Annotated in this window: 41 protein-coding genes and 2 pseudogenes; 18 read left to right on the top strand and 25 right to left on the bottom strand. The window is 54.6% G+C overall.

What is annotated here, in order from left to right:
- From ACMWKK_RS21695 to ACMWKK_RS21655, 9 genes and pseudogenes are all read left to right on the top strand, one after another.
- A partial coding sequence (locus ACMWKK_RS21695; RefSeq protein WP_406542928.1) for an RHS repeat-associated core domain-containing protein occupies positions 1 to 525 on the top strand: 525 nt, incomplete at its 5' end.
- 32 nt (positions 526 to 557) lie between these two features.
- A complete protein-coding gene (locus ACMWKK_RS21690) occupies positions 558 to 815 on the top strand; it encodes a hypothetical protein (protein WP_258526857.1) in 258 nt (85 codons plus the stop codon).
- Positions 816 to 1,490: 675 nt separating this feature from the next.
- Positions 1,491 to 1,613 (top strand): annotated as a pseudogene (locus ACMWKK_RS21685) (RHS domain-containing protein); the annotation flags it as partial.
- Positions 1,587 to 2,195 (top strand): annotated as a pseudogene (locus ACMWKK_RS21680) (RHS repeat-associated core domain-containing protein). The pseudogenes ACMWKK_RS21685 and ACMWKK_RS21680, both read left to right, overlap by 27 nt.
- Positions 2,196 to 2,197: 2 nt before the next feature.
- Positions 2,198 to 2,578, top strand: coding sequence for a hypothetical protein (locus tag ACMWKK_RS21675; protein ID WP_181663644.1), 381 nt, complete (start codon positions 2,198 to 2,200; stop codon positions 2,576 to 2,578).
- Between the two features lie 486 nt (positions 2,579 to 3,064).
- Positions 3,065 to 4,240 carry an MFS transporter gene (locus ACMWKK_RS21670; RefSeq protein ID WP_112780354.1) on the top strand — a complete coding sequence of 392 codons (1,176 nt, stop codon included), beginning with the start codon at positions 3,065 to 3,067 and terminating at the stop codon, positions 4,238 to 4,240.
- On the top strand, positions 4,209 to 5,180 hold the full coding sequence (gene yidZ, locus ACMWKK_RS21665) for an HTH-type transcriptional regulator YidZ (protein WP_045331204.1): 972 nt from the start codon (positions 4,209 to 4,211) through the stop codon (positions 5,178 to 5,180). Before ACMWKK_RS21670 ends, yidZ begins: the two co-directional genes overlap by 32 nt.
- Positions 5,181 to 5,302: 122 nt before the next feature.
- Positions 5,303 to 6,049 carry a 4'-phosphopantetheinyl transferase family protein gene (locus ACMWKK_RS21660; RefSeq protein WP_112780353.1) on the top strand — a complete coding sequence of 249 codons (747 nt, stop codon included), beginning with the start codon at positions 5,303 to 5,305 and terminating at the stop codon, positions 6,047 to 6,049.
- A gap of 36 nt (positions 6,050 to 6,085) precedes the next feature.
- Positions 6,086 to 6,652: an NADPH-dependent FMN reductase gene (locus ACMWKK_RS21655; protein WP_045331208.1), complete on the top strand. Its 567-nt coding sequence runs from the start codon at positions 6,086 to 6,088 to the stop codon at positions 6,650 to 6,652.
- 91 nt (positions 6,653 to 6,743) lie between these two features.
- On the opposite strand, the gene adeP is transcribed toward ACMWKK_RS21655, so the two are convergent.
- On the bottom strand, positions 6,744 to 8,081 hold the full coding sequence (gene adeP, locus ACMWKK_RS21650) for an adenine permease AdeP (protein WP_161656511.1): 1,338 nt from the start codon (positions 8,079 to 8,081) through the stop codon (positions 6,744 to 6,746).
- A gap of 164 nt (positions 8,082 to 8,245) precedes the next feature.
- Here adeP and yieH point away from each other — a divergent pair, with 164 nt between their 5' ends.
- Positions 8,246 to 8,911: a 6-phosphogluconate phosphatase gene (gene yieH, locus ACMWKK_RS21645; RefSeq protein ID WP_112780351.1), complete on the top strand. Its 666-nt coding sequence runs from the start codon at positions 8,246 to 8,248 to the stop codon at positions 8,909 to 8,911.
- Between the two features lie 85 nt (positions 8,912 to 8,996).
- Here yieH and phoU read toward each other — a convergent pair whose 3' ends face one another.
- From phoU to asnC, 20 genes are all read right to left on the bottom strand, one after another.
- The gene (gene phoU, locus ACMWKK_RS21640) at positions 8,997 to 9,722 is read right to left on the bottom strand and encodes a phosphate signaling complex protein PhoU (protein ID WP_008500182.1); all 726 of its coding nucleotides are present in this window, start codon (positions 9,720 to 9,722) and stop codon (positions 8,997 to 8,999) included.
- 14 nt (positions 9,723 to 9,736) lie between these two features.
- On the bottom strand, positions 9,737 to 10,510 hold the full coding sequence (gene pstB / locus ACMWKK_RS21635) for a phosphate ABC transporter ATP-binding protein PstB (RefSeq protein ID WP_008500183.1): 774 nt from the start codon (positions 10,508 to 10,510) through the stop codon (positions 9,737 to 9,739).
- Between the two features lie 47 nt (positions 10,511 to 10,557).
- Positions 10,558 to 11,448 (bottom strand): phosphate ABC transporter permease PstA, encoded by an 891-nt coding sequence (pstA, locus tag ACMWKK_RS21630; RefSeq protein WP_112780350.1) that lies wholly within the window; start codon positions 11,446 to 11,448, stop codon positions 10,558 to 10,560.
- Positions 11,448 to 12,407 (bottom strand): phosphate ABC transporter permease PstC, encoded by a 960-nt coding sequence (gene pstC / locus ACMWKK_RS21625; protein ID WP_032644260.1) that lies wholly within the window; start codon positions 12,405 to 12,407, stop codon positions 11,448 to 11,450. The genes pstA and pstC overlap by 1 nt, the downstream gene beginning before the upstream one ends.
- Positions 12,408 to 12,533: 126 nt before the next feature.
- Positions 12,534 to 13,574 carry a phosphate ABC transporter substrate-binding protein PstS gene (pstS, locus tag ACMWKK_RS21620; protein WP_008500186.1) on the bottom strand — a complete coding sequence of 347 codons (1,041 nt, stop codon included), beginning with the start codon at positions 13,572 to 13,574 and terminating at the stop codon, positions 12,534 to 12,536.
- A 321-nt stretch (positions 13,575 to 13,895) separates the two neighbouring features.
- On the bottom strand, positions 13,896 to 15,725 hold the full coding sequence (gene glmS, locus ACMWKK_RS21615) for a glutamine--fructose-6-phosphate transaminase (isomerizing) (protein WP_045331214.1): 1,830 nt from the start codon (positions 15,723 to 15,725) through the stop codon (positions 13,896 to 13,898).
- A 224-nt stretch (positions 15,726 to 15,949) separates the two neighbouring features.
- Positions 15,950 to 17,320: a bifunctional UDP-N-acetylglucosamine diphosphorylase/glucosamine-1-phosphate N-acetyltransferase GlmU gene (gene glmU, locus ACMWKK_RS21610; protein WP_045331215.1), complete on the bottom strand. Its 1,371-nt coding sequence runs from the start codon at positions 17,318 to 17,320 to the stop codon at positions 15,950 to 15,952.
- Between the two features lie 139 nt (positions 17,321 to 17,459).
- Positions 17,460 to 17,879: a F0F1 ATP synthase subunit epsilon gene (locus tag ACMWKK_RS21605; protein WP_006177560.1), complete on the bottom strand. Its 420-nt coding sequence runs from the start codon at positions 17,877 to 17,879 to the stop codon at positions 17,460 to 17,462.
- Between the two features lie 20 nt (positions 17,880 to 17,899).
- On the bottom strand, positions 17,900 to 19,282 hold the full coding sequence (atpD, locus tag ACMWKK_RS21600) for a F0F1 ATP synthase subunit beta (RefSeq protein WP_003862362.1): 1,383 nt from the start codon (positions 19,280 to 19,282) through the stop codon (positions 17,900 to 17,902).
- A gap of 31 nt (positions 19,283 to 19,313) precedes the next feature.
- Complete coding sequence (gene atpG, locus ACMWKK_RS21595) at positions 19,314 to 20,177, bottom strand: F0F1 ATP synthase subunit gamma (protein ID WP_032644272.1); 864 nt, start codon at positions 20,175 to 20,177, stop codon at positions 19,314 to 19,316.
- A gap of 51 nt (positions 20,178 to 20,228) precedes the next feature.
- A complete protein-coding gene (atpA, locus tag ACMWKK_RS21590; protein ID WP_045331218.1) occupies positions 20,229 to 21,770 on the bottom strand; it encodes a F0F1 ATP synthase subunit alpha in 1,542 nt (513 codons plus the stop codon).
- A 12-nt stretch (positions 21,771 to 21,782) separates the two neighbouring features.
- Positions 21,783 to 22,316, bottom strand: coding sequence for a F0F1 ATP synthase subunit delta (gene atpH / locus ACMWKK_RS21585; protein WP_008500192.1), 534 nt, complete (start codon positions 22,314 to 22,316; stop codon positions 21,783 to 21,785).
- A 14-nt stretch (positions 22,317 to 22,330) separates the two neighbouring features.
- Entirely contained in the window at positions 22,331 to 22,801 is a 471-nt protein-coding gene (atpF, locus tag ACMWKK_RS21580; protein WP_003862370.1) for a F0F1 ATP synthase subunit B, read from the bottom strand.
- 48 nt (positions 22,802 to 22,849) lie between these two features.
- The gene (atpE, locus tag ACMWKK_RS21575) at positions 22,850 to 23,089 is read right to left on the bottom strand and encodes a F0F1 ATP synthase subunit C (RefSeq protein WP_000429386.1); all 240 of its coding nucleotides are present in this window, start codon (positions 23,087 to 23,089) and stop codon (positions 22,850 to 22,852) included.
- Positions 23,090 to 23,138: 49 nt separating this feature from the next.
- Positions 23,139 to 23,954: a F0F1 ATP synthase subunit A gene (gene atpB / locus ACMWKK_RS21570; protein ID WP_032644273.1), complete on the bottom strand. Its 816-nt coding sequence runs from the start codon at positions 23,952 to 23,954 to the stop codon at positions 23,139 to 23,141.
- 8 nt (positions 23,955 to 23,962) lie between these two features.
- A complete protein-coding gene (atpI, locus tag ACMWKK_RS21565) occupies positions 23,963 to 24,343 on the bottom strand; it encodes a F0F1 ATP synthase subunit I (RefSeq protein ID WP_008500194.1) in 381 nt (126 codons plus the stop codon).
- A gap of 616 nt (positions 24,344 to 24,959) precedes the next feature.
- Positions 24,960 to 25,583, bottom strand: a complete 624-nt coding sequence (gene rsmG, locus ACMWKK_RS21560) for a 16S rRNA (guanine(527)-N(7))-methyltransferase RsmG (RefSeq protein ID WP_112780371.1) — start codon at positions 25,581 to 25,583, stop codon at positions 24,960 to 24,962.
- A gap of 107 nt (positions 25,584 to 25,690) precedes the next feature.
- Entirely contained in the window at positions 25,691 to 27,580 is a 1,890-nt protein-coding gene (gene mnmG / locus ACMWKK_RS21555; RefSeq protein WP_406542927.1) for a tRNA uridine-5-carboxymethylaminomethyl(34) synthesis enzyme MnmG, read from the bottom strand.
- A gap of 374 nt (positions 27,581 to 27,954) precedes the next feature.
- Positions 27,955 to 28,404: an FMN-binding protein MioC gene (mioC, locus tag ACMWKK_RS21550; RefSeq protein WP_045331222.1), complete on the bottom strand. Its 450-nt coding sequence runs from the start codon at positions 28,402 to 28,404 to the stop codon at positions 27,955 to 27,957.
- A 90-nt stretch (positions 28,405 to 28,494) separates the two neighbouring features.
- Positions 28,495 to 28,953 (bottom strand): transcriptional regulator AsnC, encoded by a 459-nt coding sequence (gene asnC / locus ACMWKK_RS21545; RefSeq protein ID WP_023333916.1) that lies wholly within the window; start codon positions 28,951 to 28,953, stop codon positions 28,495 to 28,497.
- Positions 28,954 to 29,104: 151 nt separating this feature from the next.
- Here asnC and asnA point away from each other — a divergent pair, with 151 nt between their 5' ends.
- A complete protein-coding gene (asnA, locus tag ACMWKK_RS21540) occupies positions 29,105 to 30,097 on the top strand; it encodes an aspartate--ammonia ligase (RefSeq protein ID WP_045331225.1) in 993 nt (330 codons plus the stop codon).
- On the opposite strand, the gene viaA is transcribed toward asnA, so the two are convergent.
- Both viaA and ravA read right to left on the bottom strand, forming a co-directional pair.
- A complete protein-coding gene (gene viaA, locus ACMWKK_RS21535) occupies positions 30,098 to 31,549 on the bottom strand; it encodes an ATPase RavA stimulator ViaA (RefSeq protein ID WP_112780348.1) in 1,452 nt (483 codons plus the stop codon). It abuts the gene before it with no gap.
- The gene (gene ravA / locus ACMWKK_RS21530; protein WP_112780347.1) at positions 31,543 to 33,039 is read right to left on the bottom strand and encodes an ATPase RavA; all 1,497 of its coding nucleotides are present in this window, start codon (positions 33,037 to 33,039) and stop codon (positions 31,543 to 31,545) included. Before ravA ends, viaA begins: the two co-directional genes overlap by 7 nt.
- 222 nt (positions 33,040 to 33,261) lie before the next feature.
- Here ravA and kup point away from each other — a divergent pair, with 222 nt between their 5' ends.
- The 7 genes from kup (at position 33,262) to rbsR (ending at position 41,180) form a co-directional block, all read left to right on the top strand.
- The gene (gene kup, locus ACMWKK_RS21525; RefSeq protein ID WP_032644282.1) at positions 33,262 to 35,130 is read left to right on the top strand and encodes a low affinity potassium transporter Kup; all 1,869 of its coding nucleotides are present in this window, start codon (positions 33,262 to 33,264) and stop codon (positions 35,128 to 35,130) included.
- Positions 35,131 to 35,327: 197 nt separating this feature from the next.
- Complete coding sequence (gene rbsD, locus ACMWKK_RS21520; protein ID WP_112780346.1) at positions 35,328 to 35,747, top strand: D-ribose pyranase; 420 nt, start codon at positions 35,328 to 35,330, stop codon at positions 35,745 to 35,747.
- 7 nt (positions 35,748 to 35,754) lie between these two features.
- The gene (gene rbsA, locus ACMWKK_RS21515; RefSeq protein WP_045331232.1) at positions 35,755 to 37,260 is read left to right on the top strand and encodes a ribose ABC transporter ATP-binding protein RbsA; all 1,506 of its coding nucleotides are present in this window, start codon (positions 35,755 to 35,757) and stop codon (positions 37,258 to 37,260) included.
- 4 nt (positions 37,261 to 37,264) lie between these two features.
- Positions 37,265 to 38,230 (top strand): ribose ABC transporter permease, encoded by a 966-nt coding sequence (rbsC, locus tag ACMWKK_RS21510; protein ID WP_006808742.1) that lies wholly within the window; start codon positions 37,265 to 37,267, stop codon positions 38,228 to 38,230.
- 27 nt (positions 38,231 to 38,257) lie between these two features.
- Positions 38,258 to 39,148, top strand: coding sequence for a ribose ABC transporter substrate-binding protein RbsB (rbsB, locus tag ACMWKK_RS21505; protein WP_008503498.1), 891 nt, complete (start codon positions 38,258 to 38,260; stop codon positions 39,146 to 39,148).
- Between the two features lie 106 nt (positions 39,149 to 39,254).
- Positions 39,255 to 40,184, top strand: coding sequence for a ribokinase (rbsK, locus tag ACMWKK_RS21500; RefSeq protein ID WP_112780370.1), 930 nt, complete (start codon positions 39,255 to 39,257; stop codon positions 40,182 to 40,184).
- A gap of 3 nt (positions 40,185 to 40,187) precedes the next feature.
- Positions 40,188 to 41,180, top strand: a complete 993-nt coding sequence (rbsR, locus tag ACMWKK_RS21495; protein WP_072265588.1) for a ribose operon transcriptional repressor RbsR — start codon at positions 40,188 to 40,190, stop codon at positions 41,178 to 41,180.
- Here the strand turns inward: rbsR and mdtD are convergent.
- Complete coding sequence (gene mdtD, locus ACMWKK_RS21490; protein ID WP_112780344.1) at positions 41,146 to 42,579, bottom strand: multidrug transporter subunit MdtD; 1,434 nt, start codon at positions 42,577 to 42,579, stop codon at positions 41,146 to 41,148. The two genes, rbsR and mdtD, sit on opposite strands and share 35 nt — an antisense overlap.
- Positions 42,576 to 43,283 carry a FadR/GntR family transcriptional regulator gene (locus tag ACMWKK_RS21485; protein WP_045331236.1) on the bottom strand — a complete coding sequence of 236 codons (708 nt, stop codon included), beginning with the start codon at positions 43,281 to 43,283 and terminating at the stop codon, positions 42,576 to 42,578. Before ACMWKK_RS21485 ends, mdtD begins: the two co-directional genes overlap by 4 nt.
- Positions 43,284 to 43,805 lie beyond the last annotated feature (522 nt).

The raw sequence follows: 43,805 nt of genomic DNA, 5'->3' as shown, positions 1-43,805 counted from the left end.
GGGATAAATCAGCCGCTGCGCTTTCAGGGGCAGTATCATGATGCGGAAAGCGGGTTATACTACAACAGGCACCGGTATTACGACCCGGGGGTGGGGCGGTATATCACGCCGGATCCGGTGGGGCTGGATGGTGGGCTGAATCAGTATGCGTATGTGCCGAACCCGTTAACATGGGTGGATCCACTGGGGCTGAAATGTCGAGAAATAGAACAGCCTGAATGGAAAAATCATGGATATAAACACTTCCCACCAAAAAGTAAGTCTTGGAAAGATATAGTAAAATCTACCAATACTGGCCCTGCAAAATATACTCATGATGTGGATATTAAAACATTAGAATATGATGTCTTTAATACAGGTATGGTAGTTACAAATGGCAAACCCTGGAAAGTAAAGGATATAGGACAAGTCATTGGTGCCAGTGAGGGTAAAGAATCTCAGTGGATGAGGGTTGAGCTTAGTGCCAACACAATCCACGGTCATCCCATATCCAGAGATGAACTCCGGAGGTTAACAACACAATGAACATTGATTTTTTAGTAAAAAAAGGATATATCGTGTTCAACGAATTTTCCCTAAAAAAAGATATTCCTCTTAGCAAGCAACTGGATGAGCTTAAAGAAGATATGCTTCAGGTTGAATTTCCTGATGGCTATGTTCTTGATGTCGGGTGGCGACCATCTTTTGATGTAAATGGCAAGTTTTATATTTATTTAATAAAAGACTCCAATTGGGAAGAGCCGATTTATAGCGGGAGTGCAGAAGACATCAAATTATTAGAGCGGGAAGTTAAACATGCTATAAATAAATTCTGATAAAAAGCCGGGAAAAATCAACTCTTCCCGGTTCTTTCTTGTTTAACCACCGCTCAGCACACTAAACACGCCGGCCTTACCATCTGCTTAGCCTGATAAGGCTGCTCGCTCAGCTCCTGCACCTCGTTATTATCCGCGACGATGGTCAGGCCCTCCTCTGTAATCCTCACCGTCCAGCTGCGGCCCGGCGTCAAATCCCGCGTTCGGCAGCGAGTTGCCAATAAGGTACATGCTGGCCATGCTTAAGTATTCAGTCGTAATTTTATAAAAGCAACTTCTGAAAGAATATTTATTCACATTCAAGATATAATTTTATTTATATCCTCACAGTAAATTAAAACGACCTGTTATAGTTTGTCTTATATATATCAGGCACAATTCTGAATTTTCGTGGACCTCTTTTCCTGATCGCGCCTGTCTAATAATATCAACATATGCAGGGATCATTTCCACAGCGTGCGGTAGCTTTCACTGGTTATCAGTTCGTTCTTATTTCACATTAGCTTCATTCCACGATTACGTTCTTATTACTAGCGGGCTGACGGCAAAAAATTCAGTATCGGGCGGCTGATTAGCACTGGCGTTGGTGGATGACCACTATCAGTACGACCAGTACGACGCCCTGGGGCGCCGTGTTATGAAGGAGGATGTACTTAAACGCACCGCCCACTGCTCATGCTCTGCGGGCGGGAGACGGCCCCCGGGGTGTACCATTACGTCTGCGACCACCTCGGCACGCCGCTTGAGCTGCGCGACGTCCGGGGCCGCGTCGTGTGGTCAGCCATGCTGCGCAGCTATGGTCAGGTGCTTCATGCTGATACGGCGGGGATAAATCAGCCGCTGCGCTTTCAGGGGCAGTATCATGACGCGGAAAGCGGGTTATACTACAACAGGCACCGGTATTACGACCCGGGTGTCGGGCGGTATCTGAGTCCGGACCCGGTGGGGCTGAGAGGTGGGTTGAACCTCTACGCTTATGTTAAGAGCCCACTTACATGGATAGATCCATTAGGATTAACTCCATGTGCTGTTAGTAATCAAAAAGCGAATCGTTTATTAGATAGCGGTGAAACCAAAGTTACCGTTTGATCTAGAAGTGACGCTGAACAATTTTTTATGGATAGATATTTAGGCCATAACTATAAAAATATGACAGGTGAGTCAGGTCCAAGCACTAAGAATTTAATGGAATATCTTACTGGGAATAAAACAAAGGCAGGCTCATATTATTGGGATAATATAAAAGACCCTTCTATAACAAAACCGCCATATAGAGTGTCAGGTCATGGGCCAGGAAACCCTGATAGTGATTTACCACATTTACAAGTTCATCAACATGATGGCAGTGTCATACATATATTCTTCCCATGGGGGACATAATAATGGACAATCTCAAAAGATTATTAAGTGGAAAGATTTTGCTCAAAGAAATTAGTCCATTAATGCCTGGGTATAGAACATGGGCTGAAATTTCATTGATCGATGAGTTAAAACCATCTTATCCATTTAGGGTAGATGAATATGCTATGAGAGGGCATTCACCTTATTCTAATGTATGTAGTAAAGATGAAGCCAAATTTAAACTGAGAATATCATCGTTTTTAGCCTCTGATATAGATAATGAATACGACCCATCATATGATCATGTTGGAAAATATGAAATTATTGCTTCACTTAATGAGTTGCAAATTAGGTTAAGCATTCTTCATGTAAACTTGGAACAATTTATAAATTCATCGGAAGATGATGAGTATCCATTATAATAAAGCAGAATAAAAAAGCCGGTACAGATCTTAAATCTCCCCGGCTTATTTTTATTTATCCGCCATTGTTCAGCCCACTAAAAAACCGCCGCTTAAATACCCTTAACTACCTGTTTAGCCTGACAAAACTGCTCGCATAGCTCCTGCACCTCGTCACCGTCCGCCATCAGTGCACCTCCCATACATGTGGAATAATAGAATAACAAACGGCGGGATTATGTTTGGAATTAGCACCTCCCCAACATTAAAGCCTGAAAGCTCCCCCTACCCTCTACTTATACTCACCTGTAACAGGTGAGCAATATTATCAGGCAGATTTTGTGCATCATCATTTTAGCCTTATCATTCTTTTTCTGTAATGCCCGCATATTGCTGTTGTTATCGTTACATCGTGATTTCCCCCCAGGAAATCACCATTGTCCAAATGGCAACTCGCCTAATCCCTTTTCACCCCCTATCCTGCTTGCCTGCATCTATGGGGGGTTTATGGCGCGTTTTCTTTTTTGTAGTTTCGCATTAGTTCTGCTTTATCCGTCCGGCATTGATATGTATCTGGTGGGATTACCGCACATTGCCCGCGATCTGGGTGCCAGCGAAGCGCAGCTGCACATCGCGTTTTCCGCCTATCTCGCGGGGATGGCGTCGTCGATGGTGTTTGCCGGGAAGATCGCGGATAAGGCGGGCCGTCAGCCAGTGGCGATAACCGGCGCCATCATTTTTGCCCTGGCGTCCCTTCTCTGCTCGCAGGCGCAAAACAGCACCCTGTTCCTGGCCGGGCGCTTTATTCAGGGCATTGGGGCGGGTGGTTGCTACGTGGTGGCCTTTGCGATCCTGCGCGATACCTTAAGCGCCCAGCGTCGCGCCAAAGTGCTCTCCATGCTGAACGGTATTACCTGCATCATCCCGGTGCTGGCGCCGGTCGTGGGATATCTGATCATGCTGAAATTCCCGTGGCAGAGCCTGTTCTGGACCATGGCGGCGATGGGTGCGCTGGTGTTTATCCTGTCGATCGCCGTGCTGAAAGAGACCCACCCGGGCTCGCAAAATACCGGTCACACCCCAACAATTCACCCGGCAGAGAAGCTGCTTAACCGCTTTTTCCTCAGTCGTCTGGCCGTAACCACGCTAAGCGTGGCGGTGATCCTCACCTATGTAAACGTTTCCCCTGTTTTACTGATGGAAACCATGGGCTTCGATCGCGGTGAGTACTCAACGGTGATGGCGTTAACCGCCATGGTCAGTATGGCCGTCTCGTTCTCCACCCCCTTTGCGCTGAATGTTTTTAGCCAGCGCACGCTGATGCTGACTTCCCAGGTTTTGTTCCTCACGGCAGGCGCAATCCTGGCGACGGCCACCTCACACGCGGTGATGCTGGTGGGTATTACGCTCATTTGTGCCGGGTTCTCGGTTGGCTTTGGCGTGGCGATGAGTCAGGCGCTCGGCCCGTTCTCGCTGCGGGCAGGCGTGGCGAGCTCGGTGCTGGGGATAGCGCAGGTCTGCGGCTCGTCGCTGTGGATCTGGCTGGCGGCGGTCATCGGGCTTAACGCGCTGAATATGCTGATCGGGGTTCTGATTGGCTGTAGCATACTGTGCATTACCTTACTTATGGTCATCCAGCCCGCGGCACATTATGAAGAAGCCCATCAGCAGTCTCGATCTTAACCTGTTGCTGTGCCTGCAGCTTTTGCTGCAGGAGCGTAGCGTCACCAAGGCGGCGAAGCGGATGAACGTGACGCCGTCGGCGGTGAGTAAATCGCTGGCCAAGCTGCGCGACTGGTTCGACGACCCGCTGTTTGTCAAAACGCCGTTAGGATTGCTTCCCACGCCGCTGACGGTGAGTCTTGAGCAGGACCTGGCTGACTGGATGCAAATCGGCAACCAGATCCTCGATAAATTTCATCATGATTCGCCGGGCGGGCTGACGTTCGTGCTGGCCGCCGAAACGCCGCTGATGCTGATCCGCTTCAATACCCTGCTGGAACAGGTGAACCAGCGCTATCCACAGGCGACGGTGAAGATGCGCCACTGGGATTACGACTCGCTGGACGCCATTACGCGTGGCGAGGTGGATCTTGGCTTTACCGGGCGAGAAACGCATCCGCGCTCCCGAGAGCTGCTGAAGCTGCTGCCGTGGTTTATCGACTATGAAATCCTGTTCAGCGACCGCCCCTGCGTCTATCTGCGCGAGGATCATCCGGCGCTTGAGCAAGAGTGGAATCTGGAGACCTTCCTGCGCTATCCGCATATCAGCATCTTCTGGGAACGCAGCGACACCTGGGCGCTGGATGAGGTGCTAAAGGAGATGGGCCGTGAACGTAATATCGCCATGTGCCTCCCGGGCTTTGAACAGGCGATGTTTATGGCGGCGCAGCCCGGGCATCACTATATCGCCACCGCGCCGCACTACTGCCAGCACTACAATGAACTCCACCAGCGCAAGCTGATCGCGCTTCCCATTCCCATTGATGAGGAGCAGGCGGAAAAATTGACCGTGCCGTTCACGCTGATCTGGCATAAACGGAACAGCCATAACCCAAAAATCCTCTGGCTGCGGGAGACCATCAAGGCGCTGTACGGTGCGAGCGGTCCAATTTTTGCCTAAGAAAATGTAAAGTTCGGTCCTAAGGCTTCTCTTACTCCCATTTACTGATTAAAACAGGAGGCAAGTTAAGCGATAATCATGTAACCGTTTAACCGATTACGACCATTATCAAGGAGCGAAAAATGGCTACGCACTTTGCAAGAGGGATACTTACGGAAGGACGTCTCGTATCGGCAAGAATTTCTTCAGCCTGCCACCGTGAAGCACTCGCGCTTGCGGAACACCGCAGGTCGCGGTTTTTAGCGTCCCGGGCGCTTCTCGCAGAGCTGATGTTTATGCTGTACGGCACCAGCGAGCTGCCGGACATCACCACCCAACCCGAAGGCCGCCCGGTCTTCGCCGACCCGGATCTCCCTCGTTTTTCGATTGCCTACGCGGGCAATATCATTGGCGTTGCGCTGACCACCGAAGGGGATTGTGGGCTGGATATGGAACTTCAGCGCGCGACGCGCAGCTTCCACGGGGGCAATGCGCATGAAGAGTATCCGCTCTCCAGCAACGAGAAGCTGTGGGTCCGCAACCAGAACGATCCTGTCGAAGCCAGAGCCCAGCTCATTACCTTGCGCCAGAGCATTCGCAAGCTCTGTGGATGCGCATCAGACGATGCCAGCCTGCTGCAGCTGTTGCCAGGCTCCGGTCGTCTGCGTGCCGCTCAGGCCACGCTGGTAGAAGCGCTCTGCGACGCAGAGGATGTGCTCATTTGGTCCATCGCGGTGACCCCCGCCATCGAACGCATGAAGATCTGGGAATTTGACAGCCAACAGGGATGGCGTAGCCTTCCTGATGTGCCCGAGCGCGCCAACGAGCCCGCTGCACGCCTGATGCGTTTAACCAGTTTACCGGCAGAAAAAGCATTCACCCTTAGCTGATCCATTCAGGGTCATCATGATGAAAAAGGAGTAATCATGTCTGAAACGTTGAAAGTCGTTACGTTACTGGGAAGCCTGCGCAAAGGTTCATTTAACGGGATGGTTGCCCGCACGCTGCCGCAGCTGGCACCTGCAGGAATGGAGATTAGCGCCCTGCCGTCTATTGGCGATATTCCGCTGTATGACGCTGACGTTCAGCAGGAAGAAGGATTCCCGCAGAGCGTTGAGGCGCTGGCAGAGCAGATCCGCCAGGCCGACGGCGTGGTTATCGTCACGCCGGAGTATAACTACTCGGTTCCGGGTGGTCTGAAAAATGCCATCGACTGGCTGTCCCGTTTACCTGAACAGCCGCTGGCGGGCAAACCGGTGCTCATCCAGACCAGTTCTATGGGCGCCATTGGCGGTGCGCGCTGCCAGTATCACCTGCGCCAGATCCTGGTGTTCCTCGATGCGATGGTGATGAACAAGCCGGAGTTTATGGGCGGCGTGATTCAGAACAAGGTCGACCCGCAGACGGGCGAGGTGGTAGATCAGAGCACGCGCGATCATCTCTCAGGCCAGCTGACGGCGTTCGGGGATTATATTAAGCGGGTTAAAGCCTGATAAAAAAGCCCGGTTGCGCTAGCGCTTACCGGGCCTACACTCGTCAGTAGGTCAGGTAAGCGAAGCGCCACCTGACACCACAAACCGCACCTTACTGCGCGTCAATAAACACAATCTTCAGCACAAACAGCAGCGCCACAATGATGACGCACGGGCTGAGGTCGCGGAAGCGGCCGGTACCGATCTTCATGACGCAGTAAGAGATAAAGCCCAGCGCGATACCTTCGGTAATCGAGAAGCTGAACGGCATCATCACGGCGGTAATAAACGCCGGCACCGCTTCGGTTAAATCATCCCACTTCACGCGTGACAGGCTGGAGGTCATCAGCATCCCAACGTAGATCAGCGCGCCAGCCGCCGCATACGGAGGAACCATACCCGCCAGCGGAGAGAGGAAGATCACCAGCAGGAACAGAATACCCACCACCACCGCCGTCAGGCCGGTACGGCCGCCCACGGACACGCCGGAAGAGGATTCAATGTACGCGGTAACAGACGACGTGCCGATGAAAGAGCCCGTGACGGAAGAGATGCTATCCACAAACAGCGCCTGCTTCATGCGCGGGAATTTCCCTTTCTCATCCGCCAGGCCCGCTTTGTCCGTCACGCCAATCAACGTACCGGAGGAGTCAAACAGGTTCACCAGCATGAAGGAGAAAATCACGCCCGCCAGGCCCAGGTTCAGGGAACCCGCCAGGTCAACGTGACCAATCACGGTTGCGACACTCGGCGGCGCGGAGACGATGCCGTTGTAGTGAACGTCGCCCAGCATCCAGCCCAGCAGCGTGGTAACCACGATGGACACCAGCACCGCCGCGTGAATATTGCGGGAGGCCAGGATCGCGATGATAAAGAAGCCCAGCACGCCCAGCAGCACGTTATGCGAGGTCAGATGGCCGATGCTCACCAGCGTGTCCGGGTTAGCGACGATCACGCCGGCGTTTTTCAGCCCCATCATCCCGATGAACAGACCAATACCGCTGGTGATGCCCACGCGCAGGCTCACGGGAATGTTCGCAATCATCCAGTAACGAACGCGGAAAATGGTCAGCAGCAGCAGGCCAATCGCGCCCCAGAAGATGGCGCCCATGCCCACCTGCCACGGCAGGCCCATCGCCTGAACCACCACGAACGCGAAGAACGCATTCAGGCCCATTGCCGGTGCCAGCGCAACCGGCAGGTTAGCGAACACGCCCATCAGGATGCTGCCAAGCGCCGCAATCAGACAGGTGGTTACGAAGACGGCGCTGGTATCCATGCCAGCGACGCCCAGAATTTGAGGGTTCACAAAAACGATATAGACCATCGTCAGGAAGGTGGTGAAACCGGCGATCACTTCGGTGCGTGCCGTAGTGCCGTGCTCGCGCAGTTTAAACACGCGCTCAAGCAGACCCTGACCAGATGTCTGGGTAGTGTGTTGTTGACTCATCATCAATTTCCGAACAAGGAGGGAAAATTCGTCGCTATCCTATACCAAAATGCGACAATAGTGGCGGTTACGTGATACTTTTTTCATTGAATTTGCTTATACGGCAACGATTGCGTGCCGGTGAACTGCCGTACGTAAACGTTAAACTGGTTAAAAGGAAAGGCATGTCCGGAATTGAAGCGGTATTTTTCGACTGCGACGGAACGCTGGTCGACAGTGAGGTCATTTGTTCCCGCGCGTATGTCACCATGTTCCAGGAATTTGGCATTACGCTGGAACTTGAAGAGGTGTTTAAGCGCTTTAAGGGCGTAAAGCTCTACGAGATCATCGACATCATTAACGAAGAACACGGCGTGGATCTGGCGAAAGCGGAGCTGGAGCCGGTCTACCGGGCCGAGGTTGCACGCCTGTTCGATTCGGAGCTGGAGGTGATTCCGGGCGCAAACGCGCTGCTGGAGGCCATGACGGTGCCAGTCTGCGTCGTCTCCAACGGTCCGGTCAGCAAAATGCAGCACTCGCTCGGCAAGCTTAATATGCTGCACTACTTCCCGGAAAAGCTGTTCAGCGGCTACGATATCCAGCGCTGGAAGCCGGACCCGGCGCTGATGTTCCATGCGGCGAAAGCGATGAACGTCAACGTACAGAACTGCATTCTGGTGGATGACTCGTCCGCGGGCGCGCAGTCGGGTATTGATGCCGGGATGGAGGTGTTTTACTTCTGTGCCGATCCGCACAACAAGCCGATCGTTCATCCAAAAGTAACGACCTTTACCGATCTGGCGCAGTTGCCCGAGCTGTGGAAGGCGCGCGGGTGGGATATTACTCGCTGAAAAAACAAAGCCGGATAGCGCTAGCGCTTATCCGGCCTACAGAGTGCGTAGGGCGGGTAAGCGCTAGCGCCACCCGCCGCAATCATCACTCTTTCGGGTCTTTACCCGCCAGCAGCTTGTCCAGCTCGTCGCCGCCCACGTGACGGAAATCCTGACCCTTCACGAAGTAGAAAATGTATTCGCAAATGTTCTGGCAGCGGTCGCCGATACGCTCGATAGAGCGCGCGCAGAACAGGGCCGTCAGCACGCTTGGGATCGTGCGTGAATCTTCCATCATGTAGGTCATCAGCTGACGCACGATGCCTTCATACTCCTGGTCGACCTTCTTGTCTTCACGGTAAATACGTACCGCTTCGTCCAGATCCATACGCGCAAAGGCATCGAGCACGTCGTGCAGCATCTGCACGGTGTGGCGGCCCAGCGACTCCAGGCTCACCAGCAGCGGCTGGTGCTGCTGAGAGAACTTCTCCAGCGCGGTGCGGCAGATTTTATCCGCCACGTCACCAATACGCTCCAGCTCGGCGATGGTTTTGATGATCGCCATCACCAGACGCAGGTCGCTCGCCGTCGGCTGACGTTTCGCGATAATGCGCACGCAGGCTTCGTCGATCGCGACTTCCATCATGTTGACGTTTTTGTCGCCTTCAATGACGCGCTTCGCCAGCTCGCTGTCCTGGTTGTGCATTGCCGTAATCGCATCGGAAAGCTGCTGCTCAACCATGCCGCCCATGGTCATCACCTGCGTGCGAATACTTTCCAGCTCTGCGTTGAACTGGCCTGAAATGTGTTTATTAAGATTGAGATTGTCCATCGCGCGCTCCTGAATCAACCGTAACGACCGGTGATATAGTCTTCTGTTTGCTTTTTAGCGGGCTTGGTGAACAGATCGTCCGTGTTACTGAACTCAATCAACTCGCCCAGGTACATAAACGCCGTATGATCGGAGCAACGCGCAGCCTGCTGCATGTTGTGGGTCACGATAACCACGGTGTAATCCTGCTTCAGCTCGGTGATCAGCTCTTCAATACGGCCGGTTGAGATCGGGTCCAGCGCTGAACACGGCTCATCCAGCAGCAACACTTCCGGGCGAATCGCAATACCGCGCGCAATGCACAGACGCTGCTGCTGACCACCGGAGAGAGAGTAACCGCTCTGGTGAAGTTTATCTTTGGTTTCGTTCCATAATGCGGCCTTGGTCAATGCCCACTGCACGCGCTCGTCCATATCGGCACGGGAGAGCTTTTCAAACAGGCGAACGCCAAAGGCGATGTTGTCATAAATGGACATCGGGAACGGCGTGGGTTTCTGGAACACCATCCCCACTTTGGCGCGCAGCAGGGCGATATCCTGCGCCTGGGTCAGAATGTTTTCACCGTCGAGGATAATTTCACCTTCAGCGCGCTGCTCCGGATAGAGCGAATACATTTTGTTAAAGGTACGCAGCAGCGTGGATTTCCCACAGCCGGACGGACCGATAAATGCCGTGACCTGGTTCTTCGCGATATCCAGGTTGATGTTCTTCAGGGCATGGAATTTGCCGTAGTAGAAGTTCAAATCACGAACCTGAATCTTACCCGGGGCAGTATCAACCATACTCATTGACTCATTTCCTCATTCGGCGCCGCGAGCTGCCGCGCCGTAAAAAATTAACCGTGTTTCTTCTTCGCGAAAATGACGCGCGCCAGAATGTTCAGCAACAGTACGCAAAGGGTAATGATCAGCACGCCGGCCCAGGCCAGCTGCTGCCATTCCGCGAAGGGGCTCATCGCAAATTTAAAGATCGTCACCGGCAGGTTGGCGATCGGCTGCATCATGTCCGTGCTCCAGAACTGGTTGGAGAGGGAGGTAAACAGCAGCGGCGCCGTTTCACCGGCAATACGCGCAACGGCCAGCAGGATACCGGTCATGATCCCGGAAATGGACGCTTTCAGCGTAATCGCAGAAATCATCTTCCATTTCGGCGTACCCAACGCATAAGCCGCTTCACGCAGGCTGTCCGGCACCAGTTTCAACATGTTCTCGGTGGTACGAATGACAATCGGCACCTGCAGCAGCGCCAGCGCAATCACGCCCGCCCAGCCGGAGAAGTGTTCCATCTGCGCCACCACCACGGTGTAAACAAACAGACCCACGACGATAGACGGTGCAGACAGCAAAATGTCGTTGATGAAGCGAATGACTTCCGCGAGCACGGATTTACGACCGTATTCAGCCAGGTAGATACCTGCCATGATGCCCAGCGGCGTGCCGAAGACCGTTGCCCAAAGGATCAGCAAGCCGCTGCCCGCCAGGGCATTCGCCAGGCCACCGCCCGCCGTGTTTGGCGGCGGCGTCATTTCGGTGAACAGCGACAGGGACATCCCGTCTATCCCGCGAACGACCGTCGAGAAGAGGATCCAGACCAGCCAGAACAGGCCGAATGCCATCGTCGCCATAGAAAGCGTCAACGCAATACGGTTTTTCATGCGGCGTCTGGCCTGCATTTTGCGGCGGGATTCCGCCAGTTCAGCGGTAGCTTGCATTTCGAGAGTGGCCATTAGCGTGCTCCCTCATTTTTAGCGAGGCGCATAATCATCAGTTTGGAAATCGCCAGAACAATGAAGGTGATAACGAACAGAATCAGGCCCAGCTCCATCAGCGCCGCCACGTGCAGCCCCGATTCCGCTTCCGCAAATTCATTCGCCAGCGCCGAGGTAATACTGTTACCCGGCATGTAGAGCGACGCGCTGTCGAGCTGGTAGGTGTTACCGATGATAAAGGTCACCGCCATGGTTTCACCCAGCGCACGACCCAGGCCCAGCATCACGCCGCCGATCACCCCATTTTTGGTGAACGGAAGGACAATGCGCCAGATCACTTCCCAAGTAGTGCAGCCGATGCCGTAGGCCGACTCTTTCATCATCACCGGCGTTTGTTCGAAGACATCGCGCATGACCGCCGCAATGTACGGAATAATCATGATGGCGAGGATCACCCCAGCCGCCAGAATGCCGATACCGAACGCCGGGCCAGAGAACAGCGCCCCGACAAACGGAATGGCGGAAAGCACATTTCCAACCGGCTCCTGGAAGTACGTGGCGAACAGCGGAGCAAAGATAAACAGGCCCCACATGCCGTAGACGATACTCGGAATGGCCGCCAGCAGTTCAATGGCGATACCCAGCGGGCGACGCAGCCAGCCTGGCGCCAGCTCCGTCAGGAACAGGGCAATACCAAAGCTCACCGGAACCGCAATCAGCAGGGCGATGAACGAGGTCACCAGCGTGCCGTAAATGGGCACCAGCGCACCGTAAACGTCGTTCGGCGCGTCCCACTCTTTGGTCCACAGGAAGGAGAAACCGAATTTCTGGATGCTCGGCCATGAGGAGAAAATCAGAGACACGATAATGCCGCCCAGCAGCAATAGCACAATCAGCGCAGCCAGTTTGACCAGCGCGCTGAAAATCATGTCACCTTTTTTACCCGGAGGGTTAAATGCAGGCTTGGTTGCAGCCATAAATTACTCTTCTGTTAAACGCGTTTACGAAATCGCCGGGTGGCGCTTACGCTTACCCGGCCTACATTCTGAACCGTAGGCCGGGTAAGCGTCAGCGCCACCCGCCATTTTCGTCAGAATGCTAAATTAATACAATGCTTTACCGCTGCTGTCTTTCACGTTGGTTTTCCATGCAGCGCGAATCTGCTCAACCACGTTGTCCGGCAGGGTGGCGTAATCCAGAGCGTTAGCCTGTTTGCCGCCGTTTTTGTATGCCCAGTCGAAGAACTTCAGCACTTCTGCGCCCTGCTCAGGTTTCTTCTGCTCTTTGTGCACCAGGATGAAGGTGGTAGAGGTGATTGGCCATGCACCTTCGCCCTTCTGGTTAGTCAGATCCTGCGCGAAGGATTTGCTCCAGTCAGCGCCTTTGGCGGCGTTAGCAAAGTTCTCTTCGGTCGGGCTAACCGGTTTGCCGTCGGCGGAAACCAGTTTGGTGTAGGACAGGTTGTTCTGCTTCGCATAGGCATACTCTACGTAGCCGATGGAACCCGGCAGACGCTGAACGAACGCGGCGATACCGTCGTTACCTTTACCGCCCAGACCGGTAGGCCAGTTAACGGTAGAGCCGGAGCCGACTTTAGATTTCCACTCTTCGTTCACTTTCGCCAGGTAGCTGGTGAACACGAAAGAGGTACCGGAACCATCCGCGCGGCGCACCACGGCGATGTTCTGAGAAGGCAGCTTCAGGCCTGGGTTGAGTTTAGCGATCGCTTCGTCATCCCATTTTTTGATTTTACCCAGGTAGATGTCGCCCAGAGTTTTGCCGTCCAGCACCAGCTCGCCCGACTTCACGCCCGGCAGGTTGATGGCCAGAACCACGCCACCGATCACGGTAGGGAACTGGAACAGGCCTTCCTGAGCCAGTTTGTCATCAGACAGCGGAGCATCAGATGCGCCGAAATCAACCGTGTTCGCGGTAATTTGTTTCACGCCACCGGAGGAGCCGATACCCTGATAGTTAACCTTGTTACCGGTTTCTTTCTGGTAGGTATCCGCCCATTTGGCATACACCGGCGCAGGGAAGGTTGCACCAGCGCCAGTCAGGCTTGCTTCTGCAAATACAGAGAACGCGCTCAGAGATAAGGTCGCGGCGACAACAGTTGCGACAGTGGTACGCATAACTTTCATAATGTCTCCTGCAAGATTTTCGTAAATCGTTGTTTAGTGGCTACGATGAGCAAAATAGGACAAACAGGTGACAGATAAATGTACGAATTATGACAGTTTTATGACAACGGAAATTTCACTTAAAAATAAGCAAAATAAACCTTAAATTTCATTACGTTAGCCACTTTTATGACAAGACGTTTTCAGAAATATTTTCTTTATGTGACACTCAAAAAAGTAGCTGAAGATGACAAATTGTCATTATTAAAAACGAGAAAGGAGTGATGAAAAACAAGCCGGGCGGGATAAAAAAGCTCCACCCGAAGGTGGAGCCTGAAGGGATTATTCTACGGTAACAGATTTCGCCAGGTTACGCGGCTGGTCAACGTCGGTGCCTTTGATCAGCGCCACGTGATAGGCCAGAAGCTGCAGCGGAACGGTGTAGAAGATCGGCGCAATCACCTCTTCCACATGCGGCATCTCGATGATGTGCATGTTGTCATTGCTGACAAAACCGGCATCTTTGTCGGCGAAGACGTACAGGACACCGCCGCGGGCGCGCACCTCTTCGATGTTAGATTTCAGTTTCTCCAGCAGTTCGTTGTTAGGTGCCACAACGATGACCGGCATATCAGCGTCAATCAGCGCCAGCGGGCCGTGCTTCAGCTCGCCTGCCGCGTATGCTTCCGCGTGAATGTAAGAGATCTCTTTCAGCTTCAGCGCGCCTTCCAGCGCAATCGGATACTGATCGCCACGACCCAGGAACAGGGCGTGATGTTTGTCAGAGAAATCTTCCGCCAGGGCTTCAATGCGTTTGTCCTGAGACAGCATCTGCTCAATACGGCTCGGCAGCGCCTGCAGGCCGTGAACGATATCATGCTCAACGGAAGCATCTTCGCCTTTCAGACGCGCCAGCTTCGCCACCAGCATCAGCAGAACGGTCAGCTGAGTGGTAAACGCTTTGGTGGAGGCCACGCCGATTTCGGTGCCTGCTTTGGTCATCAGCGCCAGATCGGATTCACGCACCAGGGAAGAGCCAGGAACGTTACAGATGGCCAGCGAGCCCAGGTAACCCAGCTCTTTAGAGAGACGCAGCGCGGCCAGCGTGTCCGCCGTTTCGCCGGACTGGGAAAGGGTGATCATCAGGCTGTTACGGCGTACCGCTGACTTGCGGTAGCGGAATTCAGACGCGATTTCTACATCGCACGGCACGCCCGCCAGGGATTCAAACCAGTAGCGAGAAACCATACCGGAGTTATACGAAGTACCGCAGGCAACGATCTGAATATGCTCAACCTTGCCGAGCAGTTCGTTCGCGTTTGCGCCCAGCTCGCTCAGATCCACTTCACCGTGGCTGATGCGCCCGGTGAGGGTGTTTTTGATGGCGTTCGGCTGCTCGTAGATTTCTTTCTGCATGTAGTGACGGTAAGCGCCTTTGTCGCCCGCGTCGTACTGCAGATTCGATTCGATCTCCTGACGCTTCACCTGCTCGCCTTTGGTATCGAACACGGTCACGCTGCGGCGAGTCACTTCCGCGATATCACCCTCTTCAAGGAAGATAAAGCGACGGGTAACCGGCAGGAGCGCCAGCTGGTCAGACGCGATAAAGTTTTCGCCCATGCCCAGACCGATCACCATCGGGCTACCGGAACGCGCTGCCAGCAGCGTGGACGGATCGCGGGAATCCATGATCACCGTGCCGTACGCACCGCGCAGCTGAGGGATAGCGCGCAGCACCGCATCACGCAGTGTACCGCCCTGCTTTAGCTCCCAGTGCACCAGGTGAGCAATCACTTCGGTGTCGGTTTCAGAGACGAAGGTGTAGCCGCGCGCCTTCAGTTCTTCGCGCAGCGGTTCGTGGTTTTCAATAATGCCGTTGTGCACGACCACGATGTGTTCAGACACATGCGGGTGCGCGTTACCTTCAGACGGTTCGCCGTGCGTCGCCCAGCGGGTGTGCGCAATACCGGTACCACCGTGCAGCGGATGTTCTTCCGCGGCCTGGGCCAGCATCTGCACTTTACCGAGACGGCGCAGACGGGTCATGTGACCTTCTGCATCGACGACGGCCAGACCGGCAGAGTCGTAACCACGGTATTCCAGACGACGTAAACCTTCGAGAAGGATTTCAGCAATATCACGCTGCGCAACTGCGCCAACAATTCCACACATATTTTAGATTCCGAATTTAGGCATGATGCCTGCGTTGTCGCTGACCTGTATTTACCCTTTCCGGGTGCCCCGAGCCTTGTAGAGAGTGGGGTTATTTTTATGGGTACTGCTTGTGGGGGGAAATATATATTTATCTCCTCTCCCGGGTTTGCCTGATGACGGCTACGCCTTATCAGACCTACTCAATCGTAGGGCAGGTAAGCGTAGCGCCACCCGCCTTGTTGTTACTTTTTCTTCACAGGGCGTTTCCAGCCCTGCTTGTGAACCTGCGGCACGCGGCTGAGCACCAGCTCATTATCGGCGACGTCTCGCGTCACCGTCGTCCCGGCAGCAATCGTTACCCCGTTACCCACGGTAACAGGCGCCACCAGCTGCGTATCAGAGCCCACGAACACATCATCACCGATGATGGTTTTAAACTTATTCGCGCCGTCATAGTTACAGGTGATCGTCCCTGCACCAATATTCACGTTGTCGCCAATTTCCGCGTCACCCAGATAGGTCAGATGGCCGGCCTTTGAGCCTTTCCCCAGACGCGCTTTTTTCATTTCGACGAAGTTACCCACGTGAGCGCCTTCCAGCAGCTCAGCCCCTGGGCGCAGACGCGCGAACGGGCCGATGGTGCAGGCCGCATCCAGACGGGCGTCTTCCACCACGCTGTACGGGCTGATTTCGCAGTCGTCACCGATAACGCTGTTTTTAATCACGCAGCCGGCGCCAATTTTGACGCGGTTGCCCAGCGTGACGTGACCTTCGAGGATAACGTTAGTATCAATTTCAACGTCACGCCCGTGAGATAACGAACCACGCAGATCGAAACGCGCCGGATCGCGCAGCATCACGCCTGCCAGCAGCAGTTTTTCAGCCTGTTCGGACTGATAAACGCGCTCCAGACGGGAAAGCTGAAGGCGGTTATTCACCCCTTCGGTTTCGCTAATACGCGCCGGATGAACCGCCGCAATCTCGCGCCCTTCACGGTACGCCATCGCGATGATGTCGGTGATGTAGTATTCACCCTGCGCGTTATTGTTGTTGAGATTCGACAGCCAGCGCTTCATATCCGCGCCGTTGGCAATCAGGATACCGGTGTTGATCTCCTGAATCTGACGCTGTTCGTCGCTGGCATCTTTGTGTTCAACGATCCCCGTTACGCTGCCGTTTTCACGGGTGATGCGGCCATAACCGCTTGGATCGTCCAGCACGACGGTCAGCAAACCGATGCCGCCCTGCGGTTTGGCTTCACGCAGGCGGGTCAGGGTCTCAACGGAGATCAGCGGGACATCGCCGTAGAGCATCAAAATGTCTTCGTCATCCGCAAAGAAGGGCGCTGCCTGCTGCATCGCATGGCCAGTACCCAGCTGTTCGGCCTGAAGCACCCAGTTGAGCTTGTCGTCGCTCAGCGTTTCTTTAAGCAGATCGCCGCCGTGGCCGTAGACCAGGTGAACCTGGCGGGCCCCCAGTTCATTCGCTGCATCAATGACATGCTGCACCATTGGCTTTCCTGCAAGCGTGTGGAGCACCTTCGGCAGATCGGAATACATGCGGGTCCCTTTGCCAGCGGCAAGGATCACCACGCTCATCGCACTGTTTGACATACGCATCCTGACGGTAGTTTGAGTGTGAAGTAAAAACGTTTGATGCTTAAAATTCTACATCTTTTTCATCATGAATTAAGGCCGAAAAAAAAAAGCCAGCCTGGTATCCAGACTGGCTTTTGTGCTTTTCAAGCCGGTGTTACATCGCTTTTTTGGTCAACTCGATAACGCGCAGTTTCGCGATCGCTTTGGCCAGCTCCGCAGACGCCTGAGCGTAATCCACGTCACCATGAGAGCTGCTAATGTGCTCTTCAGCCTTACGCTTCGATTCCAGGGCTCGCGCTTCGTCGAGATCCTGGCCACGAATAGCGGTATCGGCCAGAACGGTCACACTGCCAGGCTGCACTTCAAGAATGCCGCCGGACAGATAGATAAACTCTTCGTGACCGAACTGTTTAACGATGCGGATCATACCAGGCTTAATGGCGGTGAGCAGCGGTGCGTGACCCGGGAAAATACCCAGTTCACCTTCACTACCCGTTACCTGGATTTTCTCGACCAGACCAGAGAACATTTGTTGCTCTGCGCTGACGACGTCCAGGTGGTAAGTCATTGCCATATCACCCTCCGATTAAGGCGTTAAAGTTTTTTGGCTTTTTCCACTGCTTCTTCGATGGAACCAACCATGTAGAACGCCTGCTCCGGCAGGTGATCGTATTCGCCTTCCATGATGCCTTTGAAGCCACGGATGGTGTCTTTCAGGGAAACGTATTTACCTGGAGAACCGGTGAATACTTCCGCAACGAAGAACGGCTGGGACAGGAAGCGCTGGATCTTACGCGCGCGTGCTACCACCAGTTTGTCTTCTTCAGACAGCTCATCCATACCCAGGATGGCGATGATGTCTTTCAGTTCCTGGTAACGCTGCAGCAGGGACTGTACGCCACGCGCGGTGTCGTAGTGTTCCTGACCCACAACCAGTGGATCCAGCTGACGGCTGGTGGAGTCCAGCGGGTCAACGGCCGGGTAGATACCCAGAGACGCGATCTGACGGCTCAGTACCACGGTTGCGTCTAAGTGCGCAAAGGTGGTGGCTGGAGATGGGTCAGTCAAGTCATCCGCAGGTACGTATACCGCCTGAACGGAGGTGATAGAACCGGTTTTGGTAGAGGTGATACGTTCCTGAAGAACACCCATCTCTTCCGCCAGCGTAGGCTGATAACCTACCGCTGAAGGCATACGACCCAGCAGTGCAGATACTTCCGTACCGGCCAGGGTGTAACGATAGATGTTATCAACAAACAGCAGAACGTCACGGCCTTCGTCACGGAACTTCTCAGCCATTGTCAGACCGGTCAGCGCAACGCGCAGACGGTTTCCAGGTGGCTCGTTCATCTGGCCGTAAACCAGGGATACTTTGTCCAGAACGTTGGAGTCGGTCATTTCGTGGTAGAAGTCGTTACCCTCACGAGTACGTTCACCTACGCCCGCAAACACAGAGTAACCGGAGTGCTCGATCGCGATGTTACGGATCAGCTCCATCATGTTTACGGTTTTACCTACACCCGCACCACCGAACAGACCGACTTTACCGCCCTTCGCGAACGGACACATCAGGTCGATAACTTTGATACCGGTTTCCAGCAGTTCCTGAGAGCTGGACAGCTCTTCGTAGGAAGGTGCCGCACGGTGGATAGCCCAACGCTCTTCTTCACCGATGTCGCCTTTCATGTCGATTGGTTGACCCAATACGTTCATGATACGACCCAGTGTTGCTTTACCTACCGGGACTTCGATCGGGTGCTCAAGGTCTTTAACTTCCAGACCACGACGCAGACCGTCGGAAGAACCCATCGCGATGGTACGCACGATACCGCCGCCGAGCTGCTGCTGAACTTCCAGCACCAGGCTCTCGTTACCATTCTGTACCTCAAGCGCGTCGTACACGCGTGGTACGGCGTCCTGAGGGAACTCGACGTCCACCACGGCGCCGATTACCTGGACAATCTTTCCAGTAGCCATCTTGAATCCTCTACGTAATTCGTAAACCTGGTTAAACCGCGGCGGCCCCCGAGACGATCTCGGTGAGTTCCTGAGTAATGCTGGCCTGACGAGCTTTGTTGTAAACCAACTGCAGCTCTTTAATCAGGCTGCCGCCATTATCGGTCGCGGCTTTCATCGCCACCATTCGTGCGGCCTGCTCGCTGGCCAGGTTTTCTACAACGCCCTGATAAACCTGTGATTCAACGTAACGACGCAGCAGGGTATCCAGCAGCGGTTTCGGATCGGGTTCATACAGGTAATCCCAGGCTTTGTGCTTCAGCTCGTCATCTTCTGATGCCGGTAAAGGCAGCATCTGAGTGATCGTAGGCACCTGAGACATGGTGTTAATAAATTTGTTGCTGACAACGTACAGTCTGTCCAGACGGCCTTCATCGTAGGCCTGCAACATCACTTTAACCGGGCCGATCAGTTCGGACAGGGACGGGTTATCACCCATACCGGTCACCTGAGCGACAATGTTGCCACCAACGGAGTTAAAGAAAGAGACGCCTTTAGAGCCGATCATTGCGATATCGCACTGAACGCCTTTTTCAGACCATGCTTTCATATCCGCCAGCAGTTTTTTGAACAGGTTAATGTTCAAGCCGCCACACAGACCACGGTCGGTCGACACCACCAGGTAGCCCACGCGCTTAACGTCGCGTTCTTCCAGGTAAGGGTGCTTATATTCCAGATTACCGTTTGCAAGGTGACCAATCACTTTGCGCATGGTTTCTGCATAAGGACGGCTGGCCGCCATGCGATCCTGCGATTTACGCATTTTGGAAGCGGCGACCATCTCCATCGCTTTAGTGATCTTTTGCGTGTTCTGGACGCTTGCGATCTTACTACGTATCTCTTTTGCGCCGGCCATGAGCTTCTCCTCAATGCCAGGCGGCTTGTCCTGAGACAAGCCGCCGGACGATTACCAGGATTGGGTTGCTTTGAAGGAATCGAGGATAGCTTTCAGCTTGCCTTCGATTTCGTCGTTATAGCCACCGGTCTGGTTGATCTCTTGCATCAGCGGAGCGTGATCACGGTCGACGTAAGCCAGCAGAGCGGCTTCGAAGCTACCGATTTTCGCCAGTTCCACATCTTCGAGGTAACCGCGTTCAGCCGCGAACAGTACCAGGCCCTGCTGAGCAACAGACATAGGTGCGTACTGTTTCTGCTTCAGCAGCTCGGTCACTTTCTGACCGTGGCTCAGCTGTTTACGGGTTGCTTCGTCCAGATCGGATGCGAACTGAGAGAACGCAGCCAGTTCACGATACTGTGCCAGCGCGGTACGGATACCACCGGACAGTTTCTTGATGATCTTGGTCTGAGCAGCACCACCAACACGGGATACGGAGATACCCGGGTTAACTGCCGGACGAATACCGGAGTTAAACAGGTTGGTTTCCAGGAAGATCTGACCATCGGTAATGGAAATTACGTTGGTCGGAACGAACGCAGAAACGTCACCCGCCTGGGTTTCAATGATCGGCAGAGCGGTCAGTGAGCCCGTTTTACCCTTCACTTCACCTTTGGTGAAGTTCTCGACGTATTCCGCGTTAACGCGGGAAGCACGCTCCAGCAGACGAGAGTGGAGGTAGAATACGTCGCCAGGGAATGCTTCACGTCCAGGTGGACGACGGAGCAGCAGGGAAACCTGACGATAAGCAACAGCCTGTTTAGACAGGTCATCGTATACGATCAGCGCATCTTCACCGCGGTCACGGAAGTATTCGCCCATTGCGCAACCGGCGTATGGCGCCAGGTATTGCAGTGCAGCAGATTCAGAAGCGGTAGCCACAACAACGATGGTGTTAGCCAGCGCGCCGTGCTCTTCCAGTTTACGAACCACGTTGGAAATGGTGGACGCTTTCTGGCCGATGGCCACGTACACACATTTGATACCGGAGTCACGCTGGTTGATGATGGCGTCAACAGCCATCGCGGTTTTACCGGTCTGACGGTCACCGATGATCAGTTCACGCTGACCACGACCGATTGGGATCATGGCATCAACGGACTTATAACCTGTCTGAACAGGCTGATCGACGGACTGACGATCGATAACGCCTGGTGCGATAACTTCGATTGGGGAGAAGCCATCGTGCTCAACCGGACCTTTACCGTCGATTGGCGCACCCAGGGTGTTAACAACGCGACCCAGCAGGCCACGGCCAACCGGCACTTCCAGAATACGGCCAGTACACTTAACCTTCATGCCTTCGGCGAGGTCAGCGTATGGACCCATCACAACTGCACCTACGGAGTCACGCTCCAGGTTCAGTGCGATAGCGTAACGGTTACCCGGCAGGGAAATCATCTCACCCTGCATACAATCGGCCAGGCCGTGGATGCGGATAACACCGTCACTTACAGAAACAATAGTACCTTCGTTGTGAGCTTCACTCACAACATTGAACTGAGCAATGCGCTGCTTGATCAGTTCGCTGATTTCGGTGGAATTCAGTTGCATGCTCCAGTCCCCTTAAGACTGCAAGACGTCTGCAAGGCGCTCAAGACGGCCGCGTACGCTGCCATCAATGACCATATCACCCGAGCGGATGATTACGCCTGCCATTACAGACTTATCGATTTTGCAATTCAGCTTAACTTTGCGTGACAGACGTTTTTCCATCGCGGCGGTGATTTTCGCAAGCTGTTCGTCACTCAGTTCAGTTGCAGAAGTCACTTCGACTTCAGCGGTAGCTTCACTAAGGGCACGTAAGTGCTCAAACTGCTCGAGAACATCCGGGAGCACACGGAGACGACCATTTTCTGCCATCACCTTAATCAGGTTCTGGCCGTTGGCATCCAGTTGCTCTCCGCACACGGCGATAAACGACGCGGCGAGAGTTTCAGGTGCTAACGCACCGGAAAGCAATTCGGCCATTTGTTCGTTTTTCGTCACCTCAGCGGCAAACGCCAGCATATTCTGCCAGCGATCGACATTTTGGTGTTCGATAGCAAAGTCAAAAGCTGCTTTGGCGTAGGGGCGAGCTACCGTAACAAATTCAGACATCAGCCCCTCCCTCCTTACAGTTCAGCGACAAGTTTGTCCACGATGTCGCTGTTAGCAGCTTCATCCACGGAACGTTCGATGATCTTCTCGGCGCCAGCAACAGCCAGAATCGCAACCTGCTTACGCAGTTCTTCACGAGCACGTTTACGCTCAGCTTCAATTTCAGCCTGAGCCTGTGTCACGATCTTAGTACGTTCCTGTTCTGCTTCAGCTTTGGCTTCGTCCAGGATCTGCGAACGGCGTTTGTTAGCCTGTTCGATGATAACCTGAGCTTCCGCTTTCGCTTTTTTCAGCTGGTCTGTCGCGTTGGCCTGTGCAAGGTCCAAATCTTTCTTAGCGCGTTCTGCAGAAGCCAGACCGTCAGCAATTTCTTTCTGACGTTTTTCGATGGCAGCCATTAAAGGCGGCCATACATACTTCATGCAGAACCAGACAAAGAGAATAAACGCGATGGCCTGGCCGAGGATTGTTGCGTTCATGTTCACAGCACAATACCTCTTTAATATCTGTGGCTTAGGGTTTTAAAACTACTACTACGCGACAGCAAACATCACGTACAGACCCAGACCTACAGCGATCATTGGGATAGCATCCACCAGACCCATAACGATAAAGAACTGAGTACGCAGCAGAGGAATCAGATCAGGTTGACGCGCTGCGCCTTCCAGGAATTTGCCCCCGAGGATGCCGATACCGATCGCAGCACCGATAGCCGCCAGACCCATCATCACAGCGGCAGCCATGTACAGCAGATCCATATTCAGGTTTTCCATGACAGTCTCCAGTTTGTTTCAATTAAAACGTAGTAGTGTTGATAAAAAATCAGTGCTCTTCAGACGCCATCGACAGATAGACGATCGTCAGAACCATGAAGATAAAGGCTTGCAGCGTAATGATCAGGATGTGGAAAATGGCCCACGGCACATTCAGAACCCACTGTGACCACCACGGCAGAAGACCCGCGATCAGAATGAAAATCAGCTCACCCGCATACATGTTGCCGAACAGTCGCAGACCCAGTGAAACAGGTTTGGACAGCAGGCTAACGCCTTCCAGGATCAGGTTGACCGGAATAAACGCCCAGTGGTTGAACGGCTGCAAGGTAAGCTCTTTCACAAAGCCGCTTACGCCTTTCATTTTGATGCTGTAGAAAAGAATCAGGATAAACACGCCCAGCGCCATCGACAGGGTGATGTTCACGTCCGCAGACGGTACCACACGCAGCGCAGGCAGGCCGAAGATGTGCTCGCCGATAAACGGCAGCAGATCGATTGGCAGCAGGTCCATCAGGTTCATCAGGAAGACCCAAACGAACACGGTCAGGGCCAGCGGAGCAATCAGCTTGCTCTTACCATGGTACATGTCTTTCACGCTGCCATGGACGAAGCCGATGATCATCTCAACGAACGTCTGGAATTTCCCTGGAACACCGCTGGTCGCTCGTTTAGCAACACCGCGGAACATGGCCAGGAACAGAAGACCCAAAACCACCGAGAAGAACATGGAGTCGATGTTGATCGTCCAGAAGGTGGCCGGGGGGTTATGTGGATCCACCAGCGAGAATGTACGCAGGTCCAGCTGAAGGTTATTCAGATGGTGACCTATGTAATCCTGCGGCGTCATATTTTCTGAAGCCATGATGCCTTTTACCCTTTGTTATTGATTACAGCTGGAGCCAGAACTTGTACCACCAGCACCAAAACCCACGTTGCTATCAGCGGCATGAAGACCACTTTCAAAACCGCCAGCGCCATCACCAGTAGAGCAAAGGTCAGCAACACCTTACAGACTTCGCCGAGGGCGAAGGACCAGGCCACGCGGCCTTTGGCGGGTGTATGCGCCTGATGACGCCAGGCAAAAATCATAAACAACACGTTTGGCAGCACTACCGCCAAACCCCCGCACACGGCGGAGATGCCCCAGAAGGGGTCTTTGAGGCTAAACAGCAGTCCACTTGCTATCACAGCCAGAAACTGAATGAACAGAAGCTTACGAGCAACGTTTCTACTCAAGAGCGACACAGACATCACGTTTTTACTCCTGCTCCCTTCGAGGTATGCCGCGTGTCGTATAAAACGTCCTTTAAGGCTCAGAGTCAAGCATCAAAAAGCGGTCAAATTATACGGTGCGCACCCGTGATTTCAAACATTAAGTAGCGAAAAGGTGAATAAATGTTTAAATATTTTTCCCTGCCGCTATTTTTTAACTTTCGCTTTAAGCGCCAACCTTCGACCAAAACTGCAAACAGCGCGAAAACGTTGGTGATAAAGCGTGCACGAGATCACAAAACACACATTTGCAATAAGGTTGTATTTATCAAAGACTCAAATCGCAGAATTTTATCTTTATGAAATTAAAAGCAAAACGTCGTAACTATTTTCAAAACAGCCCAGTACACAATAAAAACCTTTTATTGACATTCTTAATAAACAATTAACATTACGTTCTGGTTACTGCCTTCCACTTTTAGCAGACTTATATTTTCAAAGATGACTATCTTACTGGTGAATAATAGGTGCCAGGTTAACCGGAAGAAAAACCTTAGTGAAGCAGAGGTTAAAAGCTCACCGGTAAATCCCCGGTAGTTGTGCTGTTTTTTAACATGATAAGAACAGCACGAATTCCACATTTTTTATTAATTTTTTAAAAATTGTTTGGCTTAATTATCACCAGATGACGTTCGCCTTCGAGCTGGGGAATCTGTAATTTCTCAATAGACTCGACGGCAAAACCGTCCGGAATCTGTTCAATCTCATCGCCTGGCAACTGCCCTTTCAGCGCATAAAAGCGGCCATTTTGCGCAGGTAAGTGCTTGCACCAGCTCACCATATCGTTGAGCGACGCAAATGCGCGGCTGATCACCCCGTCAAACGGCGGCTCTGCCGGGAATTCCTCTACCCTGCTCTGCACGGGCGTGATGTTCTCAAGCTTCAGCTCATGCTGGACCTGACGTAAAAAGCGCACGCGCTTGCCCAGGCTGTCCAGCAGCGTGAAATGGCTCTCAGGGCGAACAATCGACAGCGGAACGCCCGGCAGACCAGGGCCCGTCCCCACGTCGATAAAACGCTCGCCTTTTAGATACGGCGCCACCACGATGCTGTCGAGAATATGGCGCACGAGCATCTCGTTGGGGTCGCGTACCGACGTCAGGTTGTACGCTTTGTTCCATTTGTTCAGCATGTCGACATAGGCCACCAGCTGATTTTTCTGGTGATCGGTGAGCGAAATACCTGCCTGATCCAGCAGACGAGAGAGTTTGTTGAGCACGGTGAATACCTGTTTAGAGATTTTTCGCCCGGTGGCGCTGCCGCTTACCGGGCCTACGAATAAGTAGGGCGGGTAAGCGAAGCGCCACCCGCCAAAAGCAATGTCAATTACGCGCTGCGGCGCAGCATGCCCTGCTTTTTCAGCCACACCAGCAGGATCGAAATCGCTGCAGGAGTAACGCCCGAGATGCGGGACGCCTGGCCAATCGACACCGGTTTGTGGTCGTTCAGCTTGGCGATGACCTCGTTGGACAGGCCCGTGACCTGACGGTAGTCCAGCATTTCCGGCAGCAGCGTGTTTTCGTTGCGCTGCTGTTTTTCGATCTCATCCTGCTGACGCGCGATGTAGCCTTCGTACTTCACCTGGATCTCGACCTGCTCGGCCGCTGCAGCGTCTTCCAGGCCCGGCGCGAACGCGGTCAGTTTGACCAGGTTCTCGTAGGTGACTTCAGGACGGCGCAGCAGATCTTCCCCGCTGGCCTCGCGCGACAGCGGCGCTGTTAAGTGAGCGTTTACTTCGGCTGCGGTTTCCGCCTGCGGATTCACCCAGGTGGTTTTCAGACGCTGACGTTCCTGTTCAATGCGTTCCAGCTTCTCGTTGAAGCGCGCCCAGCGCTCGTCATCGACCAGACCCAGCTCGCGACCCTTTTCCGTCAGGCGCAGGTCGGCGTTGTCTTCACGCAGCATCAGGCGATATTCCGCGCGAGAGGTAAACATACGGTACGGTTCTTTGGTACCCAGCGTGCAGAGATCGTCAACCAGCACGCCCAGGTACGCCTGAGAACGGCCCGGTGCCCAGCCCTCTTTCTCAGCTGAGAAGCGCGCGGCGTTCAGACCGGCGAGCAGACCCTGCGCGGCCGCTTCTTCGTAACCGGTGGTGCCGTTAATCTGCCCCGCGAAGAACAGACCGTGGATGAATTTGCTCTCCAGGGTTGGCTTCAGGTCACGCGGATCGAAGAAATCGTACTCAATAGCGTAGCCAGGGCGAACGATTTTTGCGTTCTCCATCCCCTGCATTGAGCGAACAATCTGCATCTGCACGTCGAACGGCAGGCTGGTGGAGATGCCGTTCGGATAAATTTCGTTTGAGGTCAGCCCTTCCGGCTCCAGGAAGATCTGGTGCTGGTTACGATCGGCAAAGCGCATCACTTTGTCTTCGATCGACGGGCAGTAGCGTGGGCCGATCCCTTCGATCACGCCGGCATACATGGGGCTACGATCGAGGTTATTGCGGATCACGTCATGGGTTTTCTCGTTGGTATGCGTGATATAGCACGGTACCTGCTGCGGATGTTGTGCCGCATTGCCCATGAACGAGAAGACCGGCATTGGGTTATCGCCGTGCTGTTGGGCCAGCACGCTGAAATCAATGGTGCGCGCGTCGATACGCGGCGGCGTACCGGTTTTCAGGCGGCTGACGCGCAGCGGCAGTTCACGCAGACGACGAGACAGTGGAATAGACGGCGGATCGCCCGCACGGCCACCGCTGTAGTTATCCAGACCGATATGAATTTTACCGTCCAGGAATGTGCCTACGGTCAGCACCACGGCTTTCGCGCGGAACTTGAGGCCCATCTGGGTTACAACGCCCACGACGCGATCGTTCTCAACGATAAGATCTTCAACCGCCTGCTGGAAGATCATCAGGTTCGGCTGATTCTCCAGCGCGGTACGCACCGCCTGACGGTACAGGACGCGGTCTGCCTGAGCACGGGTCGCACGTACGGCGGGGCCTTTACTCGCGTTTAGTATCCTAAACTGGATGCCAGCCCGATCGATCGCTTTCGCCATCAGGCCGCCAAGTGCATCCACTTCTTTTACCAGGTGTCCTTTCCCAATGCCGCCAATCGCCGGATTACAGGACATTTGTCCCAGCGTGTCGATATTGTGTGTCAAAAGCAGGGTCTGCTGACCCATACGCGCCGCGGCCATTGCGGCCTCAGTGCCTGCGTGACCCCCGCCAATGATGATGACGTCAAAAGGATCCTGATAAAACATGGTGGTCTGCCTCGCGTAAAGCGGTATGAAAATGGATTGAAGCCCGGGCCGTGGATTCTACTCAACTTTAGTCTTTCGAGAAAGCATTGGGATCCTGGGCTATTAAAAAGAAGATCTTTTTATTTAGAGATCTGTTCTATTGTGATCTCTTATTAGGATCGCGAACCTGTGTGGATAAGTCCGATCTCATAATGAAGATCATGGGGTTAGAAAGGATCGTTTGCTGTGAATGATCGGTGATCCTGGACCGTATAAGCTGGGATCAGATCGCGACTTTATACACAGGTCAAAAACGAAGCTACGGTTGTTATTTGGATAACTACGGGTTAATACGAGCTTTTAACCAGAGTTATCCACATCTGATCGCACGATCTTTAATCGTTTTTGAGTAAATTTTTCCATTCCGCGAGCCAGATCTCGGCTGGATCCTCCGGAATATCATGATCGAGGATGTTGATCTTGAGCGTTTCACCCAGCTGTTTTGCTCCGCAAGAGGTGACAGCGGCTTCAACTTTCTCGATTGCCCCGCAAAAGGTGTCATATTCACGACTGCCGATCCCCACCGCGCCAAAACGGACGTTTGACAGGTCAGGCTGCTGTTCCAGCAGTTCGTCATAGAAAGGTTGCAGGTTATCGGGCAGATCGCCTGCGCCGTGCGTGGAGGTGATCAGCAGCCAGACCCCGTCAGTCGGGAGATCTTCAAGCAACGGGCCGTGCAGGGTTTCCGTAGAAAAGCCTGCCTCATCCAGCTTTTCAGCCAGGTGTTCCGCAACGTATTCCGCACCACCAAGAGTGCTGCCGCTGATAAGGGTAATGTCCGCCATTGATCGCTCGCCCAGATAAAGAGACGGCCATTGTACGCTGTGAACGAGCTGGGATCTACCTGTGGAAAATGTGGGAATGAATTTGCCCGATCACGGGCGGATGGTACGCATGATCGGGTTTTGCAGGGAGATCAGCGTCTCGGTGGACTGAATTTCATCGATTGTTTGGATCTTGTTGATAAGTACCTGCTGGAGCGCGTCGATGGATCGGCACATGACTTTAATAAAGATGCTGTAGTGCCCGGTGGTGTAATACGCCTCGGTGACTTCATCCAGCGCGTTCAGCTTCGCCAGGGCGGAAGGGTAGTCTTTGGCGCTTTTCAGGATGATGCCGATGAAGCAGCAGACGTCATAACCCAGATGTTTAGGACTGACGTCTATGCGCGCGCCGGTAATGATCCCCGCCTGCTTCATCTTCTCTACGCGAACGTGAATGGTTCCCGGGCTGACGCCAAACTGTTTTGCCAGTTCGGCATAGGCAGTACGGGCATTGGCCATCAATGCCTCCAGAATGCCGCGGTCGAGATTGTCGATCTGATAATTTTCCATAGCTTTTTCTTATGAAGATTAATGAATCTCTCTATTCTAGCGCCTGATTTTAGCGAATCAAAAGTGAAGATGGCTTTTTGTTGAATGGTTATTGAATAAGGTGCCATTTCTGTTGCTTAATCAATAGCAACAGGACGCAGGAGTATAAATAATGAAAACCGCTTACATCGCAAAACAACGCCAGATCAGTTTCGTTAAATCCCATTTTTCCCGCCAGCTGGAAGAGAAGCTTGGGCTGATTGAAGTTCAGGCACCTATTCTCAGCCGTGTGGGTGATGGGACGCAGGATAACCTGTCTGGATGCGAAAAAGCGGTACAGGTAAAAGTGAAAACACTGCCAGACGCCCAGTTCGAAGTGGTTCATTCCCTGGCGAAGTGGAAGCGTCAAACCCTGGGACAACACGACTTCAGCGCGGGTGAAGGGCTTTACACGCACATGAAAGCCCTTCGCCCCGATGAAGACCGCCTCTCGCCTATTCATTCCGTTTACGTCGACCAGTGGGACTGGGAACGCGTGATGGGGGATGGCGAGCGCCACGTCGGCACGCTGAAATCCACCGTTGAGGCGATCTACGCCGGGATCAAAGCAACCGAAGCCGCCGTAAGCAAAGAGTTTGGCCTGGCACCGTTCCTGCCGGAAACGATCCACTTTGTTCACAGCCAGGAATTACTGACCCGCTTCCCGGATCTTGATGCCAAAGGGCGTGAGCGTGCGATCGCCAAGGAATTAGGAGCCGTATTCCTGATCGGTATCGGCGGGAAGCTGTCTGATGGCAAACGTCACGACGTTCGTGCGCCGGATTATGATGACTGGAGCACCGCGGGTGAAGGCGACTTTGCCGGGCTGAACGGGGATATTCTGGTCTGGAACCCGGTGCTGGAAGACGCATTCGAGCTCTCTTCAATGGGTATCCGCGTGGATGCTGACGCGCTGAAGCGCCAGCTGGCGACCACCGGCGATGAAGATCGCCTCAAACTGGAGTGGCACCAGGCGCTGCTGCGCGGGGAAATGCCGCAGACGATTGGTGGCGGTATCGGCCAGTCCCGCCTGACCATGCTGCTCCTGCAATTACCCCATATCGGTCAGGTTCAGTGTGGCGTCTGGCCGCAGCAGGTACGCGAAAGCGTCGGCTCTCTTCTGTAATTAACGCTGCCAGCGTCTGAGCAGGCGGCTACGCAGCCCGGTATCAAAGCGCCAGATATGATCGAAGATGCGCATGATGCCGGGTTTTCCATGGGCGGACATCGCCACCGCATGGAAACGGTGCTGATGCACCCGCTGTAATTCCTTCACCTTATTGACCACGTCATCCGGCAGCCGCTGTGCGATAAAATCAGAAATCACCACCGCGTCGGCGTCGTACCAGTCGCCGCCCTGCATACGCTCCACGATGCTGCGAAAGCAGCTGGCCAGATCCGTGCCGCCGCGAAAACGCTGGCTCAGGAAGCGGATTGCCTGCTCGATACCCTGCTGGTTCGTAAGCTCATAGCCCACCACCTCGCTGGAGAACAGCATGATGAAGCAGCGACGGCGGTCGGCGAGCGCCACGCGCATCAGCGCCAGACAGAACGCCTTTGCGCACTGCTCGTTAAACCCGCCCATCGATCCGGACGTATCCACGCAAACAATGAACGGCCCGCGCGGCTGTTCATCAAAATCCTGATGGATGACCGGCCGCTGGCTCAGCTTCTCGCGCCAGGCTTCGCCGTGCAGGCGGTAGGTGAGAAGCTGTTTCTCCACCAGCCGACGGTAAAACTCATACTCCAGCTCGGTCATGCCCAGCGTGCTTAACTCGGTGGGCAGCAGTCGCAGAATGTCGTCGCTCTGCTGGAGGCCGTCGACCTGCTCCGGTACGGTAGCCGGTTCGCGCACCAGGGTGCGGAAGGTTTCCATCGGGGCATCTTTCTTTGGGACCGACTTTGCCTCCCTTGAGCGCCCCAGCTGCTCTGCAAGCTTCATCAGCTCGGGCTGCTGCGCCAGAAAATCGCCATATTTGACGATCAGCTGGTAATCCCCGCGTCGGAGCTGACCGGCGCTCATGTCCCAGAGACGACCGGCGGCGTTTTCATTCTCCACCAGCACCTGTTCGAGCTGGCCGCTCAGGGTCATACGTTCCTGTACTTCACTGAGCAGCTGTTCGCGCTCTTCGTCCAGCAGCTGCTGGTTTAGCGTCGTGGCCTGAACCACCAGGCTGAGGCGCCAGCGCTGTAAAAAGAGGGTATGCAGGGCGGGAGTAAAGGTGGCGTTATCCGTGACCAGCGCCCGGGCCTGGCCGGCAAACGGAGAGTGGACCTTGTCGAGCAGCGTCAGGGTTTGCGGGAGCTGGACGATAAACTGCGTCGTGGAGAGCCGCTGGCACTGCTGATAGGCCGAGACTTCCTCCGTCAGCTCCGGCGGAACTTCAGTCTCTTTAAATCGCTGCCGCAGATTATCGCGCCAGCGCGGGAGATCGTCGGTCATCGCCTTTTTGAGCTTCGGGAATTTTTCAAAGAAGGCTGCCAGCTGCGGCGACGCCAGCAGCGTAATGACCACTTCTTCGATCAGCTCCTCCTCGCTGACGGCCAGCATGACGTTGAGCGTATCCAGCGTTAGCATTGACGCGCCTGTTTGATCTGCGCGCTGACGTCCTGCAGGCTGGCTTCGATGCGACCTAACCAGTCGCTATGAATAAAGAGGCACCTTTGCTGCTCGCTAAAGCGGGTGTGCTGCTGGTGCCATTCGGTATCGAGCGCGTCCAGCTGCTGTTTGATCTCTTCCGGCACGCTGTCAGAGGCGGTGCCGGGAAGCGCAAGACGCGAGCCCTGCAGGCTGACGTCGCGGATCACCAGATGTTGGCTGCTGTCCACTTCCATCGTCAGCGGCTGCGCAAAGCCGATCCCGTTGAGCTTGCCGCGGATCTCGCCGCCTTTGTCGAGCCACTGGGACAGCGCCTCGCGCTCAACCGTAATGTGTACCACCTGCATATCGTGCAGCTTGAGCGGCTGCTGAAGCAGCAGCGTTAGCGTCGTTCCGGTCAGATCCGCAGGAAGCTCGTAGTGCGGTTTGCGGGCGAACATGCCCCCAAGGCGATTCACTTTCAGCGCCGTTTTATCACTTTGCTGCTGCTGAAGCTGGATCCGGCGCTGGGTAATTGCACCCAGCTGGTTCAGCATTGACTGCTGGCCCCACGCGTGTCCGGTCATCAAAACGTCAAGCTGCTGCTGCATCAGGTTCATGCCTTCTGCGTCATGCCACAGGCAATCTTTGAGGAGGATCAGATCGATAGGGGCTACGGCATCACGACCGCTGAACAGGGCGCTGGCCTGCAGCAGGCGAATCGCTTTTTTCCAGCGACGGTCCGAGACGTACGGCGCCGAAGGCAGCAGGTCGAGCTGCTGGCGCAGCATGAAGATGAGCTCGAATACGGCATCGGGCAGCTTGATTTTGCCAATGTCCTGCTGCCACTGCTCATACTCCTCATCCGAAACCTGAAGGGATGCGGAGACCGGATTTTCATTTTCATCCTGCTGGCTGACCAGCATCGAGCGGAAGTTGGATTTGTCCTGGACCTTGTCCAGCCACAGGCGGATCAGCATGCGGTCGTACAGCGCTTCCAGGCTGCTGTCGGCTTCGGGCAGTTCGTTTGAGGCGGCCACCAGCAGGCGCATCGGGATTTTTGCTTCGCTGGCCCCGTTGCGGTACCGACGTTCGTTTATTGCCGTCAGCAGGGTGTTCAGAATGGCCGGTCCCGCTTTCCAGATCTCATCCAGAAAGACAATTTCAGCTTCAGGCAGATATCCCGCCGTCAGACGCTCATAGCGCCCTTCATCTTTTAACGCCTGAATAGAAAGGGGGCCAAACACCTCTTCCGGGGTGGAGAAGCGGGTCATCAGGTATTCAAACGCGCGGGCGTTCTGAAAAGCAAACTTAAGCCTGCGGGCAATCAGGCTTTTGGCGATGCCCGGCGGCCCAAGCAGAAACACGCTTTCACCGCTCAACGCCGCCAGTAAACAGAGGCGAATGGCGTGGCTACGCTCGAAAAGGCCTTTCTCCAGCGCGCTGCTGAGGCGGGAAATTCTTTCTGCTAATAAATGTGAGTGAGCCATAATAGTTTTGCATCCTTTCGCCGTCGTGGCGGCTAATTGAAGCGAGTATAGACGTTTCAGTCAGGGCTGGTAATAGACTGAAGTGCGGCGCAATTTTCTTTGCGCTACATTAATGCGGTTGCATTTAGGGGTACGATTTTGCAATGAATCGTGCATACTGTGCGCTTTTTGTGGACCAAGGGACCAGGAACACATTTGTTATTTAAACGAAAAGACTAGTCTATGAGCACTGATAATAAGCAATCATTACCCGCAATAACGCTTGCGGCGATCGGGGTTGTCTACGGTGATATTGGCACCAGCCCGCTTTATACGCTTCGTGAATGTCTGTCCGGCCAGTTTGGTTTTGGTGTTGAACGCGATGCCGTGTTTGGCTTCCTGTCCCTCATTTTCTGGCTACTGATCCTGGTGGTTTCCGTTAAATATCTCTCCTTCGTTATGCGTGCTGATAACGCAGGTGAAGGTGGGATCCTGACTCTGATGTCCCTTGCCGGACGCAATACTTCGGCCAGAATGACCTCCGTGCTGGTGATTATCGGCCTGATTGGCGGCAGTTTCTTCTACGGGGAAGTGGTGATAACGCCCGCGATTTCGGTCCTCTCGGCGATAGAGGGGCTGGAGATTATCGCGCCGCAGCTTGATACGTGGGTCGTCCCGCTGGCAATAATCGTGCTCACTCTGCTGTTTGCGATCCAGAAGCACGGTACGGGGCTGGTGGGCAAACTGTTTGCACCCATTATGCTGGCCTGGTTCCTGATCCTGGCGGCGCTTGGCTTGCGCAGCATTATCGCCAACCCGGAAGTGCTGCATGCGCTAAACCCTTACTGGGCCGTGCATTTCTTCCTCGAATATAAAGTGGTCTCCTTCGTGGCGCTGGGTGCCGTCGTGCTCTCCATCACCGGTGTGGAAGCGCTGTATGCTGACATGGGCCACTTCGGGAAACTGCCAATTCGCGTGGCATGGTTTATTGTGGTGCTGCCGTCGCTGGTGCTGAACTACTTCGGCCAGGGCGCGCTGCTGCTCAAGAACCCGGAAGCGATTAAGAACCCGTTCTTCCTGCTGGCGCCCGACTGGGCGCTGGTGCCGATGCTGATCCTGGCGACGCTGGCGACCGTCATTGCCTCTCAGGCGGTGATTTCCGGGGTGTTTTCTCTGACGCGCCAGGCCGTGCGTCTGGGTTATCTCTCACCGATGCGCATCATCCATACCTCTGAGATGGAGTCGGGCCAGATCTACATCCCGTTCGTTAACTGGCTGCTCTACTTCGCGGTGGTGATTGTGATCGTCAGCTTCGAGCACTCCAGCAACCTGGCGGCGGCGTACGGTATTGCGGTAACCGGTACGATGGTGCTGACATCGATTCTTTCCACCACGGTGGCGTACCGAAACTGGCACTGGAATAAATTCCTTGTGGCGATGATTCTGGTGGGCTTCCTGTGCATCGACGTGCCGCTGTTCTCTGCGAACCTCGACAAGATTGTCTCCGGCGGCTGGCTGCCGTTGACGCTCGGTCTGGTGATGTTCATCGTTATGACCACCTGGAAAAGCGAGCGTTTCCGCCTGCTGCGCCGCATGCACGAGCACGGGAACTCTCTGGAGGCGATGATCGCTTCTCTGGAAAAATCCCCGCCGGTCCGCGTGCCGGGCACCGCGGTGTATATGTCTCGCGCGCTGAACGTCATCCCGTTTGCGCTGATGCATAACCTCAAGCACAACAAGGTCCTGCACGAGCGCGTGATCCTGCTGACGCTGCGCACCGAAGATGCGCCTTACGTTCACAACGTGCGTCGCGTGCAAATCGAGCAGCTGTCCCCGACCTTCTGGCGCGTGGTGGCGAGCTACGGCTGGCGTGAAACGCCAAACGTGGAAGAGGTGTTCCACCGCTGCGGCCTGGAAGGGCTGAGCTGCCGCATGATGGAGACGTCGTTCTTTATGTCGCACGAGTCGCTGATCATCGGCAAGCGCCCGTGGTATCTGCGCCTGCGCGGCAAGCTGTACCTCATCCTGCAGCGTAACGCCCTGCGCGCGCCTGACCAGTTTGAGATCCCGCCTAACCGCGTGATTGAGCTGGGCACGCAGGTCGAGATCTAATCCCTTCTGAAAATGCCGGGTGGCGCTGCGCTTACCCGGCCTACCAAACCCCTTGCCAACCCACGATAATTGTCTCCATATTTCACTTAGCGAAACGTTTCGACGTTGATCACAATTCTGTTACGTGATGATGGTTTTCTGAACATTTCTGGCGCTACACTACCTTCAGCGAAACGTTTCGCTAGTGGAGCAAGAAAATGAAGAAAGGCACGGTACTTAACTCAGAAATCTCATCGGTTATTTCCCGTCTTGGGCATACCGATACGCTGGTGGTTTGCGATGCAGGCTTACCGGTTCCGCGCAGCACAACCCGTATCGATATGGCGTTAACGCAGGGCGTTCCTTCGTTTATGCAGGTACTGGAAGTCGTGACCGCGGAGATGCAGGTTGAGGCGGCCATTCTCGCGGCGGAAATCAAACAACATAATCCGCAACTCCACGAAACGTTGCTTAAGTTTATTGAGCAACTGCAACAACACCAGGGAAACACCATCGAAATTCGTTACACGACGCACGAACAGTTCAAACAACAAACCGCAGATAGTCAGGCGGTGATTCGCAGCGGGGAGTGCTCCCCGTATGCGAATATCATTCTCTTTGCTGGCGTCACCTTCTGAGGCCATCATGGACGCATTACTGCAACTCAAAGGGATCGATAAGTCGTTCCCGGGCGTAAAAGCCCTCTCCGGCGCGGCGCTGAACGTCTACCCCGGGCGCGTGATGGCGCTGGTGGGCGAAAACGGCGCCGGCAAATCCACCATGATGAAGGTGCTGACCGGTATCTACCAGCGCGATGCGGGTTCGCTGCTATGGCTGGGTAAAGAGACCACCTTCAATGGCCCGAAATCCTCTCAGGAAGCCGGTATTGGCATTATCCACCAGGAGCTGAACCTGATCCCGCAGCTCACGATTGCCGAGAACATCTTCCTTGGCCGCGAGTTTGTGAACCGCTTCGGCAAGATCGACTGGAAAACCATGTATGCCGAAGCGGACAAGCTGCTGGCGAAGCTAAACCTGCGCTTTAAGAGCGACCGCCTGGTCGGCGATCTCTCTATTGGCGACCAGCAGATGGTGGAAATCGCGAAGGTGCTGAGCTTTGAGTCCAAAGTCATCATCATGGATGAACCGACCGACGCCCTGACCGATACCGAAACCGAATCCCTGTTCCGCGTGATCCGCGAGCTGAAATCGCAGGGGCGCGGGATTGTCTATATCTCTCACCGCATGAAAGAGATCTTCGAAATCTGCGATGACGTCACCGTCTTCCGCGACGGGCAGTTTATTGCCGAGCGCGAAGTGGCCACGCTGACCGAAGATACGCTCATCGAAATGATGGTGGGACGTAAGCTTGAAGACCAGTATCCGCATCTGGATAAGCTGCCTGGCGAGATCCGCCTGAAGGTAGATAACCTCTGCGGTCCGGGCGTGAACGACGTGACCTTTACCCTGCGCCAGGGCGAGATCCTGGGCGTGGCGGGCCTGATGGGCGCGGGACGTACCGAGCTGATGAAAGTGCTGTACGGCGCGCTGCCGCGCACCAGCGGCTATGTCACCCTCGACGGTCATGAAGTGGTCACCCGCTCCCCGCAGGATGGTCTTGCAAACGGCATCGTCTACATTTCCGAAGACCGCAAGCGCGACGGCCTGGTGCTCGGCATGTCGGTTAAAGAGAACATGTCCCTGACCGCGCTGCGCTATTTCAGCCATAGCGGCGGCAGCCTGAAGCACAAAGACGAGCAGCAGGCGGTCAGCGATTTTATCCGCCTCTTTAACGTTAAAACCCCGTCGATGGAGCAGGCGATTGGCCTGTTGTCCGGTGGGAATCAGCAGAAAGTGGCGATTGCCCGCGGGCTGATGACGCGCCCGAAAGTGTTGATCCTCGACGAGCCCACCCGCGGCGTGGACGTGGGGGCGAAGAAAGAGATCTATCAGCTGATTAACCAGTTCAAGGCCGACGGTCTGAGCATCATTCTGGTCTCTTCCGAGATGCCAGAAGTATTAGGCATGAGCGATCGCATTATCGTCATGCATGAAGGGCATCTCGGCGGTGAATTCACTCGCGAGCAGGCCACCCAGGAAGTTCTGATGGCTGCCGCTGTGGGCAAGCTTAATCGCGTGAATCAGGAGTAAGAAGATGACTACCCAGGCTGTTTCTGGTCGCCGCTATTTCACAAAGGCGTGGCTGATGGAGCAAAAATCGCTGATTGCCCTGCTGGTGCTGATCGCGATTGTGTCGACCATGAGCCCGAATTTCTTCACCGTGAATAACCTGTTCAACATTCTGCAGCAAACGTCGGTGAACGCCATTATGGCGGTCGGCATGACGCTGGTGATTTTGACCTCGGGTATCGATCTGTCCGTCGGTTCCCTGCTGGCGCTCACCGGTGCGATCGCCGCTTCGATTGTCGGCATTGAAGTCAACGCGCTGGTGGCCGTTGCCGCTGCCCTGGCGGCAGGCGCGGCGATTGGCGCCGTCACCGGCGTGATTGTGGCGAAAGGCCGCGTTCAGGCGTTTATCGCCACGCTGGTGATGATGCTGCTGCTGCGCGGTGTGACCATGGTTTACACCAACGGCAGCCCGGTCAACACCGGCTTCACCGATAACGCGGATCTGTTTGGCTGGTTCGGTATCGGTCGCCCGCTGGGCGTTCCGACGCCGGTCTGGATCATGGCTATCGTCTTCCTGGCGGCGTGGTACATGCTGCACCACACCCGTCTGGGCCGTTATATCTATGCGCTGGGCGGTAACGAAGCGGCAACGCGCCTGTCCGGTATCAGCGTTAATAAAGTCAAAATTATCGTTTACTCCCTGTGCGGCCTGCTGGCGTCACTGGCAGGTATCATCGAAGTGGCGCGTCTTTCTTCCGCGCAGCCGACGGCGGGTACGGGATATGAGCTGGATGCTATCGCGGCAGTGGTTCTGGGCGGTACGAGTCTCGCGGGCGGTAAAGGTCGCATTGTTGGGACATTGATCGGCGCACTGATTCTCGGTTTCCTGAATAATGGTTTGAATTTGTTAGGTGTTTCCTCCTATTACCAGATGATCGTTAAGGCAGTGGTGATTTTGCTGGCGGTACTGGTAGACAACAAAAAACAGTAACTGACGACACTACAGGACATCTTAGATATGAACATGAAAAAACTGGCTACCCTGGTTTCTGCTGTCGCGCTGAGCGCAACCGTAAGTGCTAACGCCATGGCGAAAGATACCATTGCGCTGGTTGTCTCTACCCTGAACAACCCGTTCTTCGTCTCCCTGAAGGACGGTGCGCAGAAAGAAGCGGACAAACTGGGCTACAACCTGGTGGTGCTGGATTCCCAGAACAACCCGGCGAAAGAGCTGGCTAACGTTCAGGACTTAACCGTTCGCGGCACCAAAATTCTGCTGATCAACCCAACCGACTCTGACGCCGTAGGTAACGCCGTGAAGATGGCAAACCAGGCGAAGATCCCGGTCATCACCCTGGACCGTCAGGCAACCAAAGGCGACGTGGTGAGCCACATTGCTTCTGATAACGTGCTGGGCGGTAAAATCGCCGGTGATTACATCGCGAAGAAAGCCGGTGAAGGCGCGAAAGTTATCGAACTGCAGGGGATTGCCGGTACGTCCGCCGCGCGTGAGCGTGGTGAAGGCTTCCAGCAGGCCGTGGCTGCGCACAAATTCAACGTGCTGGCGAGCCAGCCAGCAGACTTTGACCGTACTAAAGGCCTGAACGTCATGCAGAACCTGCTGACCGCACATCCTGATGTACAGGCGGTATTCGCCCAGAACGACGAAATGGCGCTGGGCGCGCTGCGCGCGCTGCAGACCGCAGGTAAATCTGATGTGATGGTTGTCGGATTTGACGGCACGCCGGATGGTGAAAAAGCGGTAAATGATGGCAAACTGGCTGCGACCATCGCTCAGCTGCCTGAGCAGATTGGCGCGACTGGCGTTGAAACTGCCGACAAAGTGCTGAAGGGCGAAAAAGTTCAGGCCAAATATCCGGTTGACCTGAAGCTGGTCATCAAGCAGTAAAAGGCGAATCAGGCAGTCGCTGGCTGCCTGAGGGACACCAATAAAGAAAAGTGTGGCATACGCCACCGGGTAATACCGGTGGCGCTCTCAGATGGACAACCCAACCATGAAAACCGCAGGCAACCTCGTCGTCCTTGGCAGCATCAATGCCGATCACATTCTTAACCTTGAATCGTTCCCGACCCCGGGCGAAACCGTCACCGGTAGCCAGTATCAGGTCGCTTTTGGCGGTAAAGGCGCAAACCAGGCCGTCGCTGCCGGTCGCAGCGGGGCGAATATTGCGTTTATCGCCTGCACGGGGGATGACGATACCGGCGAGCGCGTACGTAAACAGCTGGCAAGCGACAACATTGATATCGCACCGGTTAGCGTTGTGGCAGGGGAATCTACCGGCGTGGCGCTGATTTTCGTTAATGCTGAAGGTGAGAATGTCATCGGTATTCATGCTGGCGCTAACGCCGCGCTGACGACGGATCGCGTTGAAGCGCAGCGTGCAATCATCGCCGAAGCCGAAGCCCTGCTGATGCAGCTGGAGTCACCGGTTGAAAGCGTGCTGGCCGCCGCCAACATTGCGCATGAAAATCATACCACTGTCGTACTTAACCCGGCCCCTGCGCGTGTATTATCAGACGAGCTGCTGGCGCTGGTGGACATCATTACGCCGAACGAAACCGAAGCCGAAAAGCTGACGGGCATTCGCGTTGAAAATGATGATGATGCCGCGAAAGCCGCGCGTGCACTGCACGATAAGGGCATCGGCACCGTGATTATCACCCTGGGCAGCCGTGGGGTGTGGGCAAGCGTCAATGGCGAAGGCCGCCGCGTGCCGGGCTTTAAGGTCAAAGCGATTGACACCATCGCAGCGGGAGATACCTTCAATGGTGCGCTGGTGACCGCGCTGCTGGAAGGCAAGAGAATGGATGACGCTATTCGCTTCGCACACGCTGCCGCCGCGATTGCGGTGACGCGCAAGGGCGCCCAGCCTTCCGTTCCGTGGCGAAAAGAGATCGATGAATTCTTAAGTCAGCAGGGGTAACGCTTGGCCACAATGAAAGATGTCGCCCGCATGGCGGGCGTTTCTACCTCGACGGTCTCTCACGTTATTAACAACGATCGCTTCGTCAGCGAGGCGATTCGGGAGAAAGTTGAAGCCGCGGTAAAAGATCTCAACTATGCGCCGTCAGCGCTGGCGCGCAGCCTTAAGCTCAACCAGACGCGCACCATCGGTATGCTGATTACCGCCAGTACCAACCCCTTTTATTCAGAACTGGTTCGCGGCGTGGAGCGCAGCTGCTTCGAGCGCGGGTACAGCCTGGTGCTGTGCAATACCGAAGGGGACGAGCAGCGCATGAACCGCAACCTGGAAACGCTGATGCAAAAACGCGTCGACGGGCTACTGCTGCTCTGCACCGAAACGCACCAGCCCTCGAAAGAGATTATCCAGCGCTACCCTTCGATTCCCACCGTGATGATGGACTGGGCGCCGTTCGACGGAACCAGCGATCTCATTCAGGATAACTCCCTGCTGGGCGGTGATATGGCGACTCAGTATCTGATCGATAAAGGCTATACCCGCATCGCCTGTATTACCGGTCCGCTGGACAAAACCCCGGCGCGTTTGCGTCTGGAAGGGTATCTCTCAGCTATGGAGCGAGCCGGGCTCGCCATTCCTGATGGCTACCGGATCACCGGCGACTTTGAATTTAACGGTGGCTTCGAGGCAATGCAGACACTCCTGACGCAGGCGCAGCGTCCGCAGGCGGTTTTTATTGGTAACGATGCGATGGCGTTTGGTGCCTATCAGGCGCTGTATCAGGCGGGGCTACGCGTGCCGGACGATATGGCGGTGATTGGCTACGATGATATCGAACTTGCCCGTTACATGACGCCGCCGCTGACCACCATTCATCAGCCGAAGGATGAACTGGGCGAGCTGGCCATCGATGTGCTGATCCACCGTATGGCGCAGCCCACGCTGCAACAGCAGCGCCTGCAGCTTACTCCTGTTCTGATGGAACGCGGTTCGGTTTAGCCTTTTCTTTGTGACGCTCTTTAATCAGGTTTCGGCCGTCTTTCGGTTTTAACAGCATAAAGACCAGCGCCGATACCACGGTAAGTGCGCCCATGGTGATAAAGGTATAGTGGAACTGCTCAACGGTATTTGCGCTGTCGAAACCTTCATAAAACCTCAGCACCGCTGCACTCACGGCAACCCCTAAGCTGATCGACAGCTGCTGCGTTACCGCCAGCACGCTGTTGCCGCTGCTGGCGTTCTCGTCAGTCAGATCGGCGAGGGTGATGGTGTTCATCGACGTGAACTGCGTCGACATCGCCATGCCTAACACAAACAGCGGCAGGATCAGCATCCAGACGGGTAACGCGGCGGACTGTAGCGAGAACTGCGCAATCATCAGACCGATAAAGACCGTCACGCCAACTAACGTTTTACGATAGCCAAACCAGCGCAGCACCTGCGTCACGGTGGATTTTGCCAGAATCGAGCCCATTGCCGTGGGCGCCATCATGCAGCCGGCAATCAGGGCCGGATAGCCAAAACCGACCTGCAGCATCAACGGCATCAGGAACGGTACGCAACCCGTCCCCAGACGAGACGCAATGTTGCCCGCAATCCCGACGGAAAACGTTCGGGTGTTAAAGAGCCCCAGGGAGATTAACGGCGTCGGGTGACGGCGCGCGTGACGTATATAAAGAAGGAATAGCAAAATACCGCCGAGAATCACGGAAAGTGCAATCCACGTCGCGACGATCTTCTCGCCAAACAGCTCCATCCCGCTGGAAAATAACACCAGGCTCAGGCCAAACAGGAAAAAGCCGCCCATGTCAAAGCTGCGCCTTGGCGTGGTGAAGTTCGGCATATATTTGCGGGCATACAGCAGCCCCGCAATGCCAATCGGAATATTAATCAGGAAGATCCAGTGCCAGCTTGCCCAGGTGACAAACACGCCGCCGAGTACCGGGCCAAGTATCGGGCCAACCAGCCCCGGCATGGTGACGAAGTTGAGCACGGGAAGCAGTTCGCTTCGAGGGTAAGCTCGCAGTAGGGCAAGGCGCGCCACCGGCATCATCATCGCGCCGCCAATACCCTGTAATACGCGGAAGATGACCAGCTCCGTTAAGGACGAGGAGAGCGCACAGGCCAGCGAACCGAGCGTAAAGAGCGTGACGGCCAGCATGAAAACTCTGCGGGTGCCGAAGCGGTCGGCCAGCCAGCCGCTGACCGGGATCAGCATGGCGACCGTCAGGGTGTAGCTGATGATGGCGGACTGCATCGCCAGCGGGGAACGGTTGAGGCTTTGCGCAATAGCGGGAAGGGCGGTGTTGAGGATGGTGGCATCCAGTGCCTGCATAAAAAACGCCATGGCTGCAATCCACGGCAATCCGGCCATGCTGCGCGCTTTTTTCTTCTTCATTTATTTACCTGCTGGTGGGTGGGCGCGGCCAGCAATGCCTGGCACGCGCTCAGGGCTCGCTGCCCGTCGCTTTCCTGAATGGCATCCACTATCGCCTGATGCAAATCCAGTTTTACCACTTCGTTGTGCGTAATAGAGGTAAAGTAGGTGTGATACACCGAATGGAATAAAGAGGCAAAAGAGGTGAGGAACGGATTGGCGCTCATTATATAGATATGTTCATGCCAGGCCATATCGACCTCAACCCAGCGTTCGCGGTTGAAGTTTTTTTTCAGGAACACCATCTCTTCCATCAACGCGTTAAGCTGCGCTTTTTGCTCTGCCGTTCCTAGCGTGGCGGCAAGCAGACACGCCTGAGGTTCAAGGCTGCTGCGCATCACCAGAAAGTGATCGACGACCTGATGAAAGTTCTCTTCCGTCATCCACCAGGAGAGCAGCTCCTGATCGAGAAAATTCCAGTTGCTCTGTGGCATCACGCGTGTGCCAATGCGAGGACGTGGAAGCACCATACCTTTTGCCGTCAGGGTTTTCACCGCTTCGCGCACGGCGGTCCGGCTCACCCCAAAGTGCTCACCCAGCTCCATTTCGCCCGGCAGGATGCTACCCGGGGCATATTTACCCGCTAAAATCCGCTGAGCCAGCTTTTCTGCCAGCACATACGACAGGTTTTTTTGGGCGGCCAGCTGTTGTGCGCTTAATGGCATCGCGTTCATTCCTTAAAGATTCATGCTGATAATTATGCCACCTCGAATGTGATTGTGGTTGCAGATACATCAAATAGAACAATTTGTAGCTTGATTTCACGTCTATTGGTGAAAAAAAACGCGGATGAAAAGTTTTTTTAAATTTCCTCTTGTCACGTCGGAATAACTCCCTATAATGCGCCTCCACTGACACGGAACAACGGCTTACAGGCCGCCGGATTAGCGGGGTTCAGAGATGAACGCCAACAGAGAAAAGCGAAAATAAACGCTTGACTCTGAAGCGGGAAAGCGTAATATGCACACCCCGCGCCGCTGCGAAAAGCGAAGCGGCACAGCTCTTTAACAATTTATCAGACAATCTGTGTGGGCACTCAAAGTGACATGGATTCTTAACGTCCTCGGACGAAAAATGAATACCAAGTCTCTGAGTGAACATACGTAATTCATTACGAAGTTTAATTCACGAGCATCAAACTTAAATTGAAGAGTTTGATCATGGCTCAGATTGAACGCTGGCGGCAG

Source organism: Enterobacter sp. 01-M-03-SI-ECC, from assembly GCF_047530215.1.
GTDB lineage: Bacteria > Pseudomonadota > Gammaproteobacteria > Enterobacterales > Enterobacteriaceae > Enterobacter > Enterobacter chengduensis.
The sequence above is the reverse complement of the archived record's forward strand: the minus strand, read 5'-3'. Positions and strand labels throughout refer to the sequence as shown.

Coding starts and splice junctions, on each gene's coding strand:
- ACMWKK_RS21675 (WP_181663644.1), top strand. CDS start 2,198: ATGGACAATCTCAAAAGATTATTAAGTGGAAAGATTTTGCTCAAAGAA.
- ACMWKK_RS21670 (WP_112780354.1), top strand. CDS start 3,065: ATGGCGCGTTTTCTTTTTTGTAGTTTCGCATTAGTTCTGCTTTATCCG.
- yidZ (WP_045331204.1), top strand. CDS start 4,209: ATGAAGAAGCCCATCAGCAGTCTCGATCTTAACCTGTTGCTGTGCCTG.
- ACMWKK_RS21660 (WP_112780353.1), top strand. CDS start 5,303: ATGGCTACGCACTTTGCAAGAGGGATACTTACGGAAGGACGTCTCGTA.
- ACMWKK_RS21655 (WP_045331208.1), top strand. CDS start 6,086: ATGTCTGAAACGTTGAAAGTCGTTACGTTACTGGGAAGCCTGCGCAAA.
- adeP (WP_161656511.1), bottom strand. CDS start 8,081: ATGAGTCAACAACACACTACCCAGACATCTGGTCAGGGTCTGCTTGAG.
- yieH (WP_112780351.1), top strand. CDS start 8,246: ATGTCCGGAATTGAAGCGGTATTTTTCGACTGCGACGGAACGCTGGTC.
- phoU (WP_008500182.1), bottom strand. CDS start 9,722: ATGGACAATCTCAATCTTAATAAACACATTTCAGGCCAGTTCAACGCA.
- pstB (WP_008500183.1), bottom strand. CDS start 10,510: ATGAGTATGGTTGATACTGCCCCGGGTAAGATTCAGGTTCGTGATTTG.
- pstA (WP_112780350.1), bottom strand. CDS start 11,448: ATGGCCACTCTCGAAATGCAAGCTACCGCTGAACTGGCGGAATCCCGC.
- pstC (WP_032644260.1), bottom strand. CDS start 12,407: ATGGCTGCAACCAAGCCTGCATTTAACCCTCCGGGTAAAAAAGGTGAC.
- pstS (WP_008500186.1), bottom strand. CDS start 13,574: ATGAAAGTTATGCGTACCACTGTCGCAACTGTTGTCGCCGCGACCTTA.
- glmS (WP_045331214.1), bottom strand. CDS start 15,725: ATGTGTGGAATTGTTGGCGCAGTTGCGCAGCGTGATATTGCTGAAATC.
- glmU (WP_045331215.1), bottom strand. CDS start 17,320: ATGTCAAACAGTGCGATGAGCGTGGTGATCCTTGCCGCTGGCAAAGGG.
- ACMWKK_RS21605 (WP_006177560.1), bottom strand. CDS start 17,879: ATGGCAATGACTTACCACCTGGACGTCGTCAGCGCAGAGCAACAAATG.
- atpD (WP_003862362.1), bottom strand. CDS start 19,282: ATGGCTACTGGAAAGATTGTCCAGGTAATCGGCGCCGTGGTGGACGTC.
- atpG (WP_032644272.1), bottom strand. CDS start 20,177: ATGGCCGGCGCAAAAGAGATACGTAGTAAGATCGCAAGCGTCCAGAAC.
- atpA (WP_045331218.1), bottom strand. CDS start 21,770: ATGCAACTGAATTCCACCGAAATCAGCGAACTGATCAAGCAGCGCATT.
- atpH (WP_008500192.1), bottom strand. CDS start 22,316: ATGTCTGAATTTGTTACGGTAGCTCGCCCCTACGCCAAAGCAGCTTTT.
- atpE (WP_000429386.1), bottom strand. CDS start 23,089: ATGGAAAACCTGAATATGGATCTGCTGTACATGGCTGCCGCTGTGATG.
- atpB (WP_032644273.1), bottom strand. CDS start 23,954: ATGGCTTCAGAAAATATGACGCCGCAGGATTACATAGGTCACCATCTG.
- atpI (WP_008500194.1), bottom strand. CDS start 24,343: ATGTCTGTGTCGCTCTTGAGTAGAAACGTTGCTCGTAAGCTTCTGTTC.
- mnmG (WP_406542927.1), bottom strand. CDS start 27,580: ATGTTTTATCAGGATCCTTTTGACGTCATCATCATTGGCGGGGGTCAC.
- mioC (WP_045331222.1), bottom strand. CDS start 28,404: ATGGCGGACATTACCCTTATCAGCGGCAGCACTCTTGGTGGTGCGGAA.
- asnC (WP_023333916.1), bottom strand. CDS start 28,953: ATGGAAAATTATCAGATCGACAATCTCGACCGCGGCATTCTGGAGGCA.
- asnA (WP_045331225.1), top strand. CDS start 29,105: ATGAAAACCGCTTACATCGCAAAACAACGCCAGATCAGTTTCGTTAAA.
- viaA (WP_112780348.1), bottom strand. CDS start 31,549: ATGCTAACGCTGGATACGCTCAACGTCATGCTGGCCGTCAGCGAGGAG.
- ravA (WP_112780347.1), bottom strand. CDS start 33,039: ATGGCTCACTCACATTTATTAGCAGAAAGAATTTCCCGCCTCAGCAGC.
- kup (WP_032644282.1), top strand. CDS start 33,262: ATGAGCACTGATAATAAGCAATCATTACCCGCAATAACGCTTGCGGCG.
- rbsD (WP_112780346.1), top strand. CDS start 35,328: ATGAAGAAAGGCACGGTACTTAACTCAGAAATCTCATCGGTTATTTCC.
- rbsA (WP_045331232.1), top strand. CDS start 35,755: ATGGACGCATTACTGCAACTCAAAGGGATCGATAAGTCGTTCCCGGGC.
- rbsC (WP_006808742.1), top strand. CDS start 37,265: ATGACTACCCAGGCTGTTTCTGGTCGCCGCTATTTCACAAAGGCGTGG.
- rbsB (WP_008503498.1), top strand. CDS start 38,258: ATGAACATGAAAAAACTGGCTACCCTGGTTTCTGCTGTCGCGCTGAGC.
- rbsK (WP_112780370.1), top strand. CDS start 39,255: ATGAAAACCGCAGGCAACCTCGTCGTCCTTGGCAGCATCAATGCCGAT.
- mdtD (WP_112780344.1), bottom strand. CDS start 42,579: ATGAAGAAGAAAAAAGCGCGCAGCATGGCCGGATTGCCGTGGATTGCA.
- ACMWKK_RS21485 (WP_045331236.1), bottom strand. CDS start 43,283: ATGCCATTAAGCGCACAACAGCTGGCCGCCCAAAAAAACCTGTCGTAT.